Raw genomic sequence first — 56,162 nt, 5'->3', positions numbered from 1 at the left:
GACTCATTTGTGATGGTTATGCCGGATTGCGATATCACCAGAGCAACGTCAGTAGCCCAGAAAATCCAGGCGCTGTTCCGCATTCCGTTCAATGTTGCTGATATGGCTTTGAACGTGACTGTCAGCACCGGTGTGAGCCTGTACCCTGAGCATGGCGCTGAGCGGGATATGTTACTTAAACAGGCTAACCATGCATCGCACCAGGCAAAAGCCGCTGCGTCTGGTGGTTACCTGTTCTTCCACAGTGAAATGAACCAGGTGGACCAGGAGCGGCTGAAACTGGCTGCGGCACTGAAACTGGCGATTGCCGGTAATCATCTCCACCTGCATTACCAGCCACAAGTGTGGCTGAAAAATGGTGAGCTTTATGGCGTGGAAGCGCTGGCCCGCTGGACCGACCCTGTGTTGGGCGATATTCCCCCAGGAAAATTTATCGCGCTGGCAGAAGAGACGGGCGAAATTGAAGCGATTGGCCGCTGGACACTCCATGAAGCTTGCCGCCAAATGGCGGAGTGGCGTAATAACAAAATCATGGTGCCTGTGGTGTCTGTGAATTTGTCGCCAATTAACTTTTATAACAGCAGCCTGCCGCAATACATTGGCTACCTGTTGCGCCAGTTCCGTATTCCACCAGACTGCCTGACCATTGAAATCACCGAAGGGGTGATGATGGACAAGCGCCCGGAAACCATGGAAGTGATTTGTGCGGTTCGCGAGCTGGGTGTGGGCCTGTCGATGGACGACTTTGGTACCGGCTTCTCTTGCCTGTCTCGCCTGGCGCACTTGCCAATGACGGAACTGAAAATCGACCAAAGTTTTATGCGTGATTTAAATGATGGCAGCAAAATGAAAGCCATTGCCACGACAGTAGTGAAAATCGGCCAGAGCCTGCAACAAACGGTGGTAGCGGAAGGGGTGGAAACTGAGCAGCAGCGCAGCCAGTTGTGTGAGCTGCAATGCGATATCGCTCAGGGGTATTTATATTCCCGCCCACTTAATGCATCTGCCCTTGCTGTCTGGTTGATGAGCAGCCAGCCGCGGATTGAAGTGGTGGTGTAACTGGAATAAGTTTTTTAGCGGTCACATTTAACAGGGAGCGTGATGCTCCCTGTTGTGCAGAATAACGGGCCTTCAGCCCGTTTATTAATATGCTCTTTCCTGGATGGCAACAGGACTTAGTTATATTCCACTGTCACTAAATACACATTTTCTGCGGCCTGCTGGTAAGAAATCGCCTTCACCAGTGGCGACAGCGTGGGCCGCCATGTTTGATCATGCATGGAAAAAGTTTGCTGAACTTTGTGGGTGTTATCTGCACAACGCAGGTTTACGGCTCTTTCTACAGATGAGTTTTCGAGATCGCATGACGGGTTCACAATGCTTCCCCGAAATGTAATGGTGCCGCCCTGGGGTTGTGAGGCAAGTAAACAAGGGGAAAACAGAAGTGCTGAGCTCAGCACCACAGGTATTATGCGTTTCATCATGGATACCTCGGTTAGCGACGCATGGCGTCAGTCATTTTGAGTGTATGCAGTGGGTGAAAAGCTGTTGCGAAGAATAAAGGTTGTTTTGTGGGCTATTTCTGCATTTTTGGCTGTGCAGTATTAACAAAAAGACCACGCCAGCGGTGGGGCCAGCGTGTGGGAAAAATTAGCTAATTAGCTTTAACCCCAGTGCAATAAGTAAAAAAACAACCATTGCCCAAAGCATATGCCTGCCTGAGCGGTAGACTGGATTGTTATCAGTCGTTTTTTCTTGTGTATTGTTTATGCTCATATTAATTATTAGAAAGTGATTTTAATAATCCGCCAGCAAATTTATGCAGGCGATGCTATGTGCACAGAACAAACCGTGTTGATCCCAGAGTAAGAAAATTTTAAAAAAATAAACGGGGGGAATAAACCCCATTTTATTCGCATCCTTTGCGTATAAGACACGATGCTCCGGGGCCACGTAAAGCCTTGTGCTGCCTGAACCGACAACCAAAACGACCAGAACTCACCTGGGTTAACGTTACCCACTCTAAACAATTTAAATGACGGTCAAGTGACAAACGAATGACCGCTCAAAAGAAATTGAGTATAAATTTATTATGAGTGCACGCGTAATATACATGAAAAAATAAAAAAGAAAATGCTTATAAAAGAGTCTGTTGAATAAATAGTATGCATCTATGATTAATATAACACTTAAGAGAAATCATCAATAAATAAACACCGGGGAAAGTTTATTCTGGGTAAAAAAATAACCTGAATGTTTAGCCAGCCTAAAATCTCCCGCCATTTGCGCTTCCCGGTTCGTAGGCGGCGAAAGCAAAGAGCGTTAAGATATGCGCGATGACCACAGCCTGCCAGAGGAAACTGAATGTCGGCGATATGGGTGGATGCAGATGCGTGTCCCAATGTGATTAAAGAAGTTTTGTTTCGTGCAGCTGAACGGGTACAGGTTCCCCTCACGCTGGTGGCAAACCAGATGTTGCGGGTTCCCCCTTCACGGTTTATTCGCACCCTGCGGGTTGCCAGTGGGTTCGATGTGGCGGATAACGAGATTGTGCGTTTAGTCGAGGCCGGTGACCTGGTGGTTACCAGTGATATTCCGCTGGCAGCTGAAGTGCTGGCAAAAAGCGCCTGGGTGGTGACACCCCGCGGTGAACGTTACACCGAAGAGACGATTCGCGAACGCCTTACAATACGTGATTTTATGGATACGTTGCGTGCCAGCGGTATTCAGACTGGTGGCCCGGCGGCACTGAGCCAGAAAGACCGTCAGCAGTTCGCCAGCGAGCTTGAACGCTGGTTACGGGAAGCATCACGTTAATAGACAGGAAATGAAGGTGCGGGGGAATGACCCGGTGCTGTAACAGAAAATGACTGGCAGGAGACAGGGCGGGCAGCAGGGTTGCCCCTGCCGCGCCCGGAGTAACTTATTTGCTCAGTTCTGCAGTCATATGAACCTGGTTACCGGCATAAGCTTCGGTGATGTGGTAATCAGCACCAGCCTGTTTTGCCTGAGCGGCGATTTTTGCTTCTGCGCCATCTAAAGTGGATGCTGTTGCACTTACGGTTTGTGCGAAAGCACCGAAAGACATAACAGAAAGAGCGGCAACTGCAACGAAAGTTTTGATAGATTTCATGGTCGTATTCCTTAATGGTTTGTTTGCTAGTAAGGCGTATTGCCTTGATGTGATAAATCATAGCCCCGTCTCTCATCGATCAAAAGCTGAACAATTTGCTCATCTTTTTCGAATATTTTGAATGAAAATACAACAAGGTCTGCAACGGGCTCGCTGCTATGCTGTGTGTGCCGGGCACGGCGGTGTTGTGCCCTTTTCCCTGAGAGGTTTCCATGAAAATAAGCACAGGTATTGCTGCCTGCCTGGTGTTATTCAGTGCAATGCAGGCACAGGCCGATGAACCCTTACCTCCGGCGGTGGCGCACATTGCCAGCCAGGGCATTACTATTATCAAGAAAATCAAAGGACCTGGTGGTATGCAGGGCTGGCTGGGCCAGTACCAGGGTATGGGCGTGACGATTTACCTGACACCCGATGGCAAGCACGCCATTTCCGGGTATCTGTATGATGAAAATGGTAAAAATCTGAGCGAAGCGTTATTTAAGCAGGCGCTGTATATTCCCCAGGGCCGCGCTTTGTGGAAGAAAATGGCACAAGGCCCGGTTATTAAATCTGGCCGGGATGATGCGCCACGCAAACTGGTGGTGTTTGCCGACCCATTCTGCCCTTATTGCATGCGCTTTCATGCTGCGGCACAACCCTGGGTGGATGCCGGGAAAGTGCAGCTCTACACCCGCCTGGTGGCGGTGCTGAAGCCACAGAGTGGGCGCTATGCGGCAGCTATTCTTAGTGATTCTGACCCGGCGAAAGCCTGGGATGCCTGGGAACAGTCTGGTGGTAAACAGGCACCTGCTTTTGTAGAAAAAACGCCGCAAAGTACCGTGCAGGCCTTACAGGTGAACCAGCAACTGATGGACGAAGCAGGTGCTAATGCCACCCCGGCTATTTATTACCTCAACCAGGATAATGAATTACAACAAGTGGTGGGCATGCCGGATGAACAACAAATGGCGGCAATGTTTGGTCCGAAATAGCACAAAGCAGAAATAACTGTGTGGGGCAGGCTAACCCCGGCGTGGGGCCAGCCTGCTGGTTAAGGTCAGGACGTGTGGCGCACAAACGCTTTCGGCCCGGCAAACTGTGCTGCTTCGCCCAGCATTTGCTCAATACGCATCAACTGGTTGTATTTTTCCACACGTTCGCCACGGCAGGGTGCACCCGTTTTCAGGTGCCCGGCACGCAGCGCCACAGTCATATCCGCAATAAAGCTGTCGGCAGTTTCCCCGCTGCGGTGTGAAATAAATGTCCCCCAACCATGCTGCTGGCACAGCGCGACAGCATCAAAAGTTTCGCTGAGCGAACCAATCTGGTTGAGCTTAATCAGTGCGGCATTCGCCACATTTTCTTCAATGCCGCGTTGAATGTATTTAACGTTGGTGACAAACAGGTCATCGCCCACCAGTTCAATCTGCTGCCCCAGGCGGGTGTTCAGGTGCTGCCAGCCGCTCCAGTCATCTTCCGCCAGGCCATCTTCCAGCAAGACAATCGGGAATTGCCCCAGTAATTCAGCATAGTAATCTGTCATTTCTGCGGCGGTAAGGGCGCTGTGCTCGGTGCGCAGGTGGTATTTGCCGTCGCTATAGAACTCGCTGGAAGCCGGATCCATACAAATACTGATATCTTCACCGGGGCGATAACCGGCTTTTTCTATTGCCTGCACAATCAGTTCCAGTGGCTGGCGGTTAGAAGACACGGCTGGTGCAAACCCGCCTTCATCACCCACCGCGGCAGACAGGTTGTTATCCAGCAATATTTGGCGCAGGGCCTGGTAAACTTCACTCCCCTGGCGCATGGCTTCGGTAAGACTTGGTGCACCAAGGGGCGCAATCATAAATTCCTGGAAGTCTGCCCCCTGGTTGCGGGCATGAACCCCGCCATTAATGATATTCATGCAGGGAACGGGCAACAAATTAGCCCGGGCTCCACCCAGGTAGCGGAACAATGGCTGGCGGGTGGAAAGCGCCCCCAGGCGCGCAACAGCCAGGGAAACCCCTAAAATCGCATTGGCACCCAGCTTGCTTTTATTGTCGCTGCCATCCAGTGCCAGCAATGTGTTATCTACCAGGCGCTGGTCACACACCTGCAGGCCAGCCAGGGCTGCATTGATTTCATTATTGACGGAAGCCACTGCGCCCAGTACGCCTTTACCGTTGTAACGTGTTTTATCGCCATCGCGGCGTTCTATGGCTTCCCGGGAACCGGTGCTGGCTCCGGAAGGTACGGATGCGCGAGCCATCAGGCCTTCGCTACTGAATGCTTCAACTTCTACCGTTGGGTTACCCCGTGAGTCGAGAATTTCACGTGCGATAACTTTCTCAATTGTTGTGCTCATAATCTTTCCTCGTAGTCAGTTTGACTTACAGATGCCGGATAAGAACGTCGACATTCAGTTGGTTGATATAGGCCATGGAGTGGGATGTCAGCAGCCCTAAAAAACGGTTGTGGTGCCCGGCAATAACCAGGTCTGCCGCCTGCCGCGAGATACAGGCCTGCAGGTCTTTTATGCCCAGCGTCACCAGTTCACAGGTGTCCATATCCACTGAATCTGTGTTATCGAGTTCACTGAATATTTCGCTGAACATGGCTTTCGCGCTGATAACTTCTTGTGAGACCGGGTCGTCCATCATGCTGTCGGAGACAAAATTGAGTTCGCGGTAGTCATCACTCAGGTGAGCAACCGTCACTTTGATGTTCCATTCATGAGCCAGAACCAGTGCATGTTTCAGCAATGGCACTCCGTCTTCTTTGCCATGAATCAGTACCACTGCATGGGTATAGCCAGTCATGGTTTTCCTCCTGATAGCGTGAGTTGGTTTTCCAGCCAGGGAAGCAGTTGTTTTTTCCGGCCTTCATGCCGGAAATGGTGCAGGGTTTGGCGCCGGGTAGCGCAGAGCCTGTAAAGTGAAGGCAGGAAGCGGGCTGGCTGATGTCGGTAAGCATCAGTACCACCCTGCCCGAAGGCTGGTTTGCCATTTTGGCCTTCTTGCTGCGGCAGCAGCCATTTGGCAGTCACCCATGCGCTGCATATGGCATCGCTGTCGGGATTAAAGTGGCCAACAACCTGTATCATAATGAGTTCCTGAAATCAGGAAGCATGCCGGGCGGGGAAAGCAGGAAATCAAGACCAGCCTGACATACCTCTTGTGGAAATAAGAGTTACGCCAGGCGTCATCAGCCCCCTGAATGGGGCGGTTGGGTAAGGTGGAACGCCATCACCTTGTGCTTTGCAGTGTGGATCTCATACAGCTATTTTGCAACCCCGTAACCCGGCTGAATCTGTTACGGGGTGTGACGTGGCAAATCAAGTTAATGCTCAGGCAACCGCAGGCGCAGCGGTGCAGGGTACGGGGCGAAATACTTTTGGGTGGATAAATAGTCGTCCGGGTATTCAGCCAGGTAATGCTGCAACAATGTCAGTGGCGCAAGAATTGGCAGTTGCCCGCTGCGGTATTCAATAATCACGTTTCTCAGTTCTGCACGCTGCCGTGCATTAAGCTGTTTACGGAAATAGCCCTGAATGTGCATCAGCACATTGGTGTGGTTGCGCCGGGTGGCAGGGTGGCTCAATAACGCCATTAATTTCTCGCGGTAGGCAGTAAAAAAGGCACTGAGATCGTCCCATTCATGCAGATGGGCAACAAACCGCCCCAGTTCCCGGTAACCCGGCTGGTGGTGCGCCAGTAACAGCAGTTTATAACGGCTGTGGAAAGCAAGCAGGCTCTGGCGTGTCAGGCCTGTGGCGTACACCTGGTTGAGTTCGTGCAGCGCATAAATACGCAGCACGAAATTCTCTCTGAGCATTGGGTCGTGCAGGCGGCCATCTTCTTCAACCGGCAGCCAGGGGTAACGGGCCATCAGCGTGGCGGTGAAGATACCGGTGCCCGCTTTTTTGCCGCGCTGGTTTGCTTCATCGTACAGCCGGACCCGTTCCATGCCACAGCTTGGCGATTTGGCGCAGACAATAAAACCACTTAACGTGCCGATATTGTTCACGTAGTTGTCGGAAAATGCCTGCATTTTGTCGGTAATGTCTTCGTGTGGTTCATTGCTGAAGCGCAGGCGGATTTCGTGTTCCGGGGTTTTTACCAGGCGAAGAGCCGGGCGGGGCGAGGGAAGGCCGACGGCCATTTCCGGGCAAACCGGGCGGAATGTCACCCAGTTTGCCAGCTCATCCATGACGAAGGGCATGCGTTTATGGCCACCATCAAAGCGCACGGTGTCACCGGTGAGGCAGGCACTGATACCAATTTCAGGTTTGCTGTTCATTGTGTATTCCTTGTTTTATGGCGCTTTTTTAGTAAAAAACAGCGTGACCGTGGCGGCGGTAAAGCCGAATTTGGTCAGAGTGGTTTTGTTAAACAAATGCCGGTCATCCTGCAGGTACATCCAGTCATCAAAGCTGAGTAGCCAGGTTTTGCCTTTGGTTGTGACATTCATTTTGTAATGCCAGTTGAAGGCGTTTCCTGCTGACTGCCCAACGGCAACACCTTCAATATCGTTTGCCGTGCCAGTGTACTGGTTGTTGCCTGTGCGGCGAATGTGCCAGACACGTTGTTGTTTCTCGCCGTCGTCATACACAAAGTGTTCATTAAGAGTGAGCGTATCGCCAGTGACCTCACCGGTAATTTCCACATGGAAACGGCGCAGTTGTTTACCGCTACGGTCCTGCACCATTCCCCATGCTTCGGTTTGCCCGTTGAAATAGCTGAAGATATCCAGTGGCGGTTGTGTGCCCTGGTAATCATTCAGGGTGGTACTGCAACCGGTCAGCAGGGCAAGTAATACCAGTGCGGCACGTTTAAGGAGTGTCATGGTTTTTCTCCCGTTAATTGCTGTCTTAGGTTGGGGTAAGCGGTACGAGGGTCCAGCCAGATTGCCAGAAAGCGCTCGCTGAACAGGGAAGGCTGCTGTGGCCCAAGAGGTGAAAAGGGCGTGGCAGAGCCGGCCCGATACCAGAATTGCCCCTGGTGTTGTGTGGCAACAAACGCCAACTGGCTGCCGGGGGTGACGTCAGGCCACAGTTGTTCCAGTGCCTGGAGCCACATTGTGCTTTGGGGCGTTGCCTGGAGAATACCCAGTTCCTGCCACTGGTCGCGGGTGGCATCTACCAGGTCGGTATGGCTGATAGCACGTTGGTAAGTGATAACCAGCGCCAGGTCACTGCTCAGCCCGTGGTAACGGCCATCCGGTGACAGTAACCGCGCGTGGTACAGCGTAAACGGCCCCCAGGTAAAGGTGGCCGCGCCAACATTGCGCCAGCGTAGCCAGTCAGCGGCCTGAGTTACCACGGGCATCAGCAGGCTTGCCAGTAACGCCACAATACAGGACAGCGTATTCAGCCGGTTGTTTCTCACTTGTATGCTGTTCATACCCGGCTCCGGTGCAGTAACCCGCACGATAACAGTGCCAGGCAGGCCCAGCCGGTGGACAGCCAGGCTAAGGCCTGCCAGACAGACTCATGGAAGTTCATTGCGCCCAGGTAAGCACCCAGTAAATAAGCCAGTGGGCCACCAGTGGCCGCGAGCGGAACCAGCAACCAGGGTGGCACTGCACGGCTGCGTGCCACTACCGCCCACACGCAGGAAAACATCAGCCATAAAGCCACCATCCACAAGGGCACTGGTTCACCGCCCTGAAAGGCGATTCGCCCGGCCAGCACATGGAACGTGTCCAGACCACACCCCACCAGAGCAATAACCAGCGCATGACGCCGTGTTCCGGGTGGCAACATGAAATACACCACCAGTGCCAGGCCCAGCCACAACAAAATGCCGCGTTCGCGGAACAGCACAACCAGCGTCCAGTAGATGTCGAACGCGATTGCCGCCAGCCCGGTACGCAGCAGGCTGTTCATACCCGCTCCGCAGTGAGTTGCACTGCACTTATCGTGCGGGCGTTAAAACCGGCTTCGCAGTAGCCGAGGTAATACAGCCACATGCGGCGAAAACGCGCATCAAACCCCATGGTTTCTATTTGTGGCCAGGCCTGTAAGAAACGCTGGCGCCAGTGGGCCAGGGTACGGGCATAATCTGGCCCCATATCAAACACATTGCGCACAACGAAATCGGTGTGGCGGGTCATCAACTGGCTCATGGCGGTGAGGCTTGGCAGGAAGCCGCCGGGGAAGATATAGCGCTGAATAAAGTCCACGCTGTTGCTGTAATCCTGGTAGCGCTGGTCCTGAATGGTAATGGCCTGAAGCACCATTTTGCCGCCCGGGCGCAGGCGTTGCTGGCAGGTAGTGAAAAAGTGCGGTAACCAGGCTTTGCCCACTGCTTCTATCATTTCCACCGAGACAATTTTGTCGAACAGGCCCGCAAGGTCACGGTAGTCGCTCAGTAATACGGTGACTTGTTCCTGCAACCCGGCAGCATTAATACGTGCCTGTGCGTAATCGTACTGCTCGCGGGATAACGTGGTGGTGGTAACCCTGCAGCCATAGTGGCGGGCGGCATATTCTGCCAGTGCTCCCCAGCCAGTGCCGATTTCCAGCAGGTGGTCATCGCCAGTAAGCGCCAGTTGTTCACACAGGCGCTGCATTTTGGCGGCCTGTGCGCTTTCCAAATCCTGGTCTGGTGCCTGGAACAGAGCACTGGAGTACAGCAGATCGCGGTCAAGAAATGCGCTGTAGAATGGATTGCCCAGGTCGTAGTGCGCGGCAATATTCTTGCGTGCCTGGCGGCGATGGTTGCGGCGCAGCCAGTGGCGCAGGCGTTCTGCTGGCAGGCTCAGCCAGCGAAAACCGGTTTCCAGTTTGCCAAGCACTTTGCTGTTCAGCGCCACCACCTGTAACACCTGTGTCAGGTTAGGGGAATCCCATTCGCCATCCATCCAGGTTTCGGCGGCTGCCATACTGCCCCCGGTTAATATCCGCCAGTAAAGGCGGGGAGACTGAACGTGTACTTCCGCCCTGAGTGGTGCATGGGTATCGCCAAACTGACGATACTGTGAACCTTCGTGTATTACCAGGCAGCCGTGTTTTAACTCAGCCAGTAACCGGAACAACGCCTTGCGGGCCAACCGGCTGTTATGAGGCAAACTGGATTCAAGGGCGTAAACAGGGTCGGTCATGAGCGGGGCCTCCGGTTTGCCGGGTGCGAATGAACCGGCACGCGTTTTAACAACAGCAACAGCGCCTGCCAGTAAATTGCGGCGACAGTTTTCACCGTCATCAGCGGGATTTTAATTAACAGACGGCGAAGGTTTTTGCGGGTAAGCGGGCAACGGGCCAGCGTTAAGGTGGCATCGAAAACCTTTGTTTGCTGGTGGTTTTCAATGTGCATATGCAGTGTTTTACCGGGCGTGTTAAAGCGCCAGTGGTACACCATTTCCATGGGGTTGAAGGGCGAAACATGGAAAGCTTTATCAACCGGTTGGGTGTTGACGGCATCAATTGCGTAGTAATGGCGTTCGTTCCACGGGGTGTTGCGCACTTCAGCAAGGATCCAGCGCAGCTCACCCTGTTCGTTGTGGCAGTAGTAAAAATTGACCGGGTTAAAATGGAAACCGAAATAGCGTAACTGGGTTAACAGCATCACTTTGCCATTCAGCCGTTCGCCCGTCAGGGTGGCGAGCCTGCCCAGTACGTTTTGCCGCAAAGGTGCGCCCAGTGGGTAATCGCGAGTATAAAACGAGGCTGCTCCCCAGCGGTTAAGCCGGATGCCGGCATCGGGTAGTTGCGCCAGTTCATCGAGGTCAATCCAGGCCATAAATACCTGGTAGCTGAAGTGGTGCTGGCGTGGTTGCCAGCGGCGGTGGCGTAATACACCGTGATACAGGCAGCTATTCATGGCGCCCCCCTGTGGCGGCAATTCCTGCCACTACGTCGAGCGCGCTTCGCACACCATCTTCATGAAAACCGTTGTACCAGTAAGCACCGCAAAACCAGCTGTGTTGCTGGCCGTTAATTTCCCCCCGGCGTGCCTGTGCCTGCCAGCTTTGTGGGTTAAATACCGGGTGTTCATAGCTAAAACGCCGCCACACCAGGTTTTCATCAATAGGCTCTGGCGGGTTGAGGGTGACGCAGAACAGTGGGCTGCCTTTCGGCAACCCTTGCAGAATATTCATGTTGTAAGTTACACAGGCCCGGGTGTGTTCTGCGTTGTTGTTGCTCAGGCGGTAATTCCAACTGGCCCAGGCGCGCTTGCGGTCTGGTAACCAGCGCCGGTCACGGTGCAGGATCACGTCGTTTTGCTGCCAGCCAATCGCGCCCAACACCTGTTGCTCTGCCGGGGTTGGGTTACCCAGCATTGCCAGCGCCTGGTTTGCATGGCAGGCGAAAATAACCTGGTCGAAATGCGCCAGAGAGCCGTTAGCCGTAATCTCCACGCCGCCCGGGTGGCGTGTGACCTGTTCAACAGGCGTGTTACTGCGGATTTCCAGGCGGCCGGCAAGGCGTGTTGTGATGGCGCGAATATATTCACGGGAACCACCAGGCACGACATACCACTGGGGGCGATGGGTAATATCCAGCAGGCCATGGTTGTTAAAGAATTGCAGGAACAGCGCCAGGGGAAAACGGCGCATTTCCTGTAGTGAAGACGACCAGATAGCCGCGCCCATGGGCAGAATGTAATGCCGGGCAAAAAATGCATTGAACCGGTGGCGTTCCAGAAAGGTTTGTAGGGTGTCGCCATCGCCAACGGGCTGGTGGAGCGCAGATTTCGCCAGGCGGTTAAAGCGCATGATTTCTGCCAGCAGATGCCAGAAGCGGGGGTTGAGAAGATTAGTGCGCTGAGCAAACAGGGAGGCCAGTGTGTGCCCGTTATACTCCAGCCCGGTAATGGGGTTGTGCACCGAAAAACTCATTTCTGTTTTCTGGCCCTGGATGCCCAGCTCGCTCAACAGCCCCATAAAACGCGGGTAGGTGCGGTCATTGTAAACAATAAAACCAGTATCAATGGCCCAGGAGCCCTGGTGCGTGTCTACATCGACTGTGGCGGTATGCCCACCCAGTGTGGGGCTGGCTTCAAACAAGGTGACCTGGTGGTGCCCGGCAAGACGCCAGGCGCAGGTTAACCCGGCAATGCCGCTACCGATAATGGCGATATTCATGGTCGCACCATCCTGCGTAATAAAACGTGTTGTACGCAGGCGGGGAGTAACCCCAGAGCGCGTAAAAGAAAACTGAACCCACCGGGGAAGGCGATATGGTTGTGGTTTTTTGCCAGCCCGTGGCGAATGGCTTTCACGGCCTGGCCAACACTCACCTGGCCTGGCATAGCGAAGTCGTTGCGGCGGGTAAGTGGTGTATCGACAAAACCGGGGGAAACCAGGGTTACTGAAATACCTTTGGGTTCCCAGTCCAGCCGCAGGCTGTTGGCAAACCAGGTGAGCGCAGCTTTTGAAGCGCCATAAGCTTCTGCGCGTGGGAAGGGCAGCCAGTGAGCCATCGAGCTGACCAGCACCACACGGCTGCCGGGTTGTAGCTGTGTTTGCAGTGCCGCCAGGCAGTTTACCGGGCCGAGAAAATTGGTGTGCATCACGCGGCTCACCAGACTGGCATCGACCATGCCATGATCAAGGTATTCACAGGTCCCGGCACACAAAACGGCGACATCCACCTGGCAATTGAGCAGTGCCTGCTGGCAGGCGTGGGCATCGGTGATATCAAACTGGCGTGTGGTGATATTGGCACTGTAACTTGCCAGTGCATCCAGCCTGGCCTGATCGCGCCCACAGGCGATAACCTGTACGCCATCATCCGCCCAGGCTTTTGCCAGCCCTTCGCCAATGCCCGAGCTGGCGCCGGTTACCAACACCCGTTTCATGATGCCACCCGCTGTTTTATATGCCGCACCGCGTAACCCAGCAGCGGGATGTGTTCGTAGACCATACTGCCAGCGTCGTAGTAGTCCTGCTGCCAGGCAATGCGCCCTTCACGCACGAACAAAATGGAGCAACCGGCTAATGCCAGCGGTTCACCGCCCTGAAGTTTGGGGTGTGCCCAGTGCATCACCCAACTGAGTGCCGCGCGGTCGCCCTCGCACAGTGGCTGGTCTACATCGAACCAGCAACGGGTCACGTTGCTGAGCAGGTGGTCAAAGTAGTGTTGTATTGCACAGAGGCCCTGGTGTTGGCCAAAAGGGTCGATAAGCCGGGCATCATCGTGGTACAGCTCACGCAGTTTACTGAGCGACTGGTGGTCCAGCGCCTGGTAGAACGTGATGCAGTTTTCAATGACGGAGCGGGTATCGCACATAGTGTTACCTTGTTGGGTTCTTTTTCTGTAGGTGGTCTGGTACTAATAATACTTGTACAAAATTAATTTTTTGTACAAGTTTTTGTGAAAATATTTTTAATTTTGTTTATTTTTCAAATAAATATAAATAGCGATTTTGTGCGAAAAACAGTGGTTTTTTCAGTGAGATGATGTGCAGAGCAAGAAATGAAGGTGATGCAGGCCGGGTAACGGATGTGTTGGGGGCATTGGGGGCCGCCGCAGAGCAAAACTACGGCGGGGGATTTTTACAACAGAATGACATCCAGGGAAGCGACCTGGTCACGCCATTTTTCCAGATCTTTTTGCCGGGCCTGGGTGAGCTTACCGGTTGTGACCAGCACCCAGTGGCGCTGGGGGAACAGTGCCGGAGCCAGAATAGCTGGAGACGCAGGCAACACATCTGCCCGGCTGCCCTGGCCTGAGCGTTTCAGCGCTTCCAGCCATACTTCACAGGTGTCGGCCAGTTGCCAGCCTGCCAGCACATAGTTTTCGCCGGGTGCCTTGCGGTCACCATCGAGGCAAAAAGCGGTATACCCGATGATAATCCCGTCCAGCACTTCCCGCAGGGTCATCATAGATGCGGTGTTTGCCGCAAGGCGGCTGCGCAGGGGGCGAAGTACATTGGCGACCAGTTCCGGCCTGGGGTAATCCCGCCCCGAATCAAAAATTAACTGGCGCAGTGATTCGATTTTGCCATCCTGCAGGCGTTGCAGCATGGTTTCCTGTAATGCCTGCCAGTTATTGGTCTGGCGTTTGGTTGGCCGCTCCAGTAAAGGCCTTACCTGGCTGACCGGCACGCCCTTTTTAATCCAGTCGAGAATTTTCAGTGCCTGGGTTACATCATCGTCGTTGTACTGGCGGTGGCCGCCTTCAGTACGCAGCGGTTTGAGCAGACCGTAGCGGCGCTGCCAGGCACGCAATGTGGTGGCGTTAATGCCACAAAGCTGGGCGAATTCACCGATGGAGTAAGACATGGTGCGTTTCCATTCTGAGTAGTACGACGATTTATATTATGGGTAAACATCAGTGGAAGGGAAGTGGGCAGTTGGGTGTTGCGGGAAAGTCGTTGCCAGCAAGATGGGTCAGCCGGGGTGGTACCCCGGCTGTGGCAGATTACTTCAGGTTGGTTTTAAAGAACGATGCCAGTTTGGCGAAAGGGATCAGGTCTGTGCGGTCATACAGGTCTACATGCCCGGCATTTGGCACCACATACAATTCCTTCGGCTGAGCAGCACGTTTGTAAGCATCTTCGCTGAATTCACGCGAATGTGCGTGATCCCCGGTGATAAACAACATCGGGCGTGGCGAAATAGTTTCAATGTCGTTGAACGGGTAGAAGTTCATAAATTTACCAATACTGCTCAGCATGGGTTTGGTGGTCAGCTCCGCTTTCTCACCTTTTGGCGTATATGCGCCGCGTGGAGTGCGGTAGAAATCATAGAACTCGCGCTGAATGGCCGGGGTATTGTCATCCAGTTTGTTTACTGTGCCGGGAATATAGGCAATTTCACCACCGGTAAATTCTTTAAAACGCTGTGCTGTCGCGGTTGCAATAAATGCTTTGCGTTGCTCAACAGTTTGAGAATGGTTCAGCCCGTTACGGAATGCTGCGCCCATGTTGTACATACTCACTGTCGCTACCGCTTTCAGACGCGGGTCGATTTTGGCTGCGCTGATGGCAAAGCTACCACTGCCACAAATCCCCAGAACACCAATTTTCTCCGGGTCTACAAAAGACTGGGTGCTCAGGTAGTCCACTGCCGCACTGAAATCATCAGTATAAATTTCGGGTGAAATCAGATGGCCTGGTTTCCCGGCGCTTTCGCCCCAGAAGGATAAATCAATCGCCAGGGTGGCAAACCCCTGTTCCGCCAGTTTCTGGGCGTACAGGCTGGAGCTTTGCTCTTTAACCGCCCCCATGGGATGCCCGATAACAATCGCCGGGAGTTTGGTACCTGGTGTGGCGTTTTTCGGGGTGAACAGCATGCCGACCACATCCATCTGATACTGGTTTTTGAAGGTCACTTTCTCAGCATTGACCTTGTCGCTTTTGTAAAAATTGTCTGCACCGTGTGACATATCGGCTCCTGTGGCTGCGAAGGTACTGGCTAGCAGCCCGAACAGCAGGGTTAACATTTTCATGGGAAATACCTTGTTATTTAATGACCGGGGATGCGGGGTGATACCCGCCAGTTTGTTGCGCTTTACGCGCTGTAAAGCCTGTCAGGCTGGCGGCCAGGATTAACAGCACGCCGCTGAGGGTGAAAGTGCTTTGCCAGCCTGCGTGGTCGAAAGCCAGGCCACCCAGTGTCGAACCCGTGGCAATCGACAGTTGTACTATGGCGACCATCAGGCCACCGCCCGCTTCGGCGTTTTCTGGCAGGGTATGGGCGACCCATGTCCACCAGCCAACGGGCGCGGATGTTGCCAGCAAGCCCCAGAGACCTAAAAACAACGCAACCAGCCACAAGTGATGCCCAAAACCAATTAGCAGTACGGCAATCAAAGCCATACATAATGGGATGGACAACAGTGTTGGGTAAAAGCCTTGTTTCAGTGCTGAGCCAATCAACAACGTGCCGATAAAGCCCGCCACTCCGAGAACCAGTAACAGTGTGGAAAGAACCGGCAGGCTGACATGGGTGACATTTTCCAAAAACGGACGCAAATAGGTAAACAGGGTGAACTGCCCCATGAAGAACAGCCCACATGCCGCCATTCCTGTAAGAACTAACGGGTTTTTGAGCAGCCCTAACGCAGAATGACGCGCGTTATTGTCTGGCGCTGTTGCTTTCATGGATGGCAGGCTTAGCCATTGCCAGACAAGAGACAGCAGAGCGACCGGAACCAGGCAGAAAAAAGCGCCCCGCCAGCCAATCATACCGGCCAGAAAACTCCCCATTGGCGCAGCAATGACCGTTGCCAGCGCGTTGCCACCGTTAAAAATAGCCAGGGCTCGCGGAACCTGGTGATGTGGTACCAGGCGCATGGCACAGGCAGCGGACATTGACCAGAACCCACCAATCACTATGCCGATTAGCCCGCGGCCAACCATGTAGACTGAATAGTTGGGTGCAAATGTAATCACCATGCCGGATATCGCCATCAGTACGGTAAAACCAAGGAGAACGCTTTTGCGATCCAGGCTGGCGGTTAAGCGCGATGCTGACAGACTGGTGAGCACGGCCAGTGCGCCTGAAATAGCAATGCCCTGGCCTGCCAGCCCTTCGCTGACCTGCAGGTCATGAGCCAGCGGTGTTAACAGGCTGACTGGCATAAATTCAGAGGCCACCAGAGCAAAGACACATAAAGTCATAGCCAGTACACCGCTCCAGCAGGCGCGGTCCGGGGCTGTGTTATGTGATGTTGCTGTCATAGTGAATTACCTTTTTCATCCGTGATATTCAGGCAAGCCGGGGCCGGGCCTTTATTCACGGGAATAAAAACAAAAATAAACAGATGGATTAACTGGATAAGCGCTGTTGCGTGGTGGAAATTTTACACGGGTATCGTATGCTGACTAGCTAATGAATACTTAATACACTTATAAGGTCTGTTTATAAATTGGTTGTCGTTATGGCCGGGGAGATAAAGTGAAACGTAACCTTAATGATCTGTTGTCTTTCGTGACCGTCGCCCGGGAAGGCAGCTTTACGCGCGCTGCGGCACAATTGGGCGTAACTCAACCAGCATTAAGCCAGGCGATTACCGGTTTGGAAAACCGTATGAAAATTCGTCTGATTACCCGCACCACCCGCAGTCTTTCACTGACGGCTGCTGGTGAGCGGTTATTACAGGCAATTGGCAACCGGTTCGATGAAATTGAGTCTGAACTGGAAATGCTGACAGAATTACGCGACAAGCCAGCGGGTACGGTACGCATAACTTGTGGCCCTAATGTGTTGCAATCCATTTTGTTACCCAAACTGGCGCCGTTGTTACGTGAATATCCGGATATTAATTTGGAGTTCGATGCTAACCATGGCTTCCGTAATATTGTGGCCGACCGTTTCGATGCCGGGGTGCGCCTGGGAGACACTATCGACAAAGATATGATTGCTGTACCTATTGGCCCGCCATTACGCATGGCTGCTGTGGCTTCGGCGGATTATTTTTCCCGGCACCCCGCTCCGCACACCCCGCATGACCTGGTGCATCACAACTGTATTAATATGCGCCAGGCCAGTTCTGGCGGCTTATATGTGTGGGAATTTGACCAGGACTCAGGACCGGTGAATGTGCGGGTAAACGGGCAACTGACCTTTAATACTTCCGCGCATATGGTGGATGCAGCCCTGGCCGGGCTGGGTATTGCATTTTTACCTGCGGAAGAGTTTGCGCCGCATATCGAAGAGGGTCGGCTTATTCAGGTGCTTGAATCCTGGTGTGCGCCATTCCCGGGGTATTATTTGTATTACCCCAGCCGTAAACAGCCTTCACCCGCCTTCCGCTTAGTGGTGGATGCCCTGCGGGTTAGCTGACAAACCACATGATTTACCACGGCACTGTGTTCCCTGTGAAATCAAGGTATTCCAGGCCTGGTCTGGCTTGTTTCTCCAGTAACACATTCACCAGGCTGGGAATCGTTTCTTCGAGGGTCAAGGGCGCTTGTGGCCCACCCAGCGCTGTGCGGATCCAACCCGGAGCCATACTCACCAGCGCCCGCTCTGTGCCTGCCTGGCGTGCAGCAAAGCTGCGCATAAACATATTCAATGCGGCTTTGCTGCCCCGATAAAGTTCACGCTGGCCGTTAATATTGTTGGTAATACTACCCTGCCCGGAAGACATCACCCCCAGCAGTGCACGGGAATGTGTATGCTTTTCCAGCTCTTCCAGCACGCGCATGGGGGCCAGCGCATTGGTGGTCATCACCTGAATAAATTCCTCTGTGGTGATTTCGCCAATAGTTTGTGACGGGTCCCGGTTTGTGGTGCCAGCGTTCACAAACAGCATGTCGAACTGGCTGCCGTTAAGCCGCACATCCAGAGCGGCCAGTTGCCGGTCGTCGCACATATCCAGTATTTCAATTTGCAGTTGCCCGGGCCAGGCACTTGCCAGTGCATGCAAAGGGGTTTGTTCACTGCGCACTGTGCCGGTGACATGCCAGCCTTTTGCCAGAAATTGTTCCGCCATGGCAAGGCCGATACCACGAGATGCGCCCACCAGCAGAACAGAGGGTACAAACGAAGGAAGAGACATAACAGCTCCTTGAATAATATTGGGTGACGTTTCTTACTGTAGTGCTGTGTGATATAAGGCGGAAGACGCAGGTGATGCATTAATAACCTGCACCAAACGCCATGTATCAGCATTCCGGCAGGAGGAAAAATGGCAGAGGCCGACCTGAACTTACTGATTGCGCTTGATGTTTTGCTGGCGGAAAAAAGTGTGGCTGCGGCGGCACGCCGCCTGGGGCTGAGTGAATCCGCTATGAGCCGTACTTTGGGAAGGTTGCGCCAGACAACAGGAGACCCCTTACTGGTGCGGGCGGGCCGCCATATGGTGTTAACGCCACATGGCGAACAGTTGCTTGAAGCTGCTCCCCTGGCTGTGGCACAGGCACGTTCATTGCTCAAACCCGCAGCCTCTACGCTGAGCCTTGCCACCCTGGACCGGGTGTTTACACTGCGAACTAACGACGGCTTTGCACAAGTGTTCGGCCCGGATTTGGTGGCAGCACTGGCGCAGTCAGCCCCACACGCAAGTCTGCGTTTTGTTGCCAAACCTGAAAAGGAAGATGGCCCGCTAAGAGAAGGGCTGGTGGACCTGGAAATAGGTGTACTGAAAAATATGGGCCCGGAAATTTACCTTCAGGCGCTGTTTCAGGACAGGTTTATTGGCGTAGTGCGTACAGGCCACCCGTTGGCACGGAGCACAATACTGACACCACAAGCTTATGCGGCATACGGGCATATCGTGGTTGCCCGCCACGGCACTGGCCGTGGGCCGGTAGATAACAAACTGGATTCCCTTGGGCTGGAACGCCATATAGCTGCTGTGGTGCCGGGGCTTGGGGCTGCGTTGTCTATTGCCCGGCAGTCGGACCTGGTGGCGCTGGTGCCTGCGTCGTTTTTCCTGCATCAGGCGCAGAACAGTGGCACAGGCAGTGTTCCCGGGCTTGTTGGTTTTGAGCTACCTGTGCAAACAGGCGCGATAACTGTTTCGCAAATGTGGCACCCCCGCCTGCATAATGACCCGGCCCATCGCTGGCTGCGCGAGTGCCTGCGTGAGGTGTGTACGAGGCAGTATGCTATGTTAAATGCAATGGCTGGTGTCGTTGTGGTCAACGGACAATAACCACCAAGCCTGTTTTATTCCAAAGTGGGCATGGTTATCAACCAAAGGTGTGCTAATGGGTAGTGTTAACAGCAGACACAACCAGCAGGATTGGGTGGATATTCGCCACGATGGCGAAACGGGGATTGAAACCATCCAGGCTCATTTTACAGGCCATGCCTACGATCCTCACGACCACGATGAACTTTTGTTAGGTGTAACCCAGCAGGGTTTGCAACGTTTCCAGTGTAACCGGTTTGTGCATACCAGTTGTCCTGGCCGGGCTATTCTGATTGAACCGGGCGCGATGCATGACGGCCATGCAACGCAGCCTGAAGGATTTACCTATGCCATGATCTACCTGCCGCAACCCTGGGTTGCCACCATGATGCAACGGCGCGAAATGGGCGATATTGCTGGTGTGGGGGCTGCGTTTCGCTATACGCTCACCGATGATCCTTATCTGATAACGGCCATCAGCCAGGCCTGGTGTTCGATGCATTATGGTGAAGGCCGGTTGGCCCGAGATGAGCATCTGGATAATTTGATGACACTGCTGTCTGCGCATCTTGCCCTGCGGAAACCTTCAACCATGAATGCTTCGCTGGTACAGATGAACCGGGTCTGTGAGTATCTGCGCGAGAATATGGCTCAGGATATCGGGCTGGATACGCTTTCCCGTGAAACCGGGCTGGATCGCTTCCGTCTGAGCCGGCAATTCAAAAAGGCATTTGGTCAGTCACCTCACGCCTGGCTTGTACGCCTGCGTTTGCGCACTGCCCGGCGTATGCTGGCGCAGGGGATGATGCCGGTTCAGGTTGCTTCACTGGTTGGTTTTGCAGACCAGAGCCATCTGGGCCGGTGGTTCCAGCGAGCTTACCGGGTGTCTCCTGCTGCTTATCAACGTAAGTGCACAAACGTTCTAGACTGACAGCCCCGCATTTTTCGAACATAGGCCTTCACGAAAAACAGATGGAGGCCGGGGTGTAATGTTTGATACTAAAATAGCTTTTGTTGTGCGTAATGATTTGGCTGTGTGGCAGCGGTTAAATGTGGCGGCTTTTCTGGCGACGGGTATTACAAGTGCTGCGCCGGAAATCATGGGAGGGACCTATATTGATGCAAAGGGCCATCACTATGGCAATATTTCTCGCCAGCCGATGCTTATTTTCGAAGCGGATCTGGCCGCTTTACAGCGTACCCATCGTAAAGGGCTGGAGCGGGAACTCACGCTGATCCCTTATGTGCACGCTATGTTCTCAACTGGCCATGATGCTGACAACCGTGCGGTATTCCTGGCTGAAGACCCGGAGAATATGAATCTGGTTGGCATTGGGTTATACGGGCCGAAGAAAGCTGTAGATAAAGTGGTAAAAGGGCTGTCACTTCATCAAGGATAAACAGCAAAACTGACCCGCCAGTGTAGTTACAACGTCTGAACGACCTGACCCGCGTTATCCTGAAAATACACTGCCGCCAGCGCGCCATTCACCAGGGAAAGTTGCGGTGGAATATGGCCGATATCCAGGTCATACAGCACTGGCACCGGTAAGTCGCCTAACGCTGAATTTAGCGCATCCCATTGTGACTGGTGTTCTGGTGTGCTGGCATCAGGTGCGGCGTGCCGGCCAACTAAAACCCCTGAAACCGCATGGAACCAGCCATGCAGGCGCAGGCTGTACAATGCGCGGGTCAGCTCGCATGGGTTCATTTCCACATTTTCGATGTACAGAATGACGCCCTCTTGCTGGTGTTGTTCACAGAAGCGCGGCAGGTTACCAAACCGGGTTCCGGCCAGCCGCGCCAGCGTATCCAGGCAACCGCCTGCCAGCCGCCCGTGTATTTCCAGGTTGCCATGGAGCCCGTCCAGGCGCTTCCAGCGGGTGGGTTGTGTAAGGCGAAAACCGGTTTTCGCGTCTGGGCAACCCTGGCAGGGGCCGTCCTGGTGGTATTGTGAAGCGCGCTGTTCCACTTGGGTGCCTCGAGGCGCTTCGAGCACCGACCATATGCCTTGCGTGGTCTGGTCAACCTGTTGCGAGCCAAGTTCCATTAAATTCGGGCCGTGCAGTGTTGCCCAGCCTGCCAGCATAGTTAAGGGAAAATGCAGTGTGCTGAGATCTGAATAGCCGCTGAACCATTTGGGTTGGGTTTGTGAGAGCAGGGTAAAATCCAGCAATTCCAGTATTTCGATTGCCAGATCTCCTCCCCAGGGCGGCATTACCGCGTGAATATCCGGGCGGGTGAGAAAAGACATTAACTCGCGAGCTCGCAAGGCTTTATCCGCGCTTTTGTTTTTGTAACTGGTGCGTAAGCACTCCCCTTCCAGCACAATAAAACCACGCTGCTCCAGTGCCTGTTTTGCACCATCCAGCTGTGTGTGAAGGGCTGCGGGAACACCTGTTGAAGGGGCGGTAATGGCAATTGTATCACCGGGCTTTAATGGGGCAGGAAAACGCACGGGCATAAAACAACTCCTGAACAGTTAACAGCAGACCACTTTGGGTTTATCAGCGCGAATAGTTATTAACATACCATTCATGCCTGGTTTCAGGAGTGGTAATGGGTTTATCTGCCTGAATAACGCAGAAAAATCTGCCAGACAAGCGAAGGGGAAAAGGGCAGACTACTCCCGGTTTATGTTCACTGGCGCTGGCAATATAATCTGCGCCTGTGGCATTGGCTAAAACACGCAACAGGAACAACGTGCTGGCTTAATGGATAACAATTGTGCGCCTATGAAATTAACACGCTTTTCTTCCCCGGCTTTCCGGCTGGGAGTGATTGCCATGGTTATCGCCATCGGCTTGTTTTTCTGGACTAAAATCATGGCTCGCTGGGGCCACGATACACCACCCGCTTACCTTCCCACGCAACAACAGGCAGACCTGGTTGTTGTGAATAAAGCAGCACGCAAACTCAGTTTACTGCGGGAAGGTGTGGTGATACGTGAGTATTCTGTGTCTTTGGGGCGTGGGGCTGATGATGGCGCCAAACAACGTGAGGGCGACATGAAAACCCCGGAAGGCCACTACAACGTTGACTGGCGCAATGCCCGTTCACGCTTTTCTCTCAGCCTGCATGTTTCCTACCCGGATAACGACGATATTCAGCGGGCCAAAAGTGCCGGTTATTCCCCTGGCCATAATATTATGATCCACGGCTTACCCAATGGTTGGGGCTGGCTGGCACCTTTATTTCGCCGTATGGACTGGACCGATGGTTGTATTGCGGTGACCAACAGCGAGATGCGCGAGATCTGGGCCCGGACACCAACAGGTACGCCGGTTATTATCGAAAAATAAATAATCAGGCGGTATGGGTTATGCCGCCTGCAGATTTTACCCAATTTCTCATTGAGCTCTTTTTATAAATAACATGAGTAATAAATAATCTCGCTTTTGGGAACCTCTTTTCATTAAGTTTTAGTGCTGAATAATACCTTATGGAAACAAAAATGAGTGCGGCGATATATTTATCGGTTTGTGCGATTTTTTGTGTGAAAAAGAGTGTGCTAATGTGTTTTCCTTGCTTTACTTTCCGAAATGCGGTAACAAATTTCTTTTCGTTTTATTCAGGTAGCAGCTACGCTTAATCTATTATTTTCACCACCAGAATAGCTTTGTCTTAGCGGTGTGAAAATAGCACTGAATCAGTAGTAAGTGAGCATGATGTAAAATAAGAAATATAACTGAGTAATATAACCGGTATAAGAAAATACTATTTTTGCGAGAGAGATGGTTTATTGCTGGGGTTTTTTAATAAATATTGATAATGAATTGGGAATAAGGTTTTTTTACTGCAAAGGTCTCATGTGGCGACAAATATAACTTGTTGCCATGGTGATGGTCTGTGCATTTTTATAACGAGTGGCGAGGTTGGGGATAATGCAATTAAAAGCAGTGAGTGGGTTATGTTTGGGGGTGTTTTTGTTGCCATTGGCACCGGCAGCACTGGCGGAAACACAAAGCAACATCAGTGATTGCCAGTACGGTACCAGTGGTGTGGACAGCTTTGCCGACATGTTTACCTGCGGTACGGTAAGCGGCAGTTTGCGTTCCATGTATTATTCCACGCACAACGCCTATTTTTCGAAGGGCTTTAACCAGGACACCATTAGTTACGGTGGCTTTCTGAAATTTGAAACCGCGCCATTTTATGGTGTGCGGGCCGGGGTTAGCGGTATCTTCCTGCGTGGTATTAACCACCCGGACGAAGCGCACACCATCAGCGATATTGGCGATAACCAAACCAATTTTGGTGAAGCTTATTTAAGCTGGGAGCACGATGGCTTCAAAATCACTGCGGGTGACCAGCGCCTTAATCTGCCATTTGTGGGCGATTACGACTGGCGTATTACACCTGCGCTGTTCCGTGGCGTGGACGCCAATTATGGCGACAGTACCAACTTCCTGCATGCCACCAAAATCTGGCGTTATAAACCCTGGGGCGATGACCAGTTCCTGAATACAACCAACTATACCGATGCGGATGGCACCACCAACGGTATGTGGGCCATGGGTGGCGGGCGCGGTATGCAGTGGGATAATAAATCCCTGACCGGCCAGATTTGGTATGAGGAATATGCGGATTATACTCGCCTGGTGTATGGCGAAAGCCACTTACAATTCCAGGATGCACTGTTCCAGCCAGATGTCGGCCTGCAATTTGTGCGTGGCACCAGTGCGGGTAAAGCGCTGGCAGGTGAAGTTAACAGCACGTCTTATGGCGCGCAACTGGGCTTAACCTTCACACCTTCCCTGAGCTGGAAACTGGGTTATGACCATATCGCCGCCAGCGGTAATAGCTGGAATAATGGTTCCCTGGTTACCCCGTATGCCCATAATGCGTCTTCCGGCCCTTATTTTGCACAGCCGTTCTTCACCAGCACCCAGGATCTGGGCAGCGGTAACGCGTATATGACCAGCCTGCATTACGTAATGAACGAAAACTTGTCACTGGGTACGCAGTATTCCTTTATGGACCTGAAACCGACCCCCGCTTCTTCCAGCATCGACCAGTCTGAATACCTGGTGTATTTCACCTGGAGTTTCACTGGCATGCTGAAAGGCCTGAGTGTAACCGACTTCGCCGGGGTACAGACTTCACCATTGTATGATTCCAGCTTCTGGCAGAACCGTTTGATTATGCAGTACGATTTCTAATCTTCCTGGTTTACTCAGCAGGCACAACGGCGCGATGAATATCGCGCCGTTTTTTTGTGTTGGGTGCCATGCTTTCATCATGAGTGGCCGGGGAAATACCATGCCAGTACTGAATAAACGATGAAAACCTCGTGTTCTGGGGTATTACATGTTGTCTGGTAGCAGTTTTGAGAAAGCCTGCCTTCCGAGTAAAACCCAACAAAAGCGTGTGCTCTATAAAAATGTTCTGAGCGTAACCCTGGGGCGGCTGGCTATTGATAAAAGCATTCAATGCCAGGAGCGGGGGGAATTGCTTGTTACCCATGCGATGAACGTTGTTTATCAGGCCTCACAAGCGGTGGGTATTCATGGCATGTTTGTCGACGCATTGAATAGTAAAACAAAGCACTTCTATCTTGAACTGGGTTTTATTCAATTCTGTGGAGAAAACGAGAATTTTCTTTTTTATCCAACTAAATCTATAGAGGAATTATTTAGGGTGTGAAGTGCTGCGAGTGATTTCGAAAATATGGATGTAATTTAATGAAATTTTTTTTGGTGATTTTGAGTGTGGTATTAATATTCATGGAATTGATGAGATAATAAGTGAACTATAATAATGAAAAATAGCACGGTAAAATTATTTCTCCGGTTTTTATTCGCTATTAAGTGCGGGATTTGCATATGCATCCCCTTTACACTCAGGGGTTTATGAAGGCCTGCTGTTAGCGGTATCATCCTCTGGTAATATTACCGGATACTATTCTGAATCTGCGGAAGACAGTGTTCAGCGAACATGCACTTTTTTCCTTTCTGGAAACGTTTCCGGGAAAGCAGAAATGGCGATTACCTCCTGGTCTTCTTCTCAATCAATATTGCCAGGCAAAATTCGTGGAAATACAGACGGTGTGACACTAACCATTCCTGAAGGACAGACCATTACCTCTACGGGCAACTGAATAACAATACAGATAAAGAACGCTAAGTATTCGGAGCGAGTAACCTTCCACAAGGCTTCAAAAACCCACCTGCACCTTTCATCTTGCGCCACTCTTTTCCCTTCCAGCTGACTGCAGTACCCCCGCTGTTCCTGCCGCTTCCAGTCCATCAATCCACACCAAATCACTGCATATCTATACCTCATGTTGATGAGGACGACATGCGGTTCTGATGAAATCCCGCTGAAGAGCAGGCGTGTTAATTTTGTGATCTGAAGTTTATTTTTCGATCTAAATTGTAGTACAAGAGTATTTGATTGTACTACATTGCAGTCAATCGGAGAGCAAATGACCCAGATTTGTACTGCAAAGATGAGGTGAAAATCGCTGGTCGGGGTAAAGTAGGCATGCACATACAGTGAATAAGGGCACGCCATGACTCTCACCAAAACGGATCGCATCGTCATCACGCTGGGACACCAGATTGTGGCCGGGAAATATGTTCCCGGTTCTGCACTTCCGGCAGAGGCTGAACTCTGTGAGGAGTTTGAAACCTCGCGCAATATCATTCGCGAAGTCTTTCGCTCATTGATGGCGAAGAGGCTTATCGAGATAAAACGCTATCGTGGTGCATTTGTGGCACCGCGAAATCATTGGAACTACCTCGATACCGAGGTACTGCAATGGGTACTGGAAAACGACTACGACCCGCGTCTCATCAGTGCGATGAGTGAAGTACGAAATTTGGTGGAACCGTCGATTGCCCGTTGGGCGGCAGAACGCGCCACTTCCAGTGACTTGGCTCTGATTGAGGCCGCGCTGAACGACATGATTGCGAATAACCAGAATCGCGATGCATTCAATGAGGCAGATATTCGTTATCACGAAGCAGTACTGGGGGCGGCACACAACCCAGTGTTACAGCAATTGACGGTGGCGATCAGTTCGCTACAGCGGGCGGTATTTGAACGTACCTGGATGGGCGATGAAGGCAACATGCCCAAAACCCTCCAGGAACATAAGGCGCTGTTCGATGCGATACGGCATCAGAACGGTGATGCAGCAGAGCAGGCAGCATTAACCATGATCGCCAGCTCCACACAAAGGTTGAAGGGAATTACATGACATCTCGCTACATCGCAATTGACTGGGGGTCGACCAACTTACGTGCCTGGTATTATCAGGGGGCGGAATGCCTGGAAAGCAGGTATTCAGAAGCGGGCGTTACGCGCCTGAATGGCAAATCCCCACAAGCGGTGTTAGCTGATGTAACTCATGGCTGGCGTGATGAGCAAACGCCTGTCGTGATGGCTGGAATGGTTGGCAGTAACGTTGGCTGGAAAGTAGCCCCGTACTTAACCGTTCCTGCGTATTTCTCCGCGATTGGCGAGAAATTAACTTCCCCTGGCGACAATATCTGGATTATTCCCGGCTTGTGTGTTTCTCGCGACGATAACTGCAATGTGATGCGTGGTGAAGAGACACAACTGCTGGGAGCACGTGAACTTTCTCCTTCTTCTGTCTATGTCATGCCGGGCACCCACTGCAAATGGGTGCGGGCCGATGCGCACCAAATCCATGATTTCCGTACCGTGATGACCGGTGAATTGCATCACCTGCTGCTTAACCATTCGTTGGTGGGGGCAGGGTTGCCAGAGCAGGAATCGTCACCGGTGGCATTTACTGCGGGGCTTGAACGCGGCCTCGATACGCCTGCCATCCTGCCGCAATTGTTTGAAGTCCGTGCCGCCCATGTGTTGGGCAACCTGCCGCGCGAGCAGGTTAGTGAGTTTTTATCGGGCTTACTGATTGGCGCAGAAGTTGCCAGCATGGCTGAGGACTTTAGCGATCAACACGTCACCATTGTTGCGGGTAACACACTGTCCAGCCGCTACCAACAGGCGCTGGACGCGATTGGCCGCAAGGTTGCCGTAGTTTCAGGCGATCTGGCATTTCAAACAGGTATAAGGAGCATCGCTCATGCAGTGGCAAACTAACCTTCCGCTTATCGCAATATTGAGAGGTATCACACCTGATGAAGCACTGGCGCAAGTCGGTGCGGTGATTGACGCCGGGTTCGATGCGGTAGAAGTCCCGCTCAATTCTCCGCAGTGGGAAAAAAGTATTCCGGCTATTGTGGAAGCTTTTGGCGACAAGGCATTGATTGGGGCTGGCACGGTATTACAACCGGAACAGGTCGACAGTCTGGCGAAAATGGGCTGCAAGCTGATTGTTACCCCCAACACTCAGGTTGAGGTGATTCGTCGCGCGGTTGATTACGGCATGACAGTTTGTCCGGGGTGCGCCACAGCAACTGAGGCTTTTAACGCGCTCGATGCGGGTGCGCAGGCACTGAAAATTTTCCCATCTTCGGCATTTGGCCCGGACTATATCAAAGCATTGAAAGCTGTTCTGCCGCCAGACGTACCGGTTTTTGCCGTTGGTGGCGTGACGCCAGAAAACCTGGCGCTATGGATTAAGGCCGGTTGTGCAGGTGCGGGGCTGGGTAGCGATTTGTATCGTGCCGGGCAGTCCGTTGAACGTACCGCGCAGCAGGCAACCGCATTTGTTAACGCGTATCAAGAGGCAGTGCAATGAAAATAACCAAACTCACTACTTACCGTTTACCTCCGCGCTGGATGTTCCTGAAAATCGAAACTGATGAAGGCATTGTTGGCTGGGGGGAACCGGTTATTGAAGGGCGTGCCCGCACAGTAGAGGCGGCAGTTCATGAGCTGGGAGATTATCTGGTTGGCCAGGACCCGGCGCGCATTAATGATTTATGGCAGGTGATGTACCGCGCAGGTTTTTACCGCGGCGGCCCGATTCTGATGAGTGCGATTGCCGGTATTGACCAGGCACTGTGGGATATCAAAGGGAAAGTCCATAATGCGCCAGTCTGGCAACTGATGGGCGGCCTGGTCCGCGACAAAATTAAAGCGTATAGCTGGGTAGGTGGCGACCGCCCTTCAGAAGTGATTGATGGTATTAAAACCCTGCGTAACATCGGATTCGATACCTTTAAGCTGAATGGCTGCGAAGAAATGGGCGTGATTGATAATTCCCGCGCGGTGGATGCCGCAGTGAATACTGTGGCGCAAATTCGTGAGGCATTTGGTAATGCGATTGAATTTGGTCTCGATTTCCATGGCCGTGTCAGTGCACCAATGGCAAAAGTATTAATTAAAGAACTCGAGCAGTATCGCCCGTTATTTATTGAAGAACCGGTACTGGCGGAACAGGCTGAATATTATCCGCGCCTGGCGGCACAAACGCATATTCCAATTGCTGCTGGTGAGCGTATGTTCTCGCGCTTTGAATTTAAGCGTGTACTCGAAGCTGGTGGTATTTCTATATTGCAGCCGGATTTATCTCATGCTGGTGGTATTACCGAGTGCTATAAAATTGCCGGAATGGCAGAAGCTTATGATGTGGCGCTGGCACCGCACTGCCCACTTGGTCCAGTAGCACTCGCCGCCTGTCTGCATGTGGATTTTGTATCCCACAATGCGGTATTCCAGGAGCAGAGTATGGGTATTCATTATAACAAAGGCGCTGAGTTACTCGACTTCGTGAAAAATAAAGAAGACTTCAATATGGAAGGTGGCTTCTTTAAACCACTGCTGAAACCTGGGCTGGGCGTGGAAATTGATGAAGAGAAAGTCATCGCGTTAAGTAAGAATGCACCAGACTGGCGTAACCCGGTTTGGCGACATGAAGATGGCACTGTCGCTGAATGGTAAATAAATGCTCTTCATGTTTTGCGTTACAGATGATTTGGCTGTGATGGTACTCTTCAGTTATTTATGCATATAAATTTCTGGTGATTTACAATCTTGCTACCCTTCTGCAAGGTAAACTGTTTCGGGCATTCGTAAGTTAAAAATATAAATTTTTTTTTCACACCCTCTGTAATTTACCGGGCATGGTGAGCGGCCTTGCTATGCCCAAAATCTGGAGACAGATTGCGATGGATATTTCAGTTACTACTGCGAAAATTGGTCGTCGGCGTTATCTCACGCTGGTGATGATCTTTATTACGGTTGTTATTTGTTATGTTGACAGGGCAAACCTGGCGGTAGCCTCCGCGCATATTCAGCAAGAGTTTGGCATTACCAAAGCCGAAATGGGTTATATCTTTTCTGCTTTTGCCTGGCTTTATACGCTGTGTCAGATCCCTGGCGGCTGGTTCCTTGACCGCATTGGTTCTCGTCTCACTTATTTTATTGCTATCTTTGGCTGGTCGGTGGCAACCCTACTTCAGGGCTTTGCGACAGGATTGATGTCACTGATCGGTTTGCGCGCCATTACCGGGATTTTTGAAGCACCTGCATTTCCGGCGAATAACCGCATGGTAACCAGTTGGTTCCCGGAACATGAGCGTGCTTCCGCTGTAGGATTTTATACTTCAGGTCAGTTTGTCGGCCTTGCGTTTCTCACTCCAATGCTCATCTGGATTCAGGAACTTTTGAGCTGGCATTGGGTGTTTATTATTACTGGCGGTATTGGCATTATCTGGTCATTAGTTTGGTTCAAGGTCTATCAGCCGCCACGCCAGACTAAAAGTGTCACTCATGAAGAGCTGGAATACATTCGTGAAGGCGGTGGGTTGGTGGATGGCGATGCGCCGGCAACGAAAGAAGCTCGCCAGCCACTTACCAAATCTGACTGGAAACTGGTGTTCCACCGCAAACTGGTCGGCGTTTACCTTGGGCAGTTTGCCGTAACCTCTACGCTGTGGTTCTTCCTGACCTGGTTCCCTAACTACCTGACTCAGGAGAAAGGGATTACTGCTCTGAAAGCCGGGTTTATGACTACAGTACCATTCCTTGCGGCTTTCTTTGGTGTGCTGCTCTCTGGCTGGCTGGCGGACAGACTGGTACGCAAAGGTTTCTCCCTTGGTGCGGCACGTAAAACGCCTATCATCTGCGGTCTGTTGATCTCCACCTGTATTATGGGGGCGAACTACACCAATGACCCGGTGTGGATTATGACACTGATGGCTATCGCGTTTTTCGGCAATGGTTTTGCCTCTATCACCTGGTCACTGGTTTCTTCCCTTGCTCCGATGCGCCTGATTGGCTTGACGGGCGGTGTCTTTAACTTCGTAGGTGGCCTGGGTGGTATTTCGGTACCACTGGTAATCGGCTATTTGGCCCAGAGCTATGGCTTTGCTCCAGCGTTGGTATACATCTCTGTCGTTGCGCTGATTGGTGCTCTTTCCTACATTCTGCTGGTTGGCGATGTAAAACGGGTGGGTTAATCACCGCTCCCTGCGAACCCTGGTGTCAAATATGGCATCAGGGTTTTTCATTAATTTTTCTCAGTGCAGTTGGTAAGCAGAGCCCTGTGTTGTTGAAATTGTGCAATAATAAATGTGCTCATGTTACTGACGCCTAAAGATAGATCACTATCGGGGAGCATGAGCCATTGTCAGCCGCGCGTCTGGGCATAACTTACTTTTTGGAGATAAGTCATGCCTGATTACATACATTTTCTTACGTTTGGCCTGGTTGCGTTAGGAATGGTATTAACCCCCGGCCCAAACATGATCTATTTAATCTCGCGCTCCATTTGCCAGGGAAAACGAGCTGGGCTTATTTCCCTGGGCGGTATTGCGCTTGGCTTTATCTTTTACATGCTTTGTGCCGCATTCGGCATAACAGCATTTGTGTTTGCCATTCCTTATGCCTACGATTTACTTCGTTTTGGCGGAGCCGCTTACCTTCTTTATCTTGCCTGGCAAGCTGTAAAACCCGGTGGAAACTCCCCTTTTTCCGTTAAAGAATTGCCGGTTGATGCCCCTAATAAACTGTTTATGATGGGCTTCATTACTAATCTCGCTAACCCTAAAATTGCCATCATGTATTTGTCTTTGCTTCCGCAATTTATTCAACCAGACCATGGCAGTGTTCTTAGTCAATCACTGGCGCTTGGATGTGTCCAAATCTCTGTAAGCCTGATGGTAAATGCCATGATTGTCATTGTGGCTGGTTCAATCGCAGGGTTTCTTTCAAGTCGCCCTTCTTGGATAAAAGCGCAACGTTGGTTTATGGGTACTGTACTGGCAGGGTTAGCCCTAAAGATTGCTTTCGAGGCAAAGAGGTAGTGACTGCTCTCCATTGATGAACACATCACTATGTCGGTCATTGACTAAGACAAACGGCTGTAACAACTTCCGCTCCTGGCACGGAGCGGACTATTTGACTGCGCTAAAGGTCTGCTATGAGCGAGGAACGGTAATCCCCCCATTTTTAACGGAGGTGATAAGTAGAATCAGGCCATGCGTTGAATATGCTGCATCGGCGTGAAGCCATTCAGTGCCATATTCGGACGTTCGTGATTATAAAACCATTGCCACTGGGTGGCATAGCCCTGCAATTCGTCCAGTGAGTTAAACAGGTGCTGGCCCAGCCAGTCATAACGTACCGTCCGGTTATATCGCTCAATCCAGGCATTCTGTTGAGGTTTGCCAGGCTGTATAAAACGAAGCGTTATATTCTGCTGAACTGCCCATGACATTAGTACCTTGCTGGTATATTCTGGCCCGTTATCGCATCGTATTGCTGTCGGTTTACCTTTCCATTCAATACCCCCAGTTGCGCTGACTGCCAGTGATGCGGAGCAGCCAGTCGGCAATGACCTCATTTTCCTCATTCAGTTGAGGCTGATAGCGATAGCAACTTTCGCTGACAACAAACAACTGGCAGGCAAAACTTATGCTGACATTCCGGCTCCTGACTGCATCCTGCTCCATCTGCTTTCGACTCGATGGCTTCACCACTTTTTTGCCATGGCTTCCTGAATGATTTCGGCTTTGAGGCGCTCCTACGCATACATTTTTTTGAGGCGGCGGTTTTCATCTTCCAGTTCTTTCAGACGGGTCATCATGGAGGCATCCATCCCGCCAAAACGCGAACGCCACTTATAGAAACTGGCATTGCTCATGCCATGTTCACGACATAGTTCAGCCACCGGAGTTCCGGCCTCAGCTTGCTTCAGAATGGACATGATCTGGCTGTCGGTAAAACGTGACTTTTTCATAGAGATCTCCCCGGTTCAGATTACGAGAAAATTCTACTTATAAACACACCGGTTTTTCGGGGGGATTACCATTGTTATGTGCATTGCATATCGTCTCGTAATATTTTTGATTGGATATCCGCTTTAATGATGCCTATATTAAATTATTAGCCTGTAATGCTTAATTAACTCAATTATAATGAATCTTTTAATGTGGCAACCAATAGATGCGCATTAGTTCGGTATATATCCTCATCTTCTTGTTGCCCTTTTTTTCTAGGTTCAGGTCGTGCATTTTTTTGCCCCCATATTTCTAATATTATTGCCCTTCTGGTTCCTTTGCCCCTTTTAACGTGAGCTTTAAATTCTTCTCTTTTTTGGTCTGAATCATCAAACCGGGGTGGCGTACCCTCTTCTTCTGTACCATAAGCAGCCATCTCAGCGAATTCATGCGACTGCGCCTTACCCGACTCAGATATATCTACAAAGAAACCTCCTTCTTCTGGAGTAACATCTGATGTTCTCATTTCTTTGGGTATTTGTGCTTTTATTCCCTGCATTATAGATATTGCATGCATCCAATTCGTTCCGTGCGTTCCCTTGCTTTCCATTTTGAATTTCTTAACTATTGCGTGATTTCGCTGATTCAAAAAATCTAAAACTCGCACTCCAAGTTCATTTGGTGCAGGAATATTTTTATGTTGTTTTTGAATAACATCACTAGCATTATCGCTTTTGCTAATAAATACGTCTTGATTGGCAGAATAATTATTCGCCATTTCTTGAAGCTGGATAAGTTGTTGGTTCCGAGGACTGTTAGCAATAATCTCTCGAGTCTTTCTTTGACCAACAGCTTCAAGGCGATTATCTACAAACTGAAAACCACCCTTTCTAGTGCTACGATTTAGGGAAACATCATTCGCAACAGATTGTCTTTTTCTTTCGTGATTTTTGTTAGCGTGAATGTTCATATACTACCCCTTTTAACTATCGGCATATATTCTAATTTGAGTGTAGCACGTAACGCTCGCATCACAGGAGACAATGGAGCAGAGCAAATTGTGGTAAAGTGCGCATAGCGCACCACAATTAGCGGCGCGTAGTTGGCTTCCTGTGCATGAGCTTGTTAAATATGCACTACCAATAACCGCTTTTGAACCTGTTTTTTAGGTCATCTTCACTGACCCCGAACAACGGGGCTACTGACGATGTCAGCAACACTGATATAAGACCGGAAAGGGGGGGGCGGACGATTTCCTGGTCTGCATGCCCTGATTTTGTCAGTCGTTTGTCGTAATTCAGGCCGTACTCTTTCAGCATGGATGACAGCCCCTTGCCGAACATGGTCAGGCTGAGAGTGTTTTTGTAGCCGTGCGCCTCCATATACACCAGAAAGGCGTGATAAAGATACAGGCGCTGCTGACGCGGGATAATGTTGGCATTCTCCATATACATACCGTTGGCGCCCGGCCACCGGGTAGCATTGTAAGCATTCCGGTAAAACAAAATACGCATTAACCGCGAATTCTGGCAGATGCTTCTGGATTAAAACGGAGCAAGGATATGATGAATAGACTGAAGAATAATGATTTTAAAACCACCGCGGATGGTTTCGGAAGACAGATGGCGGAAGATCACAGGAGTCGAACCTGCCCAGGACCGCTGGCGGCCCCATCTGGATTTGAAGTCCAGCCGCTTCACCGGAAACGACGATCTTCCTGCATCGATTGCTACATGGATGCGCGCGCATTATAACCCTTTTAAAGTATCTGAAAATCCCCTGGCGAAAATATTTTCTTCCCTGCGAGCAACTTAGCGCAAACCCGCCACAACACAGGCCCTGCCTGGCCTGAAATAAATTGAAATCTTGCTTCCTGGTCAACAGGTTGCGCAGATCACAGAAAACAAGAAACGTAATTCCATTACCAGAAAAAACAATACAACCTCCGTTCAGAATCTTCTAAAACGGCAACAGAACACCTTACTTCTGTCTCTGCTGGCCTGAGGAAAACACACAATGAAGAGTCAGGTTTTATCTCTGAAAGAGAAATTCGGTTATGGGCTGGGTGATGCTGCCAGCCATATCGTCTTTGATAACGTCATGTTGTACATGATGTTTTTTTATACCGATATTTTTGGGTTGCCTGCCGCTTTTGTTGGCACCATGTTCCTTTTGGCGCGTGCGCTGGATGCGGTGTCTGACCCGTGCATGGGGCTGATAGCAGACCGCACCCGCAGCCGTTCCGGTAAGTTCCGCCCATGGATTTTATGGGGTGCATTGCCGTTTGGTATTGTCTGCGTGTTTGCCTATAGCTCACCGGATTTGTCGATGAGCGGCAAAATGATTTATGCCGCCGTGACTTACACCCTGCTCACACTGATGTATACCGTTGTGAATATTCCTTATTGCGCACTGGGTGGGGTTATCACCAATGACCCGGACCAGCGAATTTCCCTGCAATCCTGGCGGTTTGTGCTGGCAACCGCGGGCGGCATGTTGTCTACGGTGTTAATGATGCCGCTGGTTACACTGATTGGTGGCGAAAATAAAGCGCTGGGCTTTCAGGGCGGTATTGCCGTGCTGTCTGTAGTGGCTATTTTGATGTTCCTGTTTTGCTTCTGGAGCACAAAAGAACGTGTTGAAACCCCACCGAATACCACGCCAATGCGTGAAGACCTGCGCGATATCCTGAAAAATGACCAGTGGCGCATTGTCGGTGTGCTGACCATTCTCAATATTCTTGCAGTGGCAGTACGTGGCGGGGCGATGATGTATTACGTCACCTGGATAATGGGCAAGCCCGGTGTGTTTGCCCTGTTCCTGACCACTTATTGCGTGGGCAATTTACTCGGCAGTGCTCTGGCCAAACCCCTGACCAGTTTGATGTGCAAAGTGGAGGTGTTCTGGTTAACCAACGCAGCGCTGTGTGTGGTAAGTGCGGGAATGTTCTTTGTACCGATGCATGAAACCACGGTTATGTTCATCCTGATTGCTGTTATTGGTGTGCTGCACCAACTCGTTACCCCAATCCAGTGGGTGATGATGTCTGATACCGTTGATTACGGTGAATGGCAGAATGGTAAACGCCTTACTGGCATCAGCTTTGCCGGCACCCTGTTTGTGCTGAAACTGGGCCTGGCGATTGGCGGCGCAATAATCGGCTGGCTGCTGGCATTTGGTGGTTACAGTGCTGGAGCCACCGCGCAAAACAGTGCAACACTTTCTATTATTATTGGCCTGTTTACCCTGGTGCCCGCAGTTTGCTACCTGATAAGCGCGGTAGTGGCAAAACGCTATTACACCCTGAAAACCCCTTTCCTGAAAAAAATACTCGCTGAACTGGCACAGAACACGCGTGATAACCAACAGCCGCTTCTGGATGTGCCGGTGTCTGAACCACACCAAGTTAAGAGGATTGAGTCATGAAAATCAGTGACGGTAACTGGCTGATTCAGCCGGGCCTTGCCCTTATTCACCCGCTACAAGTGTTTGAGGCACAGCTGCAGGGCAATGAACTGGTGGTGTACGCCGCACCACGGGATGTGCGTGAGCGTGCCTGGCAGCTGGATACCCCGTTGTTCACTCTGCGTTTCTTCTCGCCACAAACTGGCATTATTGGTGTTCGTATTGAACACTTTCAGGGGGGCGTGGCGCGCGGCCCCGATTACCCGCTACAGGCAGACAGCTCAACGCCCGTCACCATCGAAAACAGTGAAACCTGCGCCATGCTGACCAGCGGCAACCTCAGTGTGCGGGTAAGTAAAGGTGAGTTTTGGGCGCTGGATTTCCTGCGTGATGGTGAACGGATCACCGGCAGCCAGGTGAAAAATAATGGCTATGTGCAGGATGCTAACAGCGGCAAAAACTACATGTTCGAACGCCTCGACCTGGGCGTGGGCGAAACGGTGTACGGCCTGGGTGAACGTTTTACGGCTCTGGTGCGCAATGGGCAGTCTGTAGAAACCTGGAACCGCGATGGTGGCACCAGCACAGAACAGGCCTATAAAAATATCCCATTCTGGCTCACCAACAAAGGCTACGGCGTTCTGGTGAATCACCCGGAAAATGTCTCGTTCGAAGTGGGTTCTGAAAAAGTCTCCAAAGTACAGTTCAGTGTGGAAGGGGAATACCTGGAATACTTTGTGATTGACGGCCCCACACCCAAAGCGGTGCTGGACCGTTACACCCGCTTTACTGGCCGCCCGGCGCTGCCCCCGGCCTGGTCCTTTGGCCTGTGGCTCACCACGTCGTTCACCACCAATTACGATGAAGCCACCGTTAACCGTTTTATTGATGGCATGGCAGAACGCCAGTTGCCGCTGCATGTGTTCCACTTCGACTGCTTCTGGATGAAAGCATTCCAGTGGTGTGATTTTGAATGGGACCCGGCGACGTTCCCGGACCCGGAAGGCATGCTGGCCCGCCTGAAAGCACGCGGGCTGAAAATCTGCGTATGGATCAACCCCTATATCGGCCAGAAATCGCCGTTGTTTGCCGAAGGCAAAGAGAAAGGGTATTTACTCAAACGGCCCGATGGCAGTGTATGGCAGTGGGATAAATGGCAGCCAGGCCAGGGCATTGTGGACTTCACTAACCCTGATGCCTGCACCTGGTACGCCGGGCACCTGAAACGCCTGGTGGCAATGGGTGTGGACTGCTTCAAAACCGATTTTGGCGAGCGTATTCCGGTGGATGTCGCGTGGCATGATGGCTCCGACCCACAGAAAATGCACAACCATTACGCTTTCTTGTACAACGCCCTGGTGTGGCAGGCGCTCAAAGATACCGTGGGTGAAGAAGAGGCGGTGCTGTTTGCCCGTTCGGCTTCGGTTGGCGCGCAGCAGTTCCCGGTGCACTGGGGGGGCGACTGCTACGCCAATTATGAATCTATGGCCGAAAGCCTGCGGGGCGGGTTATCGATTGGCCTGTCGGGGTTTGGGTTCTGGAGCCATGATATTGGCGGCTTTGAAAACACGGCACCAGCCGATGTCTATAAACGCTGGTGTGCGTTCGGCCTGCTTTCCAGCCACAGCCGCCTGCATGGCAGCAAGTCTTACCGCGTGCCCTGGGCCTACGACGACGAAGCCTGCGATGTGGTGCGCCATTTTACCCAGCTTAAATGCCGCCTGATGCCGTATTTATACCGCCAGGCGGTGCTGGCCCACGAATGCGGCACACCAGTTATGCGCGCCATGATGCTGGAGTTCCCGGATGACCCGGGCTGTGACTATCTCGACCGCCAGTACATGCTGGGCGACAGTCTGTTAGTGGCACCAGTATTCAGTGAACAGGGCGATGTGGCGTTTTACCTGCCAGCAGGGCGCTGGACCCATTTATGGCATAACGATGAACTGGCTGGTGGCTGGCATAAACAGCGCCATGATGTCATGAGCCTGCCGGTGTATGTGCGCGATAACACATTACTGGCTCTGGGTAATAACGACCAGAAACCGGATTATGCATGGCATGAAGGCACGGCGTTTCAGTTGTTTAACCTGGATGACGGGCGTGAAGTTGTGTGTGAAGTGCCCGCTCAGGATGGCCGTACTCTGTTTACCCTGCGGGTAAAACGTGAAGGCGGCACGCTGCAGGTGCATGGCGAAGGGGATGCCCGTAACTGGCACCTGTGCCTGCGCAATGTTCACCAGGTAAAAGCGGTGCAGCAGGGAGAAAGCCAGAACAGTGAGTGGGGGCTGGTGGTTCGCCCGGCTTCTGGCGCATCATCGCTGGTGGTGCATTACTGATTTGTGGCTTGCGCCGATACAAAAACGCCCGGGTATTGCCCGGGCGTTTTTTTTAACCTGTGCGGCTTATTTAGCAACCACAAAGCGGTCTGCGTCGTCCATAAACGCTTTATCGCCAGCAGGTGCTTCAATAGAACCGAAGTTCATTTGTGCACGCAGTTTCCAGCTTGCCGGAATGTTCCAGGTGCGCTGTACATCTTCGTCTACCAGCGGGTTGTAGTGCTGCAGGTTTGCACCAATGCCTTTCTCAGCCAGCGCCAGCCACACGGCGTACTGTGCAATACCGGTGCTGTGTTCAGACCATACCGGGAAGTTATCTGCATAAGCAGCAAACTGTTCTTGCAGGCCTTTCACTACGCTCTGGTCTTCAAAGAACAGCACGGAACCGGCTGCCGCCGCAAAGCCATCAATTTTTTGTGAAGTCGGGGCAAAATGTTCTGCCGGGACAATTTTACGCAGTTGTTCGCGGGTCAGTTCCCAGAATTTAGTGTGTTCTGCACCCAGCAGGATCAGCGCACGAGAGCTCTGTGAGTTAAACGCAGAAGGTGCCTGGCGAATGGCTTCTTTAATCAGGGCAACAACGGCATCATCAGATACAGGCAGTGTCTTGCCCAGTGCATAAATGGTACGGCGTTGGGTTGCCAGCGCATGGAATTCTTGTTGCATAATCTCTCCCGAACTAGTCTCAGTACCTTTGAATAAGTTAATCAGGCTTTTAATCCACATTTTCTTTAAGGTCAATCTCGAAACGTGCCATTAACATGGCTGAACCAGAAAAGGCACAGGATCTGTGATACCTGTCCCAATGCCCGTTTAATCAGTAAGTTACTTCTGGCATTTTGCTGGTTAACGTGGTGTTAGCGGCAGCCTGAAGCGCCCTGATGAATAATGATAGTACGCCTGGCGGAACTTGAGAGAAAACTGAACTATTTGTTGGTATCTTTCAAAAAAACTGAATTATGAAGGGTTGGCGATGTGCCTGTCCGGGCGATGCACGGTACTGCCCGGTGAAGCGAACTGGCAAATAAATACGCCAGTAGGGTCAGTTAATAAAATTAATAATTGAGATGCCTGTCACGCAAAGTAATTGCAAAAATGTGATCTGCTCATAATAAACGTGCCATTTTCTGCAGTGTTTGTTAATTGTCCGGATATATGGACAGTTTTTAGTATTGTAGCTGCACAGACCGCTCTCTATATTTATTATCACAGGGCGTTCACAGAAACGGTGCCAGAAATATTGAGCGGTTAGTCATATTTATTAATCTGGTCTGTAACTAAAGGTAAAAAATGAAAATGATTACCTCACGACAACACAGATTATTACGTTTCCTGTTACAACAGCAGGAATATGCCACGTTACTCAGTCTGGCAGAACAGTTTGCTGTGTCAGAAAAAACTATTCAGCGTGATCTGAATATCATTAATGATTACCTGGCTGAGTGGAATGCCCGGGCAGATAAAAAAGCCGGTGCCGGTGTCTTGCTGGTAGCTGAAAATACCGCAGACCTTCTGCAACTGGAGCAGCAGCTCAATGGCGAAAATGATGATGCCGGGGGGATCATGGGCCATGCCCGCCGGGTGAAAATCGCCTCTCAGTTACTGAGCGAGACCCCAAAAGAAACCTCAATCAACAAGCTGTCCGAGCGTTACTTCATTAGCAATGCCTCTATTGTCAATGATTTAAGAATAATCGAAGACTGGATAACCCCGCTGGGGTTGCAGTTAATTCGCAGCCAAAGCGGCACCCGTATTAAAGGCAATGAAAATAGTGTGCGCCAGGCAATGGCCGCGCTGATTAACGGGTTAATGAACCACCAGGAGCCAGGTACTGTGAACCACTCACGGCTGGACCCTGGGAGCTATAAAGCGCTGGTTCAGTATTTTGGTGAGGAAGATGTCGCGTTTGTTCAGGCGCTGTTGCAGGAGATGGAACAGGCACTGGCCTACCCATTAGGCGAACCTTACTATATCAACATTTTTACCCATATTTTGATAATGATGCACCGCCGCACCAGGGGAAATTTACTCGATAACCCGGGGCATATCGCCCGGCAACATGTGGAAGACCCGGTATTTATTATCGCCGGTAAAATGGTGGAAAAAATCGAGCAGCGTATTAACCTGCCACTGCCTGAAGATGAAGTGTGGTTTATCTACCAGTATATTATTTCATCTGGTGTGCTGGTGGTTGAAAACCAGAGTGGCAGTTTGTTACATGCTGAGCTGTTTAGCGATGAAGCCCGCGATATTACATTGCACCTGGTTACGCAGTTTTCACGGTTAATTAAAGTTGAGCTTAGCCTTGATCAGCAACTGTACGAAGGTCTGGTAGTGCATATTCGGCCATTAATTAACCGGCTTAACTACCAAATTATTATTCGTAATCCATTGCTGGATGATATTAAAAATGAACTGGCGGATATTTATTATCTGACGCGTATTGCCGTAGAGCAGGTCTTTATTCGTTATACACCCCGGGCAGTGTCCGACGATGAAGTGGGCTACCTGGCGGTGCATTTCCAGGCCGCTATTGAACGCCAGATTGCCCGTAAACGTGTACTGCTGGTGTGCTCGACAGGTGTGGGTACATCCCACTTACTGAAAAGCCGGATCCTGCGGGCATTTCCTGACTGGGAAATCGTGGGTGTTGTGTCTTCAGCAACCATGCAAAGCGTTAGCCAGCAAATGGCACCGGACCTGGTTATTTCCACGGTTCATTTGCCTGAAGGGGAAACCCCTGTAGTGTATGTCACCGCATTTTTCAATGATGCGGATATCCGGCGGGTTACCGACAAGCTGATAACAGAGAAGCTGCACCAGGCCAGTGAGGCCTGCGCGGTGATGCAAATTTGATTCTATTTCGGTGGGAGGTGGTTTATGGATATCTCGAAAATATTAAGTGTCAGCCATGTGAAGTTAAATATGGTGGCAAAAACGAAAGACGAAGTGATTGAAGAATTAACAGATTTATTATTAGCCGATGGCGCAATCACTAACCGTGAAGAATTTATTCACGATGTCTGGCTGCGGGAAGCCGAAGGGTCTACAGGGTTTGAAAACCATATTGCCATTCCCCATGGTAAATCTTCGGCGGTCAGCCATACCACACTTGCTATTGGGCGTACTCAGCAGGATATCCCCTGGGAAACGCTGGATGGCAGCCATGTCCGCTGTATCATTTTATTTGCAGTTCGCCTGGAGGACCAAAATACCACACATATCCGTTTATTATCGCAAGTTGCCAGTGCGTTGGCGGATGATGACGTAATCGCCCGGCTGCTGGCAGAAAATAATCCACAAAATATTATTCAGCTCTTTAGTCAGTATGCTGAAACAGATATCTGCTAACCCTACAAACTCATTTATTTTTTACTGAATAGCGGTAGTGAAAATAATGAGAATAACTATCGAGAGTGATTATGAATATTGTTTGTGTTGCTGCCTGTACAGCAGGCATTGCCCATACTTATATCGCACGTGAGAAACTGATTAAAGGTGCAAAACAACTCGGCCACCAAATTAAAGTGGAAACCCAGGGTACCATTGGGACAGAAAATGAATTGCATCCCGATGATATCGCTCAGGCTGATGTCGTGATTCTGGCAATCGATGTAAAAATAAAAGGTGAGGAGCGTTTTAAAAATAAACGTGTGGTGCGTGTTAAAACCGAAGTGGTGATTAAGTCACCGGTCCAGTTTATTGAAAAAGTTGAGAAGTCATTAAGCCACGCCTGATCCTCACACTGGAGGGTTTTATCATGAAAGAAAATAAAACACCTGTTTCTCAGGAAATAAAGCGTCATTTATTAACGGGTATTTCCTGGATGATTCCCCTGATTGTTGCCGCCGGGATTTGTATCGCCCTGGGGCAAATACTGGGTGGGCCGGATGTCGGTAAAAAAGTGGATACCATCCCGTGGATGCTCAACCAAATTGGTGGTTGGGGGATGGGACTTATCGTGCCGTTAATTTGTGCCGCTATCGCTTATTCGATTGCCGACCGGCCGGGCTTTGCGCCGGGGTTAATTATCGGGTTTGTCTGCGGGCAAATTCACACCGGGTTTATTGGCGGGATGCTGGGCGGCTTTTTGGTGGGCTACACCGTATTGCTGCTCAAACGGTACATCAAGCTGCCGCAGTCCATGCAGGGACTGATGCCCATCATGATATTGCCGGTGTTAAGCACCATCATCAGTGGGCTGTTGATGATGACGTTGATAGGCAAGCCGATTGCCTGGTTGCAGGAAGTGTTGATTCAGATGCTGCAATCCATGCAGGGCGGCTCCCGCTTTGTGATGGGCGCGATTCTCGGTGCGATGGCGACGTTTGATTTTGGCGGCCCGGTGAATAAAACCATGTCGCTGTTTGCCGATGGCATGCTGGTCAGTGGTGTTTATGGCCCGGAAGCCGTGAAGTTTGTTGGGTCGATTATTCCCCCGTTCGGTATCACGCTGTCGTTCCTGCTGACCCGCCATAAATACACCCGCGCGGAAAAAGAAGCCCTGAAAGCCGCATTCCCCATGGGTATTTGCATGATAACCGAAGGGGTAATCCCCATTGCGGCGCGGGACTTATTGCGGGTGGTTGCCTCCTGTGTTGTCGCCTCGGCAGTTGCCGGCGGGTTGATTATGGTCTGGGGAGTGGAAAGCCCGGTTCCCCATGGTGGCATGTTTGTGGTGCCGTTATTCACGCATCCCTGGTTGTTCTGCCTGGCGCTGGGCATCGGCACGGTTATCTGCGGTGTCATGCTGTCGATTATCAAAAAGCCAGTCACTGAACAGGATGAAGAGTTTGACGAACTCTCAGACAAAAAAGTGGATGACGACGAAATTACCTTCACCCTGGAATAAACGGAGCGTGCCATGTTTGCTGAAATGAAAACCCTGGTCGCACAGGCACAACAAGGGCATTACGCCTTGCTTGCCATCAACTGCGTCAATATGGAAACGGCAAGGGCCGCCATTCGTGTTGCCGAACAACACCGGGCACCCATCATCCTGAATCTGTACCAGGCGCATTTAGCGCACTTCCCGGCAGATGTTGCGCTTCCTCTGGTGAAATCTCTGGCCGAAAAAGCCCAGGTGCCGGTAACCCTGAGCCTGGATCATGGCAAAGACCCGGGCCACATTCACCGCTGTTTCCGGGCTGGTTTTAGTGGGTTGATGATTGATGCCTCGGCCTTTCCGCTGGATGAAAACGTGCAACAAACCCGGGCCGTGGTGGAACTGGCTGCCAGCGCAGGTGTGTGTGTGGAAGGGGAGCTGGGGCATCTGGGTGATGCGCCAGTCTACAACCACGCCACCAATCGCGACCTGATGACCAACCCGGCAGATGTCGCCCCGTTTATTGCCAGAACAGGTATTGATTTGCTGGCGGTATCTGTGGGCACGGCACATGGCATGTACCCGGAAGGCGTCACCCCAGAGATAGACTTTGATCGGTTGGCTGCTGTTTACCGTGAATCATCCGTGCCACTGGCACTGCATGGTGGGAGTGGTACGCCATTTGATGAACTTGCCCGCTGCCCGCAATTTGGGGTAGCAAAAATCAACGTAGGCGCGGCGGTGTTTGATGCCGGGAAAAACGCCTTACTTCATACCCTTTGCCACGATAAAAGCCGTGATATGGATGCGGTAATGGCCGTAATGGAAGAGGCCTGTATGGCTGCTATTGAGCCATATCTGGAAGCCAGCGGCGCTATCGGCAAAGCCTGATTTATTCACTGTATTACCCGTTATGCCAGCGTAAACCTGCCTGGCAGGGCTGGCTGTTACCCAAAAATGGAGAATGACGATGTTAGTATCCATGCAAGAACTCCTGAAATATACCCGCCAACACCACTTTGCGGTGGGGGCATTTAACGTGGCGGATAGTTGCTTTGTACGTGCTGTCGTGGAAGAAGCAGAAGCAGCAAACGCGCCAGCAATTATCTCTATTCATCCCAGTGAACATGACTTTGTGGGCGATGCGTTCTTTGCCTATGTGCGTGATATTACCCTGCGCAGCCCGGTGCCCTTCGTGATTCATCTTGACCACGGGGCTTCTATTGAGCATGTGCAACGGGCGATTCAGTGTGGTTTCACATCTGTAATGATTGACGGCTCCCTGCTGCCTTATGAAGAGAACGTGGCGCTCACCCGCGAAGCCGTGCGCCTGGCCCATGCGGTTGGGGTATCTGTTGAAGGTGAACTGGGTACGATTGGGCAGACCGGCACCTCGGTGGAAGGAGGTGTGTCCAAAGTCACCTATACGGACCCGGCGCAGGCGGAAGACTTTGTAAACCGCACCGGTGTGGACACCCTGGCTGTCGCCATTGGTACTGCACACGGTATCTACCCGAAAGGCATGCAACCACAACTGCAGATGCACATTCTGAAAGATATTGCCGGGCGTACTTCCATTCCTCTGGTGCTGCATGGCGGCTCAGCCAACCCCGATGCGGAAATTGCTGAGTCCGTCACTTTGGGTGTGGGGAAAGTGAATATCTCCAGTGATATGAAATATGCCTATTTCCAGAAAGTGCGCGAAATACTCGGCAAAGAAACCTGGTGGGACCCCAACGTTATTTACCCTGAGCCAATCAAGGCCGCGCGTGAAGTGATCCGCTACAAAATGAAGCTATTCAATTCCGTAGATAAAGCCAGCCTGTACTGAGCAGAGTGGCTGGCACAGAGCCGGTTATCTATTGTGTGATAACCGGCCTGAATCACATTCCGGTGTGCTGATGCACGCCGTTTTGCCTGAAGGGAGGTGTACCGTGTTACAGGCTGGGCTGGATATTGGTGGCACGAAAATCGCCGCGGTGGTGCTGGACAGCACGGGCCGGGAGTGTGGGCGGTGGCGGCAACCCACGCAAAAAAACAGCTATGAGCAGTTTCTGGAAAGCGTCAGCCAGTTGGTAAATACCCTGCGCCAGCAGCTTGCGGAACCCTTTTCACTGGGGATTGCGTTGCCGGGCAGTGTGTCGCCGGTTTCCGGGCGCATTCGCAACGCCAATATTTTGGTGCTGAACGGGCAACCGCTGGCGCAGGATTTGGCTGCGCGCCTTGGGCAACCTGTTACCCTGGCGAACGACGCTAACTGCTTTGCGCTCTCTGAAGCCAGAGATGGTGCCGGTGCGGGGTACAGCAGTGTGTTCGGTATGACATTAGGCACTGGCTGCGGCGGTGGCCTGGTGATTAATAACCAACTGATTATTGGCGGGTATGGCTCAGCGGCGGAGTGTGGCCATATTCCTTTGCCCGGGTATCTGCCAGAGAATGATGGCCCTGCTGTGCGTTGCTATTGTGGGCAGGAAAACTGTGCCGAAAGCTTTGTTTCGGGTACAGGCCTGGCGCGCGGGTACCACTTGCTGGCCGGGGAAGAGGTTTGTGGTGAGCAGGTGATAAGCCGTGCGCAGGCTGGTGACTCAGCCGCGCTGCAGCAGGTTGCCCGTTTCCGCAGCCAGCTCGCCCGCCTGCTGGCAACAGTCATTAATGTGGTGGACCCGGCAGTGATTGTGTTGGGTGGCGGGTTATCGCAATCCCCATTGTTGCTGGAAGGTGTGGCGCAACAGGTTGCTCCCCGGGTATTTACCGATCACTTCCAAACCCCGATTGTTACTGCACAGCACGGGGCGAGCAGCGGAATGCGCGGTGCAGCATGGCTGGGTGCTGAACAGGGGAGCCGGTAACCACCAGTGCTGTGAACCACTGCGTCATGGCTGCAACGGTTGTGACAGGCGGCACAATGAAACGTGACCGTGGCAACAATTTCCTGTTATTGCCAAAAAAATCGTTGTTTAAACTCGCCAGCTGTGTTTGTATATTTTTTAACGTAAAAATAACACAACACAGGCCCCAAATGACTGCAATCCGCAATGCACAGGCTCTACTACTTACCGCGCTAACCGCCGCGGTAGTGGTCGTCGTGCGTGTGGTGGTGGTCGTCGGCAAAGCGCCGTAGGGTCTGAATCAACGCACGATTCCAAACCCCGCCGGCGCAAACCGGGCGGGGTTTTTACTTCCTACTCGCCCAACAACGCTGGCCCAGAAGAAAAAAGGATACTGGAGCATGGCAACAACGGGCAGCAGCATATCGCAACCTCAGCGCATGACAGGCGCGCAGTTAATTGTTCACTTACTGGAACGGCAGGGGATAACCCAGGTCACCGGCATTCCTGGCGGTACCGTGTTACCGCTGTATGATGCGTTAAGTGAAAGCAAACAAATTCGCCATATTCTGGCTCGCCACGAACAGGGGGCTGGTTTTATCGCCCAGGGAATGGCGCGAACCCAGGGAAAACCCGCAGTGTGTATGGCCTGCAGTGGGCCGGGCGCGACCAACCTGGTGACAGCCATTGCCGATGCCCGGCTGGATTCAATTCCACTGGTGTGTATCACCGGCCAGGTGCCGTCCGCCATGATTGGCACCGATGCGTTCCAGGAGGTGGACACTTACGGCATCTCCATTCCCATTACCAAACATAACTACCTGGTGCGCCATATCAGCGAATTACCGCAGGTTATCAGTGACGCGTTCCGTATTGCTCAGTCTGGCCGCCCGGGCCCGGTGTGGGTGGATATCCCGAAAGATATTCAGACGGCGGAAATCGACCTTGATTGCCTGCCTGAACCAGGCGAGCGCCAGGGGGCTCCGGCATTTTCCTCCCAGGCAGTAAGTGAAGCGGCGGCGATGATTAACCAGGCAAAGCGCCCGGTACTCTACCTGGGCGGGGGCGCCATTGGGGCTGCTGAGCAGGCGCGCCAGCTGGCGGAAACTGCCAACCTGCCAACCACCATGACATTAATGGCGCTGGGCACGCTGCCTTCTCACCACCCGTTATCACTGGGCATGCTGGGGATGCATGGCGCAAGAAGCACTAACTATATTCTGCAGGAAGCAGACTTACTGGTGGTGATGGGGGCGCGTTTTGACGACCGCGCCATTGGTAAAACGGCAGAGTTTTGCCCCAATGCCAAAATTATTCATGTGGATATCGACCGGGCGGAACTGGGGAAAATCAAACAGGCCCATGTTGCCATTCAGGGTGATGTCAGCGAGGTACTGGCGCAGTTACTGCCCCAGGTGATGCCACAACCCCGCACAGAGTGGCGCGCGCTGGTGAATGATTTACAGCGCGAGTTTCCCACCCACTTCAGCAGTGAAGACCCATTATCCCATTATGGCCTGATCAATGCGGTTGCACAGTGTGTGGATGACAACGCGGTGATCACCACCGATGTGGGGCAGCACCAAATGTGGGTGGCGCAGGCTTACCCGCTGAACCGCCCGCGCCAGTGGCTGACTTCCGGCGGCCTGGGCACAATGGGCTTTGGCCTGCCAGCGGCGATTGGCGCAGCACTGGCGGAACCAGAGCGTACGGTGATTTGTTTTACCGGCGATGGCAGCCTGATGATGAATATTCAGGAAATGGCAACGCTTGCGGAAAATGGCCTGAATGTGAAAATTGTACTGATGAACAACCATGCGCTGGGCCTGGTGCATCAGCAGCAAACCCTGTTCTATAACCAGAATGTTTATGCCTGTACCTATCCTGGCATGACGCAATTCATGCCGATTGCCGCCGGGTTTGGTCTGGCAACCTGCGATTTAAATGCAGCGCCTGACCCGCAGGCTGCACTGCGCGAGGCAATATCCCGCCCGGGGCCGTGCCTGATTCATGCCAGCATCGACCCGAATGAAAAAGTGTATCCGATGGTACCGCCAGGTGCGGCCAATACTGAAATGGTGGGGGAATAAGCCATGCAACAACAACATTGTGAAGCCGTTATCCTGGAACTAACCGTGCATAACCACCCGGGCGTGATGTCCCATGTATGTGGGTTGTTTGCCCGCCGGGCATTTAACGTTGAAGGGATTTTGTGTCTGCCACTGGAAAATGGCGAACAGAGCCGTATCTGGTTGCAGGTGCTGGATGACCAGCGCCTTGAGCAAATGATTAGCCAGATAGACAAACTGGAAGATGTAGTACAGGTTACCCGCCATGAAGCGGATCCTGGCGTGTTTAATAAGCTGGGGCTGTTTTTCCAGTAACGCTTTTCTGTTGGTTCAGGTACCGGCCGGGAGGTTCGCTTCCGGCCGTTGGCTTTATGTGTGATACCCGCAGCTCTTCCCGCCGGTCAATTTACTGCGCCAGCCGTGTTGCGCCTTTCCCCTGTTGTATGCCTGGTGCTTCATTCGCGTTTTTAGAAACTTTCATATATGAAAAAGCGAATATGTTTTTGACTTTTTAAAGATGAAGCGCGACACTGCCTGGCAGTTACAGGAGAACCCGTATGGCACAACTTACCCCGCTGGCATTATTCAAGTATCTGTCTGATGAAACCCGTCTGAACATTATTCTGTTGCTCAGAGAGATGGGCGAAGTTTGTGTGTGCAACCTTTGTAGCCTGCTGAACCAGTCGCAGCCAAAGATTTCCCGCCATCTGGGGATGTTACGGGAAAGCGGGCTGCTACTGGGCCGCAAGCAGGGGAAATGGGTGCATTACCGCCTGTCGCCGCAAATACCTGCGTGGGCCGCACAAGTGATTGAACAGGCCTGGTTAAGTGAGCAGGAGGCTATTCAGAACTTAACCCGGGTTCAACGGGTGGAAAGCAGTACAGGCTGTGGTGCGCCAGTGTGTTAGGTATTAACTTTTCATATTCGAAAAAACAGATGTAATAAGTTGGGCGGCATTCGGTGCTGGCTCATTTTTTATGGTTACTCAGAGCAGCGTTGCTGTTCTGCCTGGAGGGGTTATGTTGCTGGCCGGAGCTATTTTCATCCTGACTATTGTATTGGTTATCTGGCAGCCGAAAGGGCTGGGTATTGGCTGGAGCGCTATGCTTGGTGCAATACTCGCGCTGGTAACGGGTGTGGTGCAGCTCAGTGATATTCCTGTGGTGTGGCATATCGTCTGGAACGCAACGGCGACTTTTATCGCCATTATTATTATCAGCCTGTTGCTGGATGAATCCGGCTTTTTTGAATGGGCCGCGTTGCATGTGGCTCGATGGGGCAATGGCCGTGGGCGGCTGTTATTTACCTGTATCATTCTGTTGGGCGCAGCAGTATCTGCGTTGTTTGCCAACGATGGCGCTGCCCTGATTTTAACGCCTATCGTCATTGCCATGCTGCTGGCGCTGGGGTTCAGCAAAGGTGCCACCCTGGCTTTTGTGATGGCGGCGGGTTTTATTGCCGACACCGCCAGCCTGCCGCTGGTGGTTTCCAACCTGGTGAATATTGTTTCTGCTGACTTCTTCCGCCTGGGGTTCAATGAATACGCCTCAGTGATGGTGCCCGTAGATATTGCGGCTATCCTTGCTACCCTGGTGATGCTGCACTGGTTTTTCCGCAAAGAAATCCCACCTGAATATGATCTTGCCCGCCTGAAAGACCCGGCGCTGGCTATTAAAGATAAAGCCACGTTTAAGACGGGCTGGGTGGTGCTGGTGCTGTTGCTGCTGGGCTTTTTTGTCCTGGAGCCAATGGGTATTCCGGTGAGCGCCATTTCTGCGGTGGGCGCGCTGGTATTATTTGCGGTTGCGAAACGGGGCCATGGCATTAACACCGGTAAAGTGCTGCGTGGTGCGCCCTGGCAGATAGTGATTTTTTCGTTAGGGATGTACCTGGTGGTGTATGGCCTGCGCAACGCCGGGCTGACCAACTACTTGTCTGGCATTCTGGACTGGCTCACCGGGCAGGGCCTGTGGGCGGCAACATTAGGCACCGGGTTCCTGACTGCGTTTCTGTCTTCCATTATGAATAATATGCCCACTGTACTGGTTGGCGCGCTGTCGATTGATGGCAGCACAGCCACGGGTGTTATCAAAGAAGCAATGGTGTATGCCAATGTGATTGGCTGCGATTTGGGGCCGAAAATCACCCCAATTGGTAGCCTGGCAACATTGCTTTGGTTGCATGTGCTTTCTCAAAAGAACATGCGGATAACATGGGGTGGTTACTTCCGCACCGGCATTATCATGACCCTGCCGGTCCTGTTTGTGACGCTGGCGGCACTGGTGCTGCGCCTTTCTTTCACTTTGTAATGAGATACTGCTATGAGCAACATCACCATTTACCACAACCCTAATTGCGGTACTTCACGCAACACGCTGGAGATGATCCGTAACAGCGGCGCAGAGCCTGAAGTTATCCTTTACCTTGAAACCCCGCCTGCGCGGGATGAACTGGTGAAACTGGTTGCCGATATGGGCATTTCCGTGTGGGCGCTGCTGCGTAAAAACGTTGAGCCATTTACCGAGCTTGGGCTGGAAGAGGGTAAGTTCTCCGACGACCAGTTGATTGATTTTATGTTGCAGCACCCCATTCTGATTAACCGCCCGATAGTTGTGACCCCACTGGGAACCCGGTTGTGCCGGCCATCTGAAGTGGTGCTGGATATTCTGCCAGGTGAGCAAAAAGGCGCGTTTGCCAAGGAAGATGGCGAGCAGGTGGTGGACAACACCGGTAAGCGGTTGAAGTAAAGCCTGAGTTTAAGTAAAAAATAAGGGGCAATGGTGTTCTGGTTACTGCCAGCGCCATTGCCCCATTTTCAGCCTGCCTGGTCTGCAAAGGGTACTTTGCTGTAAGACCAGGTATCTATCCGGATATCTGATTTCGCAGTAAATGAAGGCCAGTGGAATGTTTTTATGGTGAAAGACCAGGTGTAATATTCTGCGCCTGTGTCCTGCATCGTCACCTTCAGTGTGCGCCATTTTTCATCGTGGCAATGGGTGTGGCGCGCAAAATCGCGTTCAGTAAAACAGGCCTTTATTTTTTCTGCAGAGGAAAATGGCAGGTTACTAAAAGCGGTGCGCCAGGTGCCGTCTGCTTCCAGAACAATAAAATCCGCATAATTTTCTTCCCGCTCGCCACTGGCATAAGCAGAAGACCAGTTGTGAATCAGGGCAATCGCCTGTTGTGTTTTACTGACCGGGTAAATGGCCGGGAACAGTGTCAGGCCGCCTTTGGTCAGCCCGTCATGCTGGTATGCGTCATCGGTATTGCTGTGGCGATACTGGGCAAGAGACCAACTGGTTTCTTGTTGAAAACCACCCGCAACACTTCTGATTTTTTTCACTTCAAACTGCGGGGTAACGGCATAGAACAGGCTGTTATCATGCGCTTTACGCCACAAGATTAACGGGCTTTCCGGGCCACAGTCATCAAAGATGGCCGGGCAAATGGCGGCAAAGTGTTCATTGCTGGCAGGCAACTTTTCCAGGGCGAGAGGCTCGATGACTGGAGAAGACAGTGCCGCCAGTGCAGGGTGGGCACAAGCTAATAACAGCAGGTTGGTTATTGTTCTCACCGGGAAACTCCTTGTACATTACTCCCCTCCATGGGGCGGTTTCTGATAATCCGCCCGGTGAGTTAAACGGTAACTAAATAAACAATGACACTGTTGCAATATTTACGCAGTATTCAGCCAGCCATTCAGGGAAACCCCTCTCCCACAGGTATTAATCAATATGGGCACAATGTTGTTGTATAACTTGTTCACCCAGAGAGCCGAATAATGCCCGGGTGGCTGAATGAAATGCCCGAAGTTGTGCAAATGCGGGCTGAATTAACTGGGGGTGTTTACGCGGTGTGAGCGTTAATTCGCATTCTGCCAAATGGCGGACAGCCTCCACGGCATTGTCGTTAATAAGCCGGGTTATTTCATCTTCGATTTCTTTGAGCCAGCGCCGCCGCTCTGCAATGAGAAAGGGCGCATTCAGGTTCAGCAAGGTGATGGTGTAATCAGCTTTAGCGGTGTCTTCTGCAGATAACCCACTTTTAGGCTGAATACTTCCATCCAATGGTAAATAGACAAAATAATCACGGCAGTTTGCTGACTGCGGGGAAATAAATAAATTTGGGTTATAGAGACTACCTTTATGGTGCCCGGCAAATCTGGCTGAACCGGTATAGGTTTTTAAATCCTGATCTGAAAGGGCGCTACGCAGCAGATTTAACTCATCGAACGTGCGAGCAGGAAAGAGGCTTTTGGGTTGTTCATGTTCGAAATGAGAGCCAATACCATGGGTGTTTTGTATATCCGCTAAATTAAGTTCTGTATAACAACACAAACCAAATTGCTCGACCAGAAGTTGGTGAAACAGCGTATTACGGTTGTCTCTGAAGTTTTTCCAGGCACGCCTCGCCGCATCGTGTGTTGCCGGAATACCATTATTGGCTTGTGCCGCCGCCAGGTTGGCGTTGCCGCGCACTTGTTTTTTTATTCTGCGCATTTCCCTAAGAACTCCTTACGCTGAATCGCTCTGTCTGCGGCTGCGAGGTCAGAATGATGTTCTCCCATCATCTCCTGAAGTTGGGCTCTTAGCGCCAGCGCCTGTGCGCTTTTTCCCATTCCTGATTCAATCATGACGAAGTACTCTTTGAGCATATCGCTGTGATTAAGCGGAGGGCGGGTATCCACGCCCAAAACCTGGGTCAGAACATAGTGGCTTTGCTCACCAAAAGTATTACCAAGTGGTTTATGAGCGGTGTGCTGGCCCAAAATTAAAATTTGCTCTTTTCTTACTGTGGTCAATACCTGGGGACTGTGAGTGGTAACAATAAATTGCAAGCCGGGAAATGCTGCTCCAAGATTTTGTAATACAAGCTGTTGCCACTGAGGGTGAAGATGCATATCAACTTCATCAACCAGTACCATTCCCTGCGTTTTTACTACGGCATTTTCCTGAAGATGGCTGTTGAGGCGAACACAACGGTAGGCAATATCAGCGACCATACCAACCATATTACGGACACCATCACTGAGCATGGAAACCGGAACATTACCTTGTTCAGGATGGCTGGCGATAATTTCTTTCGCTGTCGCGCTATAACGAATATTGGACCAGCCTGATGGCTGTAGTACGGTATTAACCGCCGTTGTGATTGCTCTGAGCAGGCGGCTACGTAATGTATTGCCTGAAACTAATGCATCAGATAATCCCGACTCTTCAAGGATTTTCATTTTGCGCTCCAGTTCAGCAATTGTTTCATCACGCAACCAGACGGCAAATGCAGCGTAGCTGGATTCTGGGTCCATACAATCGCGATACCCTTCGAACCGGCTGGATTTACTCAGTGAAGCAACTTTTACTGAAGAGAGCTTTTTCTGTTTCCATAAACGGCCAGTACCGTAATAACCGAATAAAGGTAATTCTGCAGGCTTATTATCCTGCACATCTTTCTGTAGTTTTTTAGCAAAATCCTTCAGGCTTTTAACTTGGGTGGTTCGGCCTTTAAGGGTATTTCTCACCCTGCTCCAGCTCTCAGGAAATTCGCCCGGACCACCCTGCCAGGTTGTGCAGCTAATAGTTACCGGGAATTGGTATTCCATCGTGAAGGTATCATCAGCATCTTCCAGAATATGCTTAGCCAGGTGAATTTCGTTGTCATGAACGCCACGATCAATCCCCGTTCCCAGTGCTGTGAAAAATTGACCATAGGCAATTGAGATAGCATCAAGAATAGAGGTTTTCCCCTGGCCGTTTAAACCGACGAGGACATTTATTCCCGGACCAAATTCGCATTCAAATTGCCGGAACCCTCTGAAATTTTTCAGAAAGAGTTGTTTCAATTTCATGATAGATGACCCACAGCCCTGAAGGTTGCACAATGTGATTATTTGAAACGCTTGCCGTATTCTGCCAGCAAACGTTTCAGGATGGTTATTCCCCTTCCCCCGGGAACAGGAACGGGTTGATGCTGCTGCGGGCGAAGCCTTCCTGCTCCATGCGGGCATCCAGCACCAGGGAGGCCAGGTCATCGGCAACGGCTTCGACGTTCGGGTCTTTTTCCTGGTAGAGCACCTTCAGGTAGGTGCCGCAGTCGCCACAGCTTTCTGCTTTAATGGCGGCCTGCTCGCTGTCCAGCGACCAGTAATGCAAATCGCGCGTCTGTTCGCAGTTGCTGCATTTTACCCGCACCATGTGCCACTCGGTTTCGCACAGGTTGCAGTGCAGGTAACGCAGGCCACTATTGCTACCAATATGCACCATGCTGGAGACTGGCATGCTGCCACAGACCGGGCAGAACTGGCGGTGTTCGCCATATTCAGCGCGGGCTTTACCCGGAATTAACGCGGCCATTTGCGCCCAGTACAGTGACAATGCGCCCCAGATAAAAGGTGCTTTATCGCTGCTGACTGCCACAAAATCACTGGCAAACAGGCTGGTTGCCATGCTCTCCAGTTCCTGCTCAGACGCCTTCTCCAGGTTTTCAATCACGGCCAGTGCCGGGCCGCTCATTTCCGGCTTCAGCTCAGCAATCAGTGAATGCAGGAGTTTATGCCAGTGTTTATCACGCGGCAGGGTGTGAATATCCAGCGGCGGTTTACCACTTTCGGCCGCACTGGCAATCAGGTTGGTGAGGTCCAGTTGCAGTGGGTGGTCGTACAGCACCACTTCCTGGGCATGGGCTATCAGTGCTGCAAAACGCAGGTAATCACCCAGTGGGTTACTCTCTGCCAGCTCACGCAGGCGCTCTGCCCGGCGGTTATAAAGATTCTTGAGTCTGGGGAATAATAACGGCGGAATCATATCCGCCGTGCGTTTTTCGCTCTTCTCCAACTGATCTTGCGGAATAATGCGAATACTCATTCAGTTGATTTTTCCTGTTTCTGGCGTAGTTCGCGGAACCAGCGGGGGTGGTGTTTTTTCGCCCAGGCGCTGGAAACCCAGCCTTCCACCATGGCGGTAATCGTCCCTTTCACCCACAGCGCCGCGTAGATATGCACCATGATAACCACAATCAGGGCCACTGCCGCAAATGAATGTACCAGTAATGCGGCACGAATGAGCGGAATCGGGAAGGCACTGGCAAAATAAGGCCGCCAGATAACCACGCCACTTGCCAGCAACAGGAGCAGGCAAATAATCGCCGCCCAGAACACACATTTCTGGCCGAAGTTATACCGCCCGGTATCGCCAACTTCCTCATTTCTCGCAATTTTATGGATGTTTTTCGCCCACAAAATATCGTCGCGATTAATCAGGTTATGGTGCCAGTAACGGAAGAACATGATGATAAACGACGCGAACATCACCACCCCGGCGAAGGGGTGGAGAATACGGGCCAGTTGCGGCGTACCAAAAATGTTCATCAGCCAGTTAAAGGAAGGGAAGAAGAACCCCAGCCCACTGACTGCCGCCAGCAAAAAACAGAACGCGGTTATCCAGTGGTTAATGCGCTCTGGTGCGGTGTAGCGCACTATTTTTTTGTCGGACTTTTTCATTGGCGGCCCCCGTTATGGTTACCCTGGTCTCGGTCATCGTCCTCGCCATCATCCTGGTCATCGGCCCGGTTCGGGCCAACACCCACATAGTGGAAAATGCTGGCGGCGAAGGTTGCCGCAAAGCCGATAGCGGCCAGTGGTTTCCATACCCCTTTCCAGAATTTCACTGTCGGGCTGATGGACGGGTTTTCCGGCAAGCCGTGATACAGGCCAGGTTTGTCGGCATGGTGTAACACATACATAACGTGAGTACCGCCAACGCCTTGTGGGTCATACAACCCGGCGTTATCGAACCCACGGGTTTTCAGCTCGCTGATACGCTCGCTGGCGACGTTTTTCATGTCTTCTTTGGAGCCAAAATGGATGGCGCCAGTCGGGCAGGTTTTCACACAAGCGGGTTCCTGGCCCACAGTAACCCGGTCCACACACAGAGTGCATTTGTAAACCCGGTTGTCGTCCGGGTTCA

The 56,162-nt window shown here is 51.7% G+C and carries 57 protein-coding genes, 1 tRNA gene, 3 pseudogenes and 2 riboswitches (2 of these 63 running past the window's edge); of the genes and pseudogenes, 31 read left to right on the top strand and 30 right to left on the bottom strand.

Going from position 1 to position 56,162, the window contains the following annotated elements; genetic code table 11:
- On the top strand, positions 1-1,059 hold the 3' portion of the coding sequence (locus DES37_RS17125; protein WP_110026993.1) for a putative bifunctional diguanylate cyclase/phosphodiesterase. It extends 594 nt beyond the left edge of the window; only the last 1,059 of its 1,653 coding nucleotides appear in the window; the start codon falls outside the window, past its left edge; it ends in the stop codon at positions 1,057-1,059.
- A 116-nt stretch (positions 1,060-1,175) separates the two neighbouring features.
- Here the strand turns inward: DES37_RS17125 and DES37_RS17120 are convergent, their stop codons facing one another.
- Positions 1,176-1,484 (bottom strand): fimbrial protein, encoded by a 309-nt coding sequence (locus DES37_RS17120; RefSeq protein WP_146211530.1) that lies wholly within the window; start codon positions 1,482-1,484, stop codon positions 1,176-1,178.
- An 880-nt stretch (positions 1,485-2,364) separates the two neighbouring features.
- Between DES37_RS17120 and DES37_RS17115 the strand changes: the two genes are divergently transcribed.
- On the top strand, positions 2,365-2,817 hold the full coding sequence (locus DES37_RS17115; RefSeq protein WP_110026989.1) for a YaiI/YqxD family protein: 453 nt from the start codon (positions 2,365-2,367) through the stop codon (positions 2,815-2,817).
- A 106-nt stretch (positions 2,818-2,923) separates the two neighbouring features.
- Here DES37_RS17115 and DES37_RS17110 read toward each other — a convergent pair whose 3' ends face one another.
- Complete coding sequence (locus tag DES37_RS17110) at positions 2,924-3,133, bottom strand: YdgH/BhsA/McbA-like domain containing protein (protein ID WP_036116687.1); 210 nt, start codon at positions 3,131-3,133, stop codon at positions 2,924-2,926.
- Positions 3,134-3,345: 212 nt separating this feature from the next.
- On the opposite strand from DES37_RS17110, the gene dsbG reads away from it, so the two are divergent.
- Complete coding sequence (gene dsbG / locus DES37_RS17105) at positions 3,346-4,107, top strand: thiol:disulfide interchange protein DsbG (protein WP_110026988.1); 762 nt, start codon at positions 3,346-3,348, stop codon at positions 4,105-4,107.
- A 65-nt stretch (positions 4,108-4,172) separates the two neighbouring features.
- Here dsbG and eno read toward each other — a convergent pair whose 3' ends face one another.
- The 15 genes from eno to DES37_RS17030 form a co-directional block, all read right to left on the bottom strand.
- Positions 4,173-5,465 carry a phosphopyruvate hydratase gene (gene eno / locus DES37_RS17100; RefSeq protein WP_110026986.1) on the bottom strand — a complete coding sequence of 431 codons (1,293 nt, stop codon included), beginning with the start codon at positions 5,463-5,465 and terminating at the stop codon, positions 4,173-4,175.
- A gap of 25 nt (positions 5,466-5,490) precedes the next feature.
- Entirely contained in the window at positions 5,491-5,919 is a 429-nt protein-coding gene (locus DES37_RS17095) for a universal stress protein (protein WP_110026984.1), read from the bottom strand.
- Complete coding sequence (locus DES37_RS17090) at positions 5,916-6,203, bottom strand: hypothetical protein (protein ID WP_110026983.1); 288 nt, start codon at positions 6,201-6,203, stop codon at positions 5,916-5,918. The genes DES37_RS17095 and DES37_RS17090 overlap by 4 nt, the downstream gene beginning before the upstream one ends.
- Before the next feature lie 85 nt (positions 6,204-6,288).
- Positions 6,289-6,359: riboswitch (Fluoride riboswitch) on the bottom strand.
- Between the two features lie 80 nt (positions 6,360-6,439).
- Complete coding sequence (locus DES37_RS17085; RefSeq protein WP_110026981.1) at positions 6,440-7,399, bottom strand: YbgA family protein; 960 nt, start codon at positions 7,397-7,399, stop codon at positions 6,440-6,442.
- A gap of 15 nt (positions 7,400-7,414) precedes the next feature.
- Positions 7,415-7,945, bottom strand: a complete 531-nt coding sequence (locus DES37_RS17080) for a DUF3833 domain-containing protein (protein ID WP_110026980.1) — start codon at positions 7,943-7,945, stop codon at positions 7,415-7,417.
- Positions 7,942-8,427, bottom strand: coding sequence for a hypothetical protein (locus tag DES37_RS17075; protein WP_110027052.1), 486 nt, complete (start codon positions 8,425-8,427; stop codon positions 7,942-7,944). Before DES37_RS17075 ends, DES37_RS17080 begins: the two co-directional genes overlap by 4 nt.
- Before the next feature lie 71 nt (positions 8,428-8,498).
- Entirely contained in the window at positions 8,499-8,987 is a 489-nt protein-coding gene (locus tag DES37_RS17070) for a DUF2878 domain-containing protein (RefSeq protein ID WP_110026978.1), read from the bottom strand.
- Positions 8,984-10,204 carry an SAM-dependent methyltransferase gene (locus DES37_RS17065; RefSeq protein ID WP_036116701.1) on the bottom strand — a complete coding sequence of 407 codons (1,221 nt, stop codon included), beginning with the start codon at positions 10,202-10,204 and terminating at the stop codon, positions 8,984-8,986. The genes DES37_RS17070 and DES37_RS17065 overlap by 4 nt, the downstream gene beginning before the upstream one ends.
- Positions 10,201-10,923: a DUF1365 domain-containing protein gene (locus tag DES37_RS17060; RefSeq protein WP_036116703.1), complete on the bottom strand. Its 723-nt coding sequence runs from the start codon at positions 10,921-10,923 to the stop codon at positions 10,201-10,203. Before DES37_RS17060 ends, DES37_RS17065 begins: the two co-directional genes overlap by 4 nt.
- A complete protein-coding gene (locus DES37_RS17055; protein WP_110026977.1) occupies positions 10,916-12,187 on the bottom strand; it encodes an NAD(P)/FAD-dependent oxidoreductase in 1,272 nt (423 codons plus the stop codon). Before DES37_RS17055 ends, DES37_RS17060 begins: the two co-directional genes overlap by 8 nt.
- Complete coding sequence (locus DES37_RS17050; protein WP_110026976.1) at positions 12,184-12,903, bottom strand: SDR family NAD(P)-dependent oxidoreductase; 720 nt, start codon at positions 12,901-12,903, stop codon at positions 12,184-12,186. Before DES37_RS17050 ends, DES37_RS17055 begins: the two co-directional genes overlap by 4 nt.
- Positions 12,900-13,334, bottom strand: coding sequence for a nuclear transport factor 2 family protein (locus DES37_RS17045; protein ID WP_110026974.1), 435 nt, complete (start codon positions 13,332-13,334; stop codon positions 12,900-12,902). Before DES37_RS17045 ends, DES37_RS17050 begins: the two co-directional genes overlap by 4 nt.
- A 266-nt stretch (positions 13,335-13,600) precedes the next feature.
- A complete protein-coding gene (locus DES37_RS17040) occupies positions 13,601-14,329 on the bottom strand; it encodes a MerR family transcriptional regulator (RefSeq protein ID WP_110026972.1) in 729 nt (242 codons plus the stop codon).
- 139 nt (positions 14,330-14,468) lie between these two features.
- Positions 14,469-15,497: an alpha/beta hydrolase gene (locus tag DES37_RS17035; protein WP_110026970.1), complete on the bottom strand. Its 1,029-nt coding sequence runs from the start codon at positions 15,495-15,497 to the stop codon at positions 14,469-14,471.
- Between the two features lie 13 nt (positions 15,498-15,510).
- On the bottom strand, positions 15,511-16,731 hold the full coding sequence (locus DES37_RS17030; RefSeq protein WP_110026968.1) for an MFS transporter: 1,221 nt from the start codon (positions 16,729-16,731) through the stop codon (positions 15,511-15,513).
- A 217-nt stretch (positions 16,732-16,948) separates the two neighbouring features.
- Here DES37_RS17030 and DES37_RS17025 point away from each other — a divergent pair, with 217 nt between their 5' ends.
- Entirely contained in the window at positions 16,949-17,836 is an 888-nt protein-coding gene (locus tag DES37_RS17025; protein ID WP_110026966.1) for a LysR family transcriptional regulator, read from the top strand.
- A gap of 13 nt (positions 17,837-17,849) precedes the next feature.
- On the opposite strand, the gene DES37_RS17020 is transcribed toward DES37_RS17025, so the two are convergent.
- On the bottom strand, positions 17,850-18,554 hold the full coding sequence (locus DES37_RS17020) for an SDR family NAD(P)-dependent oxidoreductase (protein WP_110026964.1): 705 nt from the start codon (positions 18,552-18,554) through the stop codon (positions 17,850-17,852).
- Between the two features lie 129 nt (positions 18,555-18,683).
- Here DES37_RS17020 and DES37_RS17015 point away from each other — a divergent pair, with 129 nt between their 5' ends.
- The 3 genes from DES37_RS17015 to DES37_RS17005 are packed head-to-tail and all read left to right on the top strand — an operon-like array spanning position 18,684 to position 21,031.
- Positions 18,684-19,652, top strand: coding sequence for a LysR family transcriptional regulator (locus DES37_RS17015; RefSeq protein ID WP_110026963.1), 969 nt, complete (start codon positions 18,684-18,686; stop codon positions 19,650-19,652).
- Between the two features lie 55 nt (positions 19,653-19,707).
- Positions 19,708-20,562: an AraC family transcriptional regulator gene (locus tag DES37_RS17010; protein ID WP_110026961.1), complete on the top strand. Its 855-nt coding sequence runs from the start codon at positions 19,708-19,710 to the stop codon at positions 20,560-20,562.
- A gap of 58 nt (positions 20,563-20,620) precedes the next feature.
- On the top strand, positions 20,621-21,031 hold the full coding sequence (locus DES37_RS17005; protein WP_110026959.1) for a DUF2000 domain-containing protein: 411 nt from the start codon (positions 20,621-20,623) through the stop codon (positions 21,029-21,031).
- A 26-nt stretch (positions 21,032-21,057) separates the two neighbouring features.
- Here the strand turns inward: DES37_RS17005 and DES37_RS17000 are convergent, their stop codons facing one another.
- Positions 21,058-22,095 carry a S66 family peptidase gene (locus DES37_RS17000; protein WP_110026958.1) on the bottom strand — a complete coding sequence of 346 codons (1,038 nt, stop codon included), beginning with the start codon at positions 22,093-22,095 and terminating at the stop codon, positions 21,058-21,060.
- A gap of 271 nt (positions 22,096-22,366) precedes the next feature.
- On the opposite strand from DES37_RS17000, the gene DES37_RS16990 reads away from it, so the two are divergent.
- The 9 genes and pseudogenes from DES37_RS16990 (at position 22,367) to DES37_RS16950 (ending at position 31,819) form a co-directional block, all read left to right on the top strand.
- Complete coding sequence (locus DES37_RS16990) at positions 22,367-22,933, top strand: L,D-transpeptidase family protein (RefSeq protein ID WP_051691545.1); 567 nt, start codon at positions 22,367-22,369, stop codon at positions 22,931-22,933.
- 582 nt (positions 22,934-23,515) lie between these two features.
- On the top strand, positions 23,516-24,793 hold the full coding sequence (locus DES37_RS16985) for an OprD family outer membrane porin (protein ID WP_036116716.1): 1,278 nt from the start codon (positions 23,516-23,518) through the stop codon (positions 24,791-24,793).
- 127 nt (positions 24,794-24,920) lie between these two features.
- A pseudogene (locus DES37_RS16980) lies at positions 24,921-25,277 on the top strand (N-acetyltransferase); the annotation flags it as partial.
- A gap of 868 nt (positions 25,278-26,145) precedes the next feature.
- Positions 26,146-26,835: a D-galactonate utilization transcriptional regulator DgoR gene (dgoR, locus tag DES37_RS16975; protein WP_110026955.1), complete on the top strand. Its 690-nt coding sequence runs from the start codon at positions 26,146-26,148 to the stop codon at positions 26,833-26,835.
- Positions 26,832-27,707: a 2-dehydro-3-deoxygalactonokinase gene (locus DES37_RS16970; RefSeq protein ID WP_110026953.1), complete on the top strand. Its 876-nt coding sequence runs from the start codon at positions 26,832-26,834 to the stop codon at positions 27,705-27,707. Before dgoR ends, DES37_RS16970 begins: the two co-directional genes overlap by 4 nt.
- Positions 27,691-28,308 carry a 2-dehydro-3-deoxy-6-phosphogalactonate aldolase gene (locus DES37_RS16965; RefSeq protein WP_110026951.1) on the top strand — a complete coding sequence of 206 codons (618 nt, stop codon included), beginning with the start codon at positions 27,691-27,693 and terminating at the stop codon, positions 28,306-28,308. Before DES37_RS16970 ends, DES37_RS16965 begins: the two co-directional genes overlap by 17 nt.
- A complete protein-coding gene (gene dgoD / locus DES37_RS16960) occupies positions 28,305-29,453 on the top strand; it encodes a galactonate dehydratase (RefSeq protein WP_110026949.1) in 1,149 nt (382 codons plus the stop codon). The genes DES37_RS16965 and dgoD overlap by 4 nt, the downstream gene beginning before the upstream one ends.
- 182 nt (positions 29,454-29,635) lie before the next feature.
- Entirely contained in the window at positions 29,636-30,973 is a 1,338-nt protein-coding gene (locus DES37_RS16955) for an MFS transporter (protein ID WP_110026947.1), read from the top strand.
- A 112-nt stretch (positions 30,974-31,085) separates the two neighbouring features.
- Positions 31,086-31,168: riboswitch (ZMP/ZTP riboswitch) on the top strand.
- Positions 31,169-31,186: 18 nt separating this feature from the next.
- Complete coding sequence (locus DES37_RS16950) at positions 31,187-31,819, top strand: LysE family translocator (RefSeq protein ID WP_110026946.1); 633 nt, start codon at positions 31,187-31,189, stop codon at positions 31,817-31,819.
- Positions 31,820-31,986: 167 nt separating this feature from the next.
- Here the strand turns inward: DES37_RS16950 and DES37_RS16945 are convergent.
- The 4 genes and pseudogenes from DES37_RS16945 to DES37_RS25665 all read right to left on the bottom strand — a co-directional run bounded on the left by DES37_RS16945 (position 31,987) and on the right by DES37_RS25665 (position 34,452).
- Positions 31,987-32,754: pseudogene (locus DES37_RS16945) on the bottom strand (transposase).
- 173 nt (positions 32,755-32,927) lie between these two features.
- Positions 32,928-33,704 carry a hypothetical protein gene (locus tag DES37_RS16940; RefSeq protein WP_110026944.1) on the bottom strand — a complete coding sequence of 259 codons (777 nt, stop codon included), beginning with the start codon at positions 33,702-33,704 and terminating at the stop codon, positions 32,928-32,930.
- Between the two features lie 240 nt (positions 33,705-33,944).
- A pseudogene (locus DES37_RS25910) lies at positions 33,945-34,203 on the bottom strand (winged helix-turn-helix domain-containing protein); the annotation flags it as partial.
- Between the two features lie 154 nt (positions 34,204-34,357).
- Positions 34,358-34,452, bottom strand: a tRNA-Sec gene (locus DES37_RS25665).
- A 298-nt stretch (positions 34,453-34,750) separates the two neighbouring features.
- On the opposite strand from DES37_RS25665, the gene DES37_RS16930 reads away from it, so the two are divergent.
- Together DES37_RS16930 and yicI are read left to right on the top strand one after the other, a co-directional pair.
- Complete coding sequence (locus DES37_RS16930) at positions 34,751-36,160, top strand: glycoside-pentoside-hexuronide family transporter (RefSeq protein ID WP_036111009.1); 1,410 nt, start codon at positions 34,751-34,753, stop codon at positions 36,158-36,160.
- A complete protein-coding gene (gene yicI, locus DES37_RS16925; protein WP_110026940.1) occupies positions 36,157-38,478 on the top strand; it encodes an alpha-xylosidase in 2,322 nt (773 codons plus the stop codon). The genes DES37_RS16930 and yicI overlap by 4 nt, the downstream gene beginning before the upstream one ends.
- Positions 38,479-38,544: 66 nt before the next feature.
- Here yicI and DES37_RS16920 read toward each other — a convergent pair whose 3' ends face one another.
- The gene (locus tag DES37_RS16920) at positions 38,545-39,144 is read right to left on the bottom strand and encodes a nitroreductase family protein (RefSeq protein WP_036111058.1); all 600 of its coding nucleotides are present in this window, start codon (positions 39,142-39,144) and stop codon (positions 38,545-38,547) included.
- Positions 39,145-39,768: 624 nt separating this feature from the next.
- Here DES37_RS16920 and DES37_RS16915 point away from each other — a divergent pair.
- The 13 genes from DES37_RS16915 to arsC all read left to right on the top strand — a co-directional run bounded on the left by DES37_RS16915 (position 39,769) and on the right by arsC (position 50,948).
- Positions 39,769-41,334, top strand: coding sequence for a BglG family transcription antiterminator (locus DES37_RS16915; protein WP_110026939.1), 1,566 nt, complete (start codon positions 39,769-39,771; stop codon positions 41,332-41,334).
- A 24-nt stretch (positions 41,335-41,358) separates the two neighbouring features.
- Positions 41,359-41,829, top strand: a complete 471-nt coding sequence (locus DES37_RS16910; RefSeq protein WP_036110999.1) for a PTS sugar transporter subunit IIA — start codon at positions 41,359-41,361, stop codon at positions 41,827-41,829.
- A gap of 71 nt (positions 41,830-41,900) precedes the next feature.
- A complete protein-coding gene (locus DES37_RS16905; protein ID WP_036110996.1) occupies positions 41,901-42,215 on the top strand; it encodes a PTS fructose transporter subunit IIB in 315 nt (104 codons plus the stop codon).
- A gap of 23 nt (positions 42,216-42,238) precedes the next feature.
- The gene (locus DES37_RS16900; RefSeq protein ID WP_036110993.1) at positions 42,239-43,330 is read left to right on the top strand and encodes a PTS fructose transporter subunit IIC; all 1,092 of its coding nucleotides are present in this window, start codon (positions 42,239-42,241) and stop codon (positions 43,328-43,330) included.
- 12 nt (positions 43,331-43,342) lie between these two features.
- Positions 43,343-44,194: a class II fructose-bisphosphate aldolase gene (locus DES37_RS16895; protein ID WP_110026937.1), complete on the top strand. Its 852-nt coding sequence runs from the start codon at positions 43,343-43,345 to the stop codon at positions 44,192-44,194.
- Positions 44,195-44,273: 79 nt separating this feature from the next.
- Complete coding sequence (locus DES37_RS16890; RefSeq protein ID WP_110026935.1) at positions 44,274-45,134, top strand: ketose-bisphosphate aldolase; 861 nt, start codon at positions 44,274-44,276, stop codon at positions 45,132-45,134.
- 103 nt (positions 45,135-45,237) lie between these two features.
- Positions 45,238-46,152, top strand: a complete 915-nt coding sequence (locus DES37_RS16885) for an ROK family protein (RefSeq protein ID WP_110026933.1) — start codon at positions 45,238-45,240, stop codon at positions 46,150-46,152.
- A gap of 170 nt (positions 46,153-46,322) precedes the next feature.
- Positions 46,323-46,424: an ilvB operon leader peptide IvbL gene (gene ivbL, locus DES37_RS16880; RefSeq protein ID WP_110027050.1), complete on the top strand. Its 102-nt coding sequence runs from the start codon at positions 46,323-46,325 to the stop codon at positions 46,422-46,424.
- A gap of 108 nt (positions 46,425-46,532) precedes the next feature.
- Positions 46,533-48,221, top strand: a complete 1,689-nt coding sequence (ilvB, locus tag DES37_RS16875) for an acetolactate synthase large subunit (RefSeq protein WP_110026931.1) — start codon at positions 46,533-46,535, stop codon at positions 48,219-48,221.
- Between the two features lie 3 nt (positions 48,222-48,224).
- The gene (ilvN, locus tag DES37_RS16870; protein ID WP_036110976.1) at positions 48,225-48,515 is read left to right on the top strand and encodes an acetolactate synthase small subunit; all 291 of its coding nucleotides are present in this window, start codon (positions 48,225-48,227) and stop codon (positions 48,513-48,515) included.
- 242 nt (positions 48,516-48,757) lie between these two features.
- A complete protein-coding gene (locus tag DES37_RS16865; protein WP_110026930.1) occupies positions 48,758-49,108 on the top strand; it encodes a metalloregulator ArsR/SmtB family transcription factor in 351 nt (116 codons plus the stop codon).
- Positions 49,109-49,220: 112 nt separating this feature from the next.
- Positions 49,221-50,510 carry an arsenic transporter gene (locus DES37_RS16860; RefSeq protein WP_036110970.1) on the top strand — a complete coding sequence of 430 codons (1,290 nt, stop codon included), beginning with the start codon at positions 49,221-49,223 and terminating at the stop codon, positions 50,508-50,510.
- Between the two features lie 12 nt (positions 50,511-50,522).
- Positions 50,523-50,948: a glutaredoxin-dependent arsenate reductase gene (arsC, locus tag DES37_RS16855; protein ID WP_110026928.1), complete on the top strand. Its 426-nt coding sequence runs from the start codon at positions 50,523-50,525 to the stop codon at positions 50,946-50,948.
- A 68-nt stretch (positions 50,949-51,016) separates the two neighbouring features.
- Here the strand turns inward: arsC and DES37_RS16850 are convergent, their stop codons facing one another.
- The 6 genes from DES37_RS16850 to fdxH all read right to left on the bottom strand — a co-directional run.
- Entirely contained in the window at positions 51,017-51,775 is a 759-nt protein-coding gene (locus tag DES37_RS16850; protein ID WP_110026927.1) for a hypothetical protein, read from the bottom strand.
- Between the two features lie 151 nt (positions 51,776-51,926).
- Complete coding sequence (locus DES37_RS16845) at positions 51,927-52,700, bottom strand: retron system putative HNH endonuclease (RefSeq protein ID WP_110026925.1); 774 nt, start codon at positions 52,698-52,700, stop codon at positions 51,927-51,929.
- A complete protein-coding gene (locus tag DES37_RS16840; protein ID WP_170123789.1) occupies positions 52,688-54,046 on the bottom strand; it encodes an AAA family ATPase in 1,359 nt (452 codons plus the stop codon). The genes DES37_RS16845 and DES37_RS16840 overlap by 13 nt, the downstream gene beginning before the upstream one ends.
- An 85-nt stretch (positions 54,047-54,131) precedes the next feature.
- Positions 54,132-55,061: a formate dehydrogenase accessory protein FdhE gene (fdhE, locus tag DES37_RS16835; protein ID WP_036110959.1), complete on the bottom strand. Its 930-nt coding sequence runs from the start codon at positions 55,059-55,061 to the stop codon at positions 54,132-54,134.
- Complete coding sequence (gene fdoI / locus DES37_RS16830; protein WP_110026923.1) at positions 55,058-55,696, bottom strand: formate dehydrogenase cytochrome b556 subunit; 639 nt, start codon at positions 55,694-55,696, stop codon at positions 55,058-55,060. The genes fdhE and fdoI overlap by 4 nt, the downstream gene beginning before the upstream one ends.
- Positions 55,693-56,162, bottom strand: partial view of a formate dehydrogenase subunit beta gene (fdxH, locus tag DES37_RS16825; RefSeq protein ID WP_036110953.1) — the 3' portion only. The gene runs 448 nt beyond the window's last position; the window shows 470 of its 918 coding nt (coding positions 449-918); the start codon falls outside the window, past its right edge — the gene reads right to left on this strand; the stop codon is at positions 55,693-55,695. The genes fdoI and fdxH overlap by 4 nt, the downstream gene beginning before the upstream one ends.

This window comes from Mangrovibacter plantisponsor (assembly GCF_003182475.1).
In the GTDB taxonomy this organism is placed as follows: domain Bacteria; phylum Pseudomonadota; class Gammaproteobacteria; order Enterobacterales; family Enterobacteriaceae; genus Mangrovibacter; species Mangrovibacter plantisponsor.
The sequence above is the reverse complement of the archived record's forward strand: the minus strand, read 5'-3'. Positions and strand labels throughout refer to the sequence as shown.

Excerpts from the sequence above, each read along its gene's own strand:
- DES37_RS17120 (WP_146211530.1), bottom strand. The coding sequence starts at position 1,484 with ATGATGAAACGCATAATACCTGTGGTGCTGAGCTCAGCACTTCTGTTT.
- DES37_RS17115 (WP_110026989.1), top strand. The coding sequence starts at position 2,365 with ATGTCGGCGATATGGGTGGATGCAGATGCGTGTCCCAATGTGATTAAA.
- DES37_RS17110 (WP_036116687.1), bottom strand. The coding sequence starts at position 3,133 with ATGAAATCTATCAAAACTTTCGTTGCAGTTGCCGCTCTTTCTGTTATG.
- dsbG (WP_110026988.1), top strand. The coding sequence starts at position 3,346 with ATGAAAATAAGCACAGGTATTGCTGCCTGCCTGGTGTTATTCAGTGCA.
- eno (WP_110026986.1), bottom strand. The coding sequence starts at position 5,465 with ATGAGCACAACAATTGAGAAAGTTATCGCACGTGAAATTCTCGACTCA.
- DES37_RS17095 (WP_110026984.1), bottom strand. The coding sequence starts at position 5,919 with ATGACTGGCTATACCCATGCAGTGGTACTGATTCATGGCAAAGAAGAC.
- DES37_RS17090 (WP_110026983.1), bottom strand. The coding sequence starts at position 6,203 with ATGATACAGGTTGTTGGCCACTTTAATCCCGACAGCGATGCCATATGC.
- DES37_RS17085 (WP_110026981.1), bottom strand. The coding sequence starts at position 7,399 with ATGAACAGCAAACCTGAAATTGGTATCAGTGCCTGCCTCACCGGTGAC.
- DES37_RS17080 (WP_110026980.1), bottom strand. The coding sequence starts at position 7,945 with ATGACACTCCTTAAACGTGCCGCACTGGTATTACTTGCCCTGCTGACC.
- DES37_RS17075 (WP_110027052.1), bottom strand. The coding sequence starts at position 8,427 with ATGCCCGTGGTAACTCAGGCCGCTGACTGGCTACGCTGGCGCAATGTT.
- DES37_RS17070 (WP_110026978.1), bottom strand. The coding sequence starts at position 8,987 with ATGAACAGCCTGCTGCGTACCGGGCTGGCGGCAATCGCGTTCGACATC.
- DES37_RS17065 (WP_036116701.1), bottom strand. The coding sequence starts at position 10,204 with ATGACCGACCCTGTTTACGCCCTTGAATCCAGTTTGCCTCATAACAGC.
- DES37_RS17060 (WP_036116703.1), bottom strand. The coding sequence starts at position 10,923 with ATGAATAGCTGCCTGTATCACGGTGTATTACGCCACCGCCGCTGGCAA.
- DES37_RS17055 (WP_110026977.1), bottom strand. The coding sequence starts at position 12,187 with ATGAATATCGCCATTATCGGTAGCGGCATTGCCGGGTTAACCTGCGCC.
- DES37_RS17050 (WP_110026976.1), bottom strand. The coding sequence starts at position 12,903 with ATGAAACGGGTGTTGGTAACCGGCGCCAGCTCGGGCATTGGCGAAGGG.
- DES37_RS17045 (WP_110026974.1), bottom strand. The coding sequence starts at position 13,334 with ATGTGCGATACCCGCTCCGTCATTGAAAACTGCATCACGTTCTACCAG.
- DES37_RS17040 (WP_110026972.1), bottom strand. The coding sequence starts at position 14,329 with ATGTCTTACTCCATCGGTGAATTCGCCCAGCTTTGTGGCATTAACGCC.
- DES37_RS17035 (WP_110026970.1), bottom strand. The coding sequence starts at position 15,497 with ATGAAAATGTTAACCCTGCTGTTCGGGCTGCTAGCCAGTACCTTCGCA.
- DES37_RS17030 (WP_110026968.1), bottom strand. The coding sequence starts at position 16,731 with ATGACAGCAACATCACATAACACAGCCCCGGACCGCGCCTGCTGGAGC.
- DES37_RS17020 (WP_110026964.1), bottom strand. The coding sequence starts at position 18,554 with ATGTCTCTTCCTTCGTTTGTACCCTCTGTTCTGCTGGTGGGCGCATCT.
- DES37_RS17015 (WP_110026963.1), top strand. The coding sequence starts at position 18,684 with ATGGCAGAGGCCGACCTGAACTTACTGATTGCGCTTGATGTTTTGCTG.
- DES37_RS17010 (WP_110026961.1), top strand. The coding sequence starts at position 19,708 with ATGGGTAGTGTTAACAGCAGACACAACCAGCAGGATTGGGTGGATATT.
- DES37_RS17005 (WP_110026959.1), top strand. The coding sequence starts at position 20,621 with ATGTTTGATACTAAAATAGCTTTTGTTGTGCGTAATGATTTGGCTGTG.
- DES37_RS17000 (WP_110026958.1), bottom strand. The coding sequence starts at position 22,095 with ATGCCCGTGCGTTTTCCTGCCCCATTAAAGCCCGGTGATACAATTGCC.
- DES37_RS16990 (WP_051691545.1), top strand. The coding sequence starts at position 22,367 with ATGAAATTAACACGCTTTTCTTCCCCGGCTTTCCGGCTGGGAGTGATT.
- DES37_RS16985 (WP_036116716.1), top strand. The coding sequence starts at position 23,516 with ATGCAATTAAAAGCAGTGAGTGGGTTATGTTTGGGGGTGTTTTTGTTG.
- dgoR (WP_110026955.1), top strand. The coding sequence starts at position 26,146 with ATGACTCTCACCAAAACGGATCGCATCGTCATCACGCTGGGACACCAG.
- DES37_RS16970 (WP_110026953.1), top strand. The coding sequence starts at position 26,832 with ATGACATCTCGCTACATCGCAATTGACTGGGGGTCGACCAACTTACGT.
- DES37_RS16965 (WP_110026951.1), top strand. The coding sequence starts at position 27,691 with ATGCAGTGGCAAACTAACCTTCCGCTTATCGCAATATTGAGAGGTATC.
- dgoD (WP_110026949.1), top strand. The coding sequence starts at position 28,305 with ATGAAAATAACCAAACTCACTACTTACCGTTTACCTCCGCGCTGGATG.
- DES37_RS16955 (WP_110026947.1), top strand. The coding sequence starts at position 29,636 with ATGGTGAGCGGCCTTGCTATGCCCAAAATCTGGAGACAGATTGCGATG.
- DES37_RS16950 (WP_110026946.1), top strand. The coding sequence starts at position 31,187 with ATGCCTGATTACATACATTTTCTTACGTTTGGCCTGGTTGCGTTAGGA.
- DES37_RS16940 (WP_110026944.1), bottom strand. The coding sequence starts at position 33,704 with ATGAACATTCACGCTAACAAAAATCACGAAAGAAAAAGACAATCTGTT.
- DES37_RS16930 (WP_036111009.1), top strand. The coding sequence starts at position 34,751 with ATGAAGAGTCAGGTTTTATCTCTGAAAGAGAAATTCGGTTATGGGCTG.
- yicI (WP_110026940.1), top strand. The coding sequence starts at position 36,157 with ATGAAAATCAGTGACGGTAACTGGCTGATTCAGCCGGGCCTTGCCCTT.
- DES37_RS16920 (WP_036111058.1), bottom strand. The coding sequence starts at position 39,144 with ATGCAACAAGAATTCCATGCGCTGGCAACCCAACGCCGTACCATTTAT.
- DES37_RS16915 (WP_110026939.1), top strand. The coding sequence starts at position 39,769 with ATGAAAATGATTACCTCACGACAACACAGATTATTACGTTTCCTGTTA.
- DES37_RS16910 (WP_036110999.1), top strand. The coding sequence starts at position 41,359 with ATGGATATCTCGAAAATATTAAGTGTCAGCCATGTGAAGTTAAATATG.
- DES37_RS16905 (WP_036110996.1), top strand. The coding sequence starts at position 41,901 with ATGAATATTGTTTGTGTTGCTGCCTGTACAGCAGGCATTGCCCATACT.
- DES37_RS16900 (WP_036110993.1), top strand. The coding sequence starts at position 42,239 with ATGAAAGAAAATAAAACACCTGTTTCTCAGGAAATAAAGCGTCATTTA.
- DES37_RS16895 (WP_110026937.1), top strand. The coding sequence starts at position 43,343 with ATGTTTGCTGAAATGAAAACCCTGGTCGCACAGGCACAACAAGGGCAT.
- DES37_RS16890 (WP_110026935.1), top strand. The coding sequence starts at position 44,274 with ATGTTAGTATCCATGCAAGAACTCCTGAAATATACCCGCCAACACCAC.
- ivbL (WP_110027050.1), top strand. The coding sequence starts at position 46,323 with ATGACTGCAATCCGCAATGCACAGGCTCTACTACTTACCGCGCTAACC.
- ilvB (WP_110026931.1), top strand. The coding sequence starts at position 46,533 with ATGGCAACAACGGGCAGCAGCATATCGCAACCTCAGCGCATGACAGGC.
- ilvN (WP_036110976.1), top strand. The coding sequence starts at position 48,225 with ATGCAACAACAACATTGTGAAGCCGTTATCCTGGAACTAACCGTGCAT.
- DES37_RS16865 (WP_110026930.1), top strand. The coding sequence starts at position 48,758 with ATGGCACAACTTACCCCGCTGGCATTATTCAAGTATCTGTCTGATGAA.
- DES37_RS16860 (WP_036110970.1), top strand. The coding sequence starts at position 49,221 with ATGTTGCTGGCCGGAGCTATTTTCATCCTGACTATTGTATTGGTTATC.
- arsC (WP_110026928.1), top strand. The coding sequence starts at position 50,523 with ATGAGCAACATCACCATTTACCACAACCCTAATTGCGGTACTTCACGC.
- DES37_RS16845 (WP_110026925.1), bottom strand. The coding sequence starts at position 52,700 with ATGCGCAGAATAAAAAAACAAGTGCGCGGCAACGCCAACCTGGCGGCG.
- DES37_RS16840 (WP_170123789.1), bottom strand. The coding sequence starts at position 54,046 with ATGAAATTGAAACAACTCTTTCTGAAAAATTTCAGAGGGTTCCGGCAA.
- fdhE (WP_036110959.1), bottom strand. The coding sequence starts at position 55,061 with ATGAGTATTCGCATTATTCCGCAAGATCAGTTGGAGAAGAGCGAAAAA.
- fdoI (WP_110026923.1), bottom strand. The coding sequence starts at position 55,696 with ATGAAAAAGTCCGACAAAAAAATAGTGCGCTACACCGCACCAGAGCGC.